At 59.4% G+C, this 57,245-nt stretch carries 52 protein-coding genes and 1 tRNA gene (1 of these 53 running past the window's edge); 20 read left to right on the top strand and 33 right to left on the bottom strand.

The window, feature by feature from the left end:
- Positions 1 to 24 precede the first annotated feature (24 nt).
- On the top strand, positions 25 to 813 hold the full coding sequence (locus tag FHT29_RS05115; RefSeq protein WP_037194520.1) for a LexA family transcriptional regulator: 789 nt from the start codon (positions 25 to 27) through the stop codon (positions 811 to 813).
- Between the two features lie 386 nt (positions 814 to 1,199).
- Positions 1,200 to 1,586 (top strand): hypothetical protein, encoded by a 387-nt coding sequence (locus FHT29_RS05110; protein WP_047562800.1) that lies wholly within the window; start codon positions 1,200 to 1,202, stop codon positions 1,584 to 1,586.
- Between the two features lie 469 nt (positions 1,587 to 2,055).
- Here FHT29_RS05110 and FHT29_RS05100 read toward each other — a convergent pair whose 3' ends face one another.
- The 6 genes from FHT29_RS05100 to FHT29_RS05075 form a co-directional block, all read right to left on the bottom strand.
- On the bottom strand, positions 2,056 to 2,718 hold the full coding sequence (locus FHT29_RS05100) for a response regulator transcription factor (RefSeq protein WP_037194527.1): 663 nt from the start codon (positions 2,716 to 2,718) through the stop codon (positions 2,056 to 2,058).
- A 3-nt stretch (positions 2,719 to 2,721) separates the two neighbouring features.
- The gene (locus tag FHT29_RS05095; protein ID WP_037194528.1) at positions 2,722 to 3,786 is read right to left on the bottom strand and encodes an ATP-binding protein; all 1,065 of its coding nucleotides are present in this window, start codon (positions 3,784 to 3,786) and stop codon (positions 2,722 to 2,724) included.
- A 648-nt stretch (positions 3,787 to 4,434) separates the two neighbouring features.
- A complete protein-coding gene (locus FHT29_RS05090) occupies positions 4,435 to 5,766 on the bottom strand; it encodes a nitrate/sulfonate/bicarbonate ABC transporter ATP-binding protein (RefSeq protein WP_168599257.1) in 1,332 nt (443 codons plus the stop codon).
- 21 nt (positions 5,767 to 5,787) lie between these two features.
- Positions 5,788 to 7,548, bottom strand: coding sequence for an ABC transporter permease subunit (locus tag FHT29_RS05085; RefSeq protein WP_168599256.1), 1,761 nt, complete (start codon positions 7,546 to 7,548; stop codon positions 5,788 to 5,790).
- A 105-nt stretch (positions 7,549 to 7,653) separates the two neighbouring features.
- On the bottom strand, positions 7,654 to 7,884 hold the full coding sequence (locus FHT29_RS05080) for a hypothetical protein (protein WP_168599255.1): 231 nt from the start codon (positions 7,882 to 7,884) through the stop codon (positions 7,654 to 7,656).
- Positions 7,885 to 8,266: 382 nt separating this feature from the next.
- Positions 8,267 to 8,980, bottom strand: coding sequence for a TfuA-like protein (locus FHT29_RS05075; RefSeq protein WP_168599254.1), 714 nt, complete (start codon positions 8,978 to 8,980; stop codon positions 8,267 to 8,269).
- Positions 8,981 to 9,274: 294 nt separating this feature from the next.
- Here FHT29_RS05075 and FHT29_RS05070 point away from each other — a divergent pair, with 294 nt between their 5' ends.
- From FHT29_RS05070 to FHT29_RS05060, 3 genes are all read left to right on the top strand, one after another.
- Positions 9,275 to 11,200, top strand: coding sequence for a membrane protein (locus FHT29_RS05070; RefSeq protein ID WP_037194541.1), 1,926 nt, complete (start codon positions 9,275 to 9,277; stop codon positions 11,198 to 11,200).
- A 33-nt stretch (positions 11,201 to 11,233) separates the two neighbouring features.
- Positions 11,234 to 11,452 (top strand): hypothetical protein, encoded by a 219-nt coding sequence (locus tag FHT29_RS05065; protein ID WP_037194543.1) that lies wholly within the window; start codon positions 11,234 to 11,236, stop codon positions 11,450 to 11,452.
- Between the two features lie 129 nt (positions 11,453 to 11,581).
- Complete coding sequence (locus FHT29_RS05060) at positions 11,582 to 11,815, top strand: hypothetical protein (protein WP_145677336.1); 234 nt, start codon at positions 11,582 to 11,584, stop codon at positions 11,813 to 11,815.
- 31 nt (positions 11,816 to 11,846) lie between these two features.
- Here the strand turns inward: FHT29_RS05060 and FHT29_RS05055 are convergent.
- A tRNA-Ile gene (locus FHT29_RS05055) sits at positions 11,847 to 11,922 on the bottom strand.
- 164 nt (positions 11,923 to 12,086) lie between these two features.
- Between FHT29_RS05055 and FHT29_RS05050 the strand changes: the two genes are divergently transcribed.
- Entirely contained in the window at positions 12,087 to 12,830 is a 744-nt protein-coding gene (locus FHT29_RS05050; RefSeq protein ID WP_168599253.1) for an SIMPL domain-containing protein, read from the top strand.
- A gap of 126 nt (positions 12,831 to 12,956) precedes the next feature.
- Here FHT29_RS05050 and FHT29_RS05045 read toward each other — a convergent pair whose 3' ends face one another.
- From FHT29_RS05045 to FHT29_RS05030, 4 genes are all read right to left on the bottom strand, one after another.
- Positions 12,957 to 13,298, bottom strand: coding sequence for a hypothetical protein (locus FHT29_RS05045; protein WP_037194548.1), 342 nt, complete (start codon positions 13,296 to 13,298; stop codon positions 12,957 to 12,959).
- A 257-nt stretch (positions 13,299 to 13,555) separates the two neighbouring features.
- Positions 13,556 to 13,861: a hypothetical protein gene (locus tag FHT29_RS05040; RefSeq protein WP_168599252.1), complete on the bottom strand. Its 306-nt coding sequence runs from the start codon at positions 13,859 to 13,861 to the stop codon at positions 13,556 to 13,558.
- Between the two features lie 171 nt (positions 13,862 to 14,032).
- On the bottom strand, positions 14,033 to 14,461 hold the full coding sequence (locus FHT29_RS05035) for a secondary thiamine-phosphate synthase enzyme YjbQ (RefSeq protein WP_037194553.1): 429 nt from the start codon (positions 14,459 to 14,461) through the stop codon (positions 14,033 to 14,035).
- 80 nt (positions 14,462 to 14,541) lie between these two features.
- Positions 14,542 to 14,895: a DUF1428 family protein gene (locus FHT29_RS05030; protein ID WP_092577231.1), complete on the bottom strand. Its 354-nt coding sequence runs from the start codon at positions 14,893 to 14,895 to the stop codon at positions 14,542 to 14,544.
- Positions 14,896 to 15,007: 112 nt separating this feature from the next.
- Here FHT29_RS05030 and FHT29_RS05025 point away from each other — a divergent pair, with 112 nt between their 5' ends.
- Positions 15,008 to 15,406 (top strand): GNAT family N-acetyltransferase, encoded by a 399-nt coding sequence (locus tag FHT29_RS05025; protein WP_092577234.1) that lies wholly within the window; start codon positions 15,008 to 15,010, stop codon positions 15,404 to 15,406.
- Positions 15,407 to 15,429: 23 nt separating this feature from the next.
- Here the strand turns inward: FHT29_RS05025 and FHT29_RS05020 are convergent, their stop codons facing one another.
- From FHT29_RS05020 to FHT29_RS04975, 10 genes are all read right to left on the bottom strand, one after another.
- Complete coding sequence (locus tag FHT29_RS05020) at positions 15,430 to 16,353, bottom strand: LysR substrate-binding domain-containing protein (RefSeq protein ID WP_168599251.1); 924 nt, start codon at positions 16,351 to 16,353, stop codon at positions 15,430 to 15,432.
- Positions 16,354 to 16,650: 297 nt separating this feature from the next.
- Positions 16,651 to 17,880 carry an MFS transporter gene (locus tag FHT29_RS05015; protein WP_168599250.1) on the bottom strand — a complete coding sequence of 410 codons (1,230 nt, stop codon included), beginning with the start codon at positions 17,878 to 17,880 and terminating at the stop codon, positions 16,651 to 16,653.
- Positions 17,881 to 17,978: 98 nt separating this feature from the next.
- Positions 17,979 to 18,710: a phenylalanine--tRNA ligase beta subunit-related protein gene (locus tag FHT29_RS05010; RefSeq protein WP_168599249.1), complete on the bottom strand. Its 732-nt coding sequence runs from the start codon at positions 18,708 to 18,710 to the stop codon at positions 17,979 to 17,981.
- 82 nt (positions 18,711 to 18,792) lie between these two features.
- On the bottom strand, positions 18,793 to 19,602 hold the full coding sequence (locus tag FHT29_RS05005) for an AraC family transcriptional regulator (protein ID WP_168599248.1): 810 nt from the start codon (positions 19,600 to 19,602) through the stop codon (positions 18,793 to 18,795).
- A 105-nt stretch (positions 19,603 to 19,707) separates the two neighbouring features.
- A complete protein-coding gene (locus FHT29_RS05000) occupies positions 19,708 to 20,688 on the bottom strand; it encodes a DMT family transporter (protein ID WP_037194568.1) in 981 nt (326 codons plus the stop codon).
- 134 nt (positions 20,689 to 20,822) lie between these two features.
- Positions 20,823 to 22,268: a DUF930 domain-containing protein gene (locus FHT29_RS04995; RefSeq protein WP_037194570.1), complete on the bottom strand. Its 1,446-nt coding sequence runs from the start codon at positions 22,266 to 22,268 to the stop codon at positions 20,823 to 20,825.
- A gap of 235 nt (positions 22,269 to 22,503) precedes the next feature.
- Entirely contained in the window at positions 22,504 to 23,304 is an 801-nt protein-coding gene (locus tag FHT29_RS04990; protein ID WP_052212711.1) for an APH(3')-II family aminoglycoside O-phosphotransferase, read from the bottom strand.
- A 103-nt stretch (positions 23,305 to 23,407) separates the two neighbouring features.
- Positions 23,408 to 25,468, bottom strand: coding sequence for an RNA polymerase sigma factor RpoD (gene rpoD / locus FHT29_RS04985; RefSeq protein ID WP_037194574.1), 2,061 nt, complete (start codon positions 25,466 to 25,468; stop codon positions 23,408 to 23,410).
- Between the two features lie 449 nt (positions 25,469 to 25,917).
- Positions 25,918 to 26,955 (bottom strand): L-threonine 3-dehydrogenase, encoded by a 1,038-nt coding sequence (tdh, locus tag FHT29_RS04980; protein WP_037194576.1) that lies wholly within the window; start codon positions 26,953 to 26,955, stop codon positions 25,918 to 25,920.
- A gap of 21 nt (positions 26,956 to 26,976) precedes the next feature.
- Positions 26,977 to 28,164, bottom strand: a complete 1,188-nt coding sequence (locus FHT29_RS04975; protein WP_047562770.1) for a glycine C-acetyltransferase — start codon at positions 28,162 to 28,164, stop codon at positions 26,977 to 26,979.
- A gap of 263 nt (positions 28,165 to 28,427) precedes the next feature.
- On the opposite strand from FHT29_RS04975, the gene FHT29_RS04970 reads away from it, so the two are divergent.
- Positions 28,428 to 29,198 (top strand): SDR family oxidoreductase, encoded by a 771-nt coding sequence (locus FHT29_RS04970; protein WP_047562767.1) that lies wholly within the window; start codon positions 28,428 to 28,430, stop codon positions 29,196 to 29,198.
- 38 nt (positions 29,199 to 29,236) lie between these two features.
- On the opposite strand, the gene recQ is transcribed toward FHT29_RS04970, so the two are convergent.
- Entirely contained in the window at positions 29,237 to 31,117 is a 1,881-nt protein-coding gene (recQ, locus tag FHT29_RS04965) for a DNA helicase RecQ (protein WP_047562765.1), read from the bottom strand.
- A 7-nt stretch (positions 31,118 to 31,124) separates the two neighbouring features.
- On the bottom strand, positions 31,125 to 33,113 hold the full coding sequence (dnaG, locus tag FHT29_RS04960) for a DNA primase (protein ID WP_047562763.1): 1,989 nt from the start codon (positions 33,111 to 33,113) through the stop codon (positions 31,125 to 31,127).
- 569 nt (positions 33,114 to 33,682) lie between these two features.
- Between dnaG and FHT29_RS04955 the strand changes: the two genes are divergently transcribed.
- Together FHT29_RS04955 and FHT29_RS04950 are read left to right on the top strand one after the other, a co-directional pair.
- Positions 33,683 to 33,916 (top strand): hypothetical protein, encoded by a 234-nt coding sequence (locus FHT29_RS04955; protein ID WP_037194588.1) that lies wholly within the window; start codon positions 33,683 to 33,685, stop codon positions 33,914 to 33,916.
- Positions 33,917 to 34,258: 342 nt separating this feature from the next.
- Positions 34,259 to 35,167: a hypothetical protein gene (locus FHT29_RS04950; protein WP_047562760.1), complete on the top strand. Its 909-nt coding sequence runs from the start codon at positions 34,259 to 34,261 to the stop codon at positions 35,165 to 35,167.
- Here FHT29_RS04950 and FHT29_RS04945 read toward each other — a convergent pair.
- Positions 35,142 to 35,594: a GatB/YqeY domain-containing protein gene (locus tag FHT29_RS04945; RefSeq protein ID WP_037194592.1), complete on the bottom strand. Its 453-nt coding sequence runs from the start codon at positions 35,592 to 35,594 to the stop codon at positions 35,142 to 35,144. The genes FHT29_RS04950 and FHT29_RS04945 overlap by 26 nt on opposite strands.
- 308 nt (positions 35,595 to 35,902) lie before the next feature.
- Here FHT29_RS04945 and carA point away from each other — a divergent pair, with 308 nt between their 5' ends.
- Entirely contained in the window at positions 35,903 to 37,111 is a 1,209-nt protein-coding gene (gene carA / locus FHT29_RS04940; protein WP_168599303.1) for a glutamine-hydrolyzing carbamoyl-phosphate synthase small subunit, read from the top strand.
- A 106-nt stretch (positions 37,112 to 37,217) separates the two neighbouring features.
- On the opposite strand, the gene FHT29_RS04935 is transcribed toward carA, so the two are convergent.
- From FHT29_RS04935 to FHT29_RS04920, 4 genes are all read right to left on the bottom strand, one after another.
- On the bottom strand, positions 37,218 to 37,790 hold the full coding sequence (locus tag FHT29_RS04935) for an EVE domain-containing protein (RefSeq protein ID WP_037194595.1): 573 nt from the start codon (positions 37,788 to 37,790) through the stop codon (positions 37,218 to 37,220).
- A gap of 92 nt (positions 37,791 to 37,882) precedes the next feature.
- Entirely contained in the window at positions 37,883 to 39,280 is a 1,398-nt protein-coding gene (locus tag FHT29_RS04930; protein WP_047562757.1) for an MATE family efflux transporter, read from the bottom strand.
- A 148-nt stretch (positions 39,281 to 39,428) separates the two neighbouring features.
- Positions 39,429 to 40,685, bottom strand: a complete 1,257-nt coding sequence (locus FHT29_RS04925; RefSeq protein ID WP_037194597.1) for a tetracycline resistance MFS efflux pump — start codon at positions 40,683 to 40,685, stop codon at positions 39,429 to 39,431.
- 149 nt (positions 40,686 to 40,834) lie between these two features.
- The gene (locus FHT29_RS04920) at positions 40,835 to 41,758 is read right to left on the bottom strand and encodes a LysR family transcriptional regulator (RefSeq protein WP_092577263.1); all 924 of its coding nucleotides are present in this window, start codon (positions 41,756 to 41,758) and stop codon (positions 40,835 to 40,837) included.
- Between the two features lie 124 nt (positions 41,759 to 41,882).
- On the opposite strand from FHT29_RS04920, the gene FHT29_RS04915 reads away from it, so the two are divergent.
- Positions 41,883 to 42,875, top strand: a complete 993-nt coding sequence (locus FHT29_RS04915; protein WP_037194602.1) for an aldo/keto reductase — start codon at positions 41,883 to 41,885, stop codon at positions 42,873 to 42,875.
- Positions 42,876 to 42,928: 53 nt separating this feature from the next.
- Here FHT29_RS04915 and FHT29_RS04910 read toward each other — a convergent pair whose 3' ends face one another.
- Positions 42,929 to 43,840 (bottom strand): neutral zinc metallopeptidase, encoded by a 912-nt coding sequence (locus FHT29_RS04910; protein ID WP_037194604.1) that lies wholly within the window; start codon positions 43,838 to 43,840, stop codon positions 42,929 to 42,931.
- Between the two features lie 94 nt (positions 43,841 to 43,934).
- Positions 43,935 to 44,426, bottom strand: a complete 492-nt coding sequence (locus FHT29_RS04905; protein ID WP_047562753.1) for a DUF2306 domain-containing protein — start codon at positions 44,424 to 44,426, stop codon at positions 43,935 to 43,937.
- Between the two features lie 85 nt (positions 44,427 to 44,511).
- Here FHT29_RS04905 and FHT29_RS04900 point away from each other — a divergent pair, with 85 nt between their 5' ends.
- The 6 genes from FHT29_RS04900 (at position 44,512) to FHT29_RS04875 (ending at position 53,015) form a co-directional block, all read left to right on the top strand.
- Positions 44,512 to 45,336 carry a LytTR family transcriptional regulator DNA-binding domain-containing protein gene (locus tag FHT29_RS04900; protein WP_168599247.1) on the top strand — a complete coding sequence of 275 codons (825 nt, stop codon included), beginning with the start codon at positions 44,512 to 44,514 and terminating at the stop codon, positions 45,334 to 45,336.
- Positions 45,337 to 45,702: 366 nt separating this feature from the next.
- Entirely contained in the window at positions 45,703 to 46,278 is a 576-nt protein-coding gene (locus FHT29_RS04895) for a DUF1190 domain-containing protein (RefSeq protein ID WP_162693675.1), read from the top strand.
- A gap of 11 nt (positions 46,279 to 46,289) precedes the next feature.
- Entirely contained in the window at positions 46,290 to 47,459 is a 1,170-nt protein-coding gene (locus FHT29_RS04890; RefSeq protein WP_092577277.1) for a glutathionylspermidine synthase family protein, read from the top strand.
- 207 nt (positions 47,460 to 47,666) lie between these two features.
- A complete protein-coding gene (gene carB, locus FHT29_RS04885; protein WP_168599246.1) occupies positions 47,667 to 51,152 on the top strand; it encodes a carbamoyl-phosphate synthase large subunit in 3,486 nt (1,161 codons plus the stop codon).
- A 298-nt stretch (positions 51,153 to 51,450) separates the two neighbouring features.
- Positions 51,451 to 51,927, top strand: coding sequence for a transcription elongation factor GreA (greA, locus tag FHT29_RS04880; protein WP_034504116.1), 477 nt, complete (start codon positions 51,451 to 51,453; stop codon positions 51,925 to 51,927).
- A gap of 8 nt (positions 51,928 to 51,935) precedes the next feature.
- Entirely contained in the window at positions 51,936 to 53,015 is a 1,080-nt protein-coding gene (locus FHT29_RS04875) for a glycosyltransferase family 4 protein (protein WP_047562744.1), read from the top strand.
- Positions 53,016 to 53,024: 9 nt separating this feature from the next.
- Here the strand turns inward: FHT29_RS04875 and FHT29_RS04870 are convergent, their stop codons facing one another.
- From FHT29_RS04870 to FHT29_RS04860, 3 genes are all read right to left on the bottom strand, one after another.
- Positions 53,025 to 53,939, bottom strand: coding sequence for a glycosyltransferase family 92 protein (locus FHT29_RS04870; RefSeq protein WP_168599245.1), 915 nt, complete (start codon positions 53,937 to 53,939; stop codon positions 53,025 to 53,027).
- Positions 53,940 to 54,059: 120 nt separating this feature from the next.
- The gene (locus FHT29_RS04865; protein WP_047562741.1) at positions 54,060 to 54,968 is read right to left on the bottom strand and encodes a glycosyl transferase; all 909 of its coding nucleotides are present in this window, start codon (positions 54,966 to 54,968) and stop codon (positions 54,060 to 54,062) included.
- 5 nt (positions 54,969 to 54,973) lie between these two features.
- Entirely contained in the window at positions 54,974 to 55,441 is a 468-nt protein-coding gene (locus tag FHT29_RS04860; protein ID WP_037194623.1) for an Lrp/AsnC family transcriptional regulator, read from the bottom strand.
- A 238-nt stretch (positions 55,442 to 55,679) separates the two neighbouring features.
- Here FHT29_RS04860 and trxB point away from each other — a divergent pair, with 238 nt between their 5' ends.
- Together trxB and FHT29_RS04850 are read left to right on the top strand one after the other, a co-directional pair.
- Positions 55,680 to 56,654 carry a thioredoxin-disulfide reductase gene (gene trxB, locus FHT29_RS04855; protein ID WP_037194627.1) on the top strand — a complete coding sequence of 325 codons (975 nt, stop codon included), beginning with the start codon at positions 55,680 to 55,682 and terminating at the stop codon, positions 56,652 to 56,654.
- A gap of 23 nt (positions 56,655 to 56,677) precedes the next feature.
- On the top strand, positions 56,678 to 57,245 hold the 5' portion of the coding sequence (locus FHT29_RS04850) for a LysR family transcriptional regulator VtlR (protein WP_004116399.1). 329 nt of this gene lie beyond the right edge of the window; the window shows 568 of its 897 coding nt (coding positions 1-568); the start codon lies at positions 56,678 to 56,680; its stop codon lies beyond the right edge, outside the window.

The following is a 57,245-nucleotide window of genomic DNA, read 5'->3' as shown; positions in this document are numbered from 1 at the left end:
TAATAATTTTGCGAGTGTCACCTGATGCAAAAATCCATGGGCGAACGACTGAAGACCGCGCGCGAAGCCGCAAATTATCCATCAGCCACGAAGGCGGCAGAAGCGCTCGGCGTGAGCCTTTCCACCTACCGGGCGCACGAGAACGGCCAGAACGAATTCAACGCCGAGATCGCTAACCGCTATGCCAAGAAATTCGGCACGACGGCAGCCTATCTCCTGACCGGCGAAGGGCCGCGCAAAGTGGCCCGCTCGGTACCGAACATGGTCACCTCCTTCGATCCGGACGAGCAATACAATGAAGGATTCGCTGAAGATAACGATGAGCTCAGCTACAGCCGCGAGCATTGGCAGCCGCAGATCGCAGGCGCAACGCCGGAAGTGGATGTCAAGCTGGGTGCCGGCAGCGGCGTTGTCGGCGAAGTCATCAACCTGCCCGTCGGCTCCGGGAATGTCGCCGGCCACAAGATCGTTGCGGAATGGCTGATTCCCGCGGGGTATTTGCGCAACGAGGCGAAAGCTTCGCCAAACCATACCATCATCATGGAGGTGATCGGCGACTCCATGCAGTCTACATATATGCCAGGCGATCGCGTCATCGTCGATCTCTCCCAAAACCAGATGACGACCGATACCGTTTACGCCATTAGCGACGGCTATTCCGAACCGCAGATCAAGCGCCTCCAGCGCGTGCCCTTCACGCATCCGAGCCAGGTGAAAATCATTTCGGACAATCCGGCGCTGGAAACATTCACTGTCGAACTGGAGCGGCTGACGATCATCGGCCGCATCTGCGGGCATATTGCGCGGAAGTAGCAAGCCCGCCTTTTCTCCTTTCGCATAGCTCACCAAATCTGTGACTTTTGCTGAATATGTCGGCGGTCATAGGTCTCAAACACTTTTAGTGTCTTTCTCGATCTAAATAAACATAAATAATGTTGACATATATCGTGTTGAATGGCAATTTCTCATTAAGAGCCTATTGGCACTGAAAGGAATGAGCCCGCGCAAGCGTTAAAAGCTTGCACGAAGTCAGCGAAACCGGACAGGCCATGGATTTGGAAGCCGGAAGTACGCTGAAAGGAAGTGCCGTTAATGCCCAGTAAGCCCAACACTACTGCGGCGGATCTGGCGGACACAGTGATGATGGACAACAGCAAAATAGGACGTGTGTACTCCACGTCAAACGCGAAGGCAGCAGAATGACAATGCACACCGATGTGTTCTCCTGCGAATACTCGTTCGATGAGCTGAGCATTCGCCTCTGCGATCGCTGGGAAACCGGATTGCTGCTCTATGGGCGCGCCGAGTTGACATCGGCGGGCGCCGGTTACGAAGATGAGTTTTACGTCTCTGCAATCCGTTTGGATGGCGGGGCGAGACTGGCAAGGCCGAACGCACTGAACGTCACAGGCAATTTCGAGTCCGAACTGTTTCGACGGATAGCTGCGGTCATAGAAGACGAAAAGACACATGCCGGCCATCATGCAGCCGAGCTTTTCGCCAGTGAATTGGAACAATTCAGGGAGACCGATTATGACCACGTCTACAAGGTCGAGCGGGAAAGAATCCTGGAGTCGCTGGCCTGATGCACATTGAAATTGAGGCTTTCACACCGAAATCAAACAGAAACGGATGCTGCCATGGCCACGGAAGTTCCGCTGTGCGAGCGTGAAGAAATTCGCATGCTCGAGGAGAAACTGCATCGTCCGGAAATCCGCCGGTCGCCGGAAGCAGTGCGGAGCTCCTGGCGGAGGGGTTCGTTGAATTCGGCAGTTCGGGAACGATCTATAACGATAGAGACGAGCTCATCACACGGCTGGCGGAGGAGACGGCGGATAAACCTTCAGCGTTGGTCACCGCCTGCGATTACGCGTTTCGATCGATTTCACCCGATGCAGTCCTGGTGACTTATCGAGCCATTCGGCCATTAAAAGATGGTAAGCCGCCGCGGCATGTCTTGCGCAGTTCGATCTGGCAGCGCATCGATGGCAGGTGGCAGATGATATTTCATCAGGGCACCGTCACCGCCCCACCGGCTTAGCGAAGAGACCGAGACTAACGCTGCCCCGGCGCCACACCATTTCCCCGGCGGTCGACGCTTGCTTTGGTCAATCCGAGACTATCGGCCATTCGAATGAGGTCGGCCACGGAGTCGGCCCGCATCTTGCGCATGGCTTGACCACGATGGACCTTCACGGTGATCTCGCTCAGGCCGATCTCAGCGGCGATCTGCTTGTTCAGAAGGCCGCACGCAACAAGCGCCATGACCTCGCGTTCACGTGATGTGAGCGTCGAAAGACGTTCCTGAAGATCGATGGCCGCGGCTTCCTTCCGAAGGCGAGTCCGATCGATTTCGAGAGCTTGCCGGATCGCGTCGAGAAGATCCTGCTCGCGGAACGGCTTCAGGAGAAACTCCACCGCGCCGGCCTTCATTGCCCGGACGGACATCGGCACATCGCCGTGTCCGGTAAGGAAGATGATGGGTGTCAGATAACCTGCCTTCGCTAGCTCGTCCTGAAAATCGAGGCCGCTCGCATCCGGCATCCGGACGTCGAGGACAATGCAGGCCGGGCCGACCGAACGAGGGTGCGACAGGAAGTCACGCGGCGAGGCAAAGCCACGCGTGTCGTAGCCGATCGAGCGCAGGAGGCTGTCGAGCCCGTCTCGCACGGACGCATCGTCATCGATCACATAAACGGCTGATCGCTGCTCTTCCATGCCCTACCCTCTCACCTTCGCATCCAACGGCAAGGTGAAGCCGAAAACGGTTCCATGCGGGAAATTCGGCGCCGCATAGACGGTACCACCATGTGCCTCGATGATCGACCGACTGATCGCCAACCCCATTCCCATGCCGTTCGGTTTGGTCGTATAAAAGGCGTCGAATATCGTGTCGAGCGTCGCCAACGGCACGCCGATACCGGAATCACGCACGCTGACTGTGATCTTGCTTTCATCGGCAGCGGCACTGACAAGCAGTTCACGCGCCTCTGCGTCGACTTCAGTCAGAGCCTCGATCGCATTCATGATCAGGTTGAGGATGACCTGCTGGACCTGCACGCGATCGCCGATGACCAATGGCAGATCGCTCGCAAGCTCGGTGCGAAGAAGTATCTGGCTCTTCCGGATCTCGCTGCGAACGAGTTCCAACACATCCGTAATCGCCTCGATCAGGTCGATCCTATCGCGCGAAGGAGCCGACCGCGCCACAAGTCCGCGAACGCGGCCGATGACATCGCCTGCCCGCCCGGCATCCATGACGATCCGCTCGATCGCGCGCCTCGCCTCATCCTGATCGGCAGGCGTTGCCGAAAGCCATCGGAGCGCAGCGTTGCCGTTGGCAGCTATCGCCGTAATCGGTTGACTGACCTCGTGAGCGATGGATGTGCCGAGTTCGCCCACGATCATGAGGCGCGACATCCGCGCAAGCTCGGATTGCGCGAGCCTCGCTCTTGCGTCAAGCCTCTCGATCCTGATCGCCAGATAGGTCGTCGCGCCGATAGCGAGCAGGCTGAGCGTGCTGTTGACCAGACCTGCTTGCGAAGCTCCATGACGCGTCAGGAAGTAACTCACGACCGTCAGGACGGCACAGGCGACGCCCACGAACGCGATCGCTCCCGTTCGCCCGGAATACACCGATATGAGGATCACAGACACGTACAGAACGGCGAACGCGATCTCCAAGTCGGTGATCGTGTCGCCAATAAAGATAAGGCCGGCAAGGATCGCGATGCCGAGCCAAAGGAACGGCATTTCGAGAAGATACTTCAGAAACTCGCGCCTCATGCCCTTCGTCCCCGTTTCAGCGTTCGCAGCACATTGCGTACGGGAATGGCAAACTGCCTGACCCAAAGTCCAAAAACAACCGCGGCCTTCGCCGTGCCAGATTGAGGGTCATTTGATCAAGTGCGACGGTCATGATTGTCCTTCCCGCATAGTGGTTGCAAAAACGGCGGCATTGCCGACGTCGAAGGATAGCGAGACTTGCTCTGTTCAGACGAGCTGCGGCGCGAACAGCAGGCGCGTTTGCCTCGCAGGCAGAACCCGCGAAAATATAGGCGCGTGGTCCATTGCATGAGCCGATTCGCTCCTCAAAAAAGTATCTGCGCCCGGCAGCCCGGCATAGTCCTTCAGGCGCGCCGCTCGCTTACCGAAATGCCCTCGCACTTTGGGAGGTTGGTCCTTCCTGTTGCTGGAGTTGCTTCGATTCTGTCTGCTGAGAGCCTCCAGCAGGCGGCCAGATTCTTCATTGTCCCCGGGCATGATAATCCTTCCCGCGACCAAGCAGGCCGCGAGAGCGAATGGATCGGCGATCCCGTTGGAGCCCTGTGCGTTGGGCCGTGCCTTGGGTGCTTATCAAATTCAAAAACGCTTCTTGCTTGGCCGCCGCCTCATCCGCCGGCAGCCCTTCTGGATCCAACCCGATCGCGTTTATCAACTTGGGTTCTCCAGCGTGAAGAGATCAGCATTTTCGTCGTAGGCGAAGTACTCGGCATAGCGGGCCCAGTTCGTCACGGCCTTGAGGGTGATATCGGCATAATCCTCCGACATGTAATCCTCGAGCTCGTCACGAAAGCGCCGGGCCGGCGCGCGGTGCGTCGGCCGCTCGTCCAGAACGCGGCGGATATGAGCAGCAAGCGGCACATAGCTTGCCAGATGTTGCTCGAAGAGCCGCTTGCGCTCGTCGACATCGCTGTCGGAGAAACGCAAGCCGGACGCCGTCAACTTGATGTCGCCTCCTTCGAGATCTGCGAAACGCAGAAGCTGCAGCGTTTCCGCCACCGGAAAGAGATCGTCGATGCCGAGATGCAGGTGTGTCGCCAGCGGCGGCAAGTCGGCCTGCCCTCGATAGGGCTCTGCTGCAACCGTCTCGATGAGACCGGACATCAGGTTGGTCGAGACGCGCGGCAGCGCCATGGCGATGCCCGTACCCGGGAACAAGCCGTCACGTGTCGGCGCACCGGTTTTTGCCGTCATCCTGGCATAGATGTCCTCGACCAGCATACGAAATGCCGGATCGAGACGATTGCGCGGCTGCGGCAATTCCACCCGGATTTCGGCAATGACACGGCCGGGGTTCGATCCGAAAATCAGAATGCGGTCGCACATCAACACCGCTTCCTCGATATTATGCGTCACCATCAGAACCGACTCGATCGGCATCCGACCCTCGCACCACAGGTCGAGAAGGTCGGTGCGAAGCGTTTCGGCGGTCAACACGTCGAGTGCGGAAAAGGGCTCATCCATCAGCAGCACCTTGGGACGAACGACAAGCGCCCGGGCAAGACCGACACGCTGACGCATGCCTCCAGACAGCTCCTTGGGATAGGCGCTTTCGAAGCCGTCGAGACCGATCAGGTCGATGGCCGCCAGCGCTCGCTTGCGGCGCTCCGATGATTCAACCCCTTGGGCTTCCAGGCCAAGCTCGACATTCTGCAAGACGGTCAACCAGGGAAACAAGGCGAAGCTCTGGAACACAACAGCAATGCCGGAATTGGGACCGGTCACCGGCCTGCTTTCGAAAGTGATTTCACCCTTGCTGGGGCGGATGAGACCGGCAATGGCGCGCAGCAGCGTCGACTTGCCCGAGCCGGAACGGCCAAGCAGCCCCACAATTTCATTGGGATAGAGCTGAAGATCGACATTCTCGAGCACGACCAGCGAGCCTGAAGCCCCCTTGTCGTATGTCTGGCAGACCTGTTTGGCCAGCACCAGCGGCGAGCTCTTTGTGATGTCGACCTTCTTGGAGATGACAGCGTTTTCCATGTTCGGTTCTCCGATATGTGATTAATCGAGACGCAGGCGGCGTTCAGCGAAGACGTAGAGCGGCCGCCAGAGCGTTCTGTTGAAGAGGGTGACGAAGACGGACATGACGACGATGCCGAGAATTACCCGCGGAAAGTCGCCCGCCTCCGTCGCCTTCGCGATGTATGAACCAAGCCCGAAAGCTTCGAGCTTCGTATTTCCCCAGCTTGCCAGTTCAGCGACGATGCTCGCGTTCCAGGAACCGCCCGACGCCGTCAGCGCTCCGGTGACGTAGTAGGGAAATATTCCTGGCAGTATCGCACGGCGCCACCACGTCCATGAGCGCAGCCTGTAGACCGAGGAAGCCTCCCGGAGATCGGTGGGGAAGGCACTTGCACCGGCGATCACGTTGAAGAGGATGTACCATTGCGTGCCCAGCACCATGAGCGGCGACAGCCAGATGTCGGGGTTGGCACCCGTTGCTACGATTGCGATCACAACAACAGGAAAGAGCACATTCGCCGGAAATGCGGCCAGGAACTGAGCCACGGGTTGAACGCGCTCTGCAACGGCCGGACGAAGACCGATCCAGACGCCAAGCGGAACCCAGATCAAGCTGGCCACCGCGATCAGGACAACGACGCGGATAAGGGTGACGAATCCGCCGGCAAAAGCGATCCCGACGTCGTTCCACGACAGCGTCTGATCTAGATACGATACGGCACTCCAGACACTCCAGGCACCGACGACAGCGATCAGGGCGAGCCAGCCATAATCGATGACCCGCGTAATCGGCCGCCGTCCGCCTTGCCTGCGGCCAACCATTGTCGGCCTGGACCGCAGCCGGATGAGCATCACGCGGTCCCAGATGGCGGCAAAGGGTGCGGTTAGGTGCTTCAGAAGGCGCGTGCGGCGCACCAACGAATAGACCCAGGACCGTGGCTTCTCCTGTCCCGCCGTCTGCTCGAAGCGGAATTTGTCTGCCCAAGCGACGATCGGCCGGAAGAGCAACTGATCATAGAGGAGGATCACGATCCCCATGGCAAGCACGGCCCAGCCGACGGCGGCAAAGTCCTGCTTGTCGATGGCAAGTGCGAGCCAGGAGCCAAGTCCCGGAAGCTGTACGGTGGTATTGCCGACGGTGATCGCCTCCGAAGCAACCACGAAGAACCAGCCGCCGGACATCGACATCATCGTGTTCCATATAAGACCGGGCGCAGCGAAAGGTGCCTCCAGCCGCCAAAAGCGTTGCCAGGTGGAGAGGCCGAATCCACGGCTGACTTCATCGAGGTCGCGGGGCACCGTCCGTAGCGACTGATAGAAAGAAAAGGCCATGTTCCAAGCTTGGCTGGTGAAGATCGCAAAGATCGAGGCGCACTCGGCACCGAGCTGGCTTCCGGGAAACAATCCCATGAAGAATGCGACGGTGAAAGTCAGGAAGCCGAGCACCGGAACCGACTGCAATATGTCGAGGGCCGGAATGATGATCGTTTCGGCGCGGCGGCTCTTCGCGGCAAGCGTTGCGACGACGAAGGTAAAGACGAGCGAGGCGACGATCGCGGCCAGCATGCGCAATGTCGTGCGCAGCGCATATTCAGGCAGATTGGCGGGATCGAGCGTGAGCGGCGCGGCAGCAAGCCCCGACAGCGGCGCCCGCATTTCCGCGACGCCGTGAAGCGCAAGAAACGCGACTGCGACAATGAAGGCGAATGCAGCAAGGTCGTAGCCGTTCGGTAGTATACGGGCGCCTGCAAGCGCGGCAACGGCGCTGCGCTCCCGCCGATCATTAGGAAGGAAGACCATGTCTAATCCCTTGAAAACAAGAGGTCGCGAATGACGCATGTTCGTGGCGCCCCAGTCGCGGAGCCAGGGACATGCGCGGTAAAACAAGAATTCGGGAAAGCGGGCCTATGCCGCTCGACGACTGCCGTCTTCGTCGGGAGCAGCTCCGCGCTCGGTCGTCCAGAAGCACTCCAATTTCCCGCTGCGGGGATTGATGTGCCAAATGGCGATCATGCGTGGGCGCTGAACGATCACACCCCGATCAGACCTCGGCGTGCCAACCACGGCGGGCAGGATCTGCAAGTCGGAAAATTTGGATGCGGACGCCCGTCCGCGGAAAAGAACGATGTTGTTCATGGCTCACCTCGTCGGTCCGCTTGTCGACGGATCCGGATGGCGAGCCGGACAGGCTATGCCCGACCGACGCTCGCCCGGCGGATGCCGGTAGCGGTCCAGGTTGTTGCGATGACCGTCCGGATGCGGCTCGAAACCGCAGCCGGACAGCGACTAGGGTAGCTGTCCATTTGTCTCTTGATCAGTTGTTTCGTCAGCCTTCGCATTGTGTTGCGCAGGCAGGGCCGTCTTGTCACAACCACTGAGGGGGATCAATCAGGCGATGGTGCATCGCAATTATACCAAAGTATACCGCCCGAGATTTCGCAGGCCGCGGGCTTTGGCGGCGGCGATGAAATCATACTCACGAAAGGAGTTAGGAAGCATCCTGAAGTCGGGCTTCGACCTATCGGGAAGAAGGAAATGCTGCATTCCAGAAACTTGTCGCCTCGAAGGTCCAGTCGAAGCTGGGAACAAGGCGCCGATCCGATGCCTTGACGACAGCATCGACGAGCAGCCGGGCGTCCAGCAGCTTCTGATTGACGGAATTTGTCCGCAAGGCTGCCAGCACTCCGGAGGCACGCTTGTCATCCGAAATACAGGACTGAACCAGCAACTTATAGGTACGATACTTGAAGAAGATCGCCTTCGCCGTCTCCAGAAGACGATCGTGCTCTGCCCCGGTTATGCACCCCAGCAGCAAGCAATGCGCGATCGTTGCCCGGACATTGACGAGTGGCTCGCTCAAGGGAAGAAAGCCGAGTTCCGCAGGCGCATGGGACTGAGCGACTTCGGCATCGTCCTCCAAGGCGCCGCTGACGTAATCGTCACAAATCCTGCCGATGCCGACCATGCCGAAGGCCGCGCATTCGGCCGCTCTCAACGCGCCCATGCTCGCGGCGCCGAAGACCTGTACTCCTTGAGCAAGGCCAAACAGGATTTCCTTGTGCCAGATCGACGGTACATACTCATAGACCCCATCAATCAATCCGATGACGTTGGCACCATCGTCCACGGCCTGGAAAAAGTCGCCTTGCCTGGCTGGCGGGCGCAGCTCATAGCCTGCAGCCGGCAACAGAGTCGCACCATGGAAGGTCGGTCCGGCAAAGATAACTTTCATCGTGAACCCAAAATCCTCTTCTCGGCGCGCATCCCGACCTCCCGGAGCCACGTACGGTTGGAAATTTCAAGTCCGGAAGCAAACACCGCCCCATTCAGAACTACCATTTTCGGGATTTGGAGCAACAACCTTCGCTAAAACACAGAATTGTGAGGGCTTGAGTTGCAATTAATCACGCGTTGCAGCAGAAATATAGGACCAGTTTCGTTGTCGTACCGGCGTCAATCTGCCTACAATTACTGAAATACGGCACCTCGGCGGCTATTACACGTTTAAAGCGATATAGAAAGCGCGATGGGATTCTCACTCAGAACATTCGGAGAAATCGTTCTTCTCGACAGGGAGGGTCAGGCGGTCGCGTTTCCGGAAAAAGCATTGCTGATACTTGCCTATCTACTTGCGAACGAAAACAGTTCTGCCAGCAGGGCAAGCATGGCGCGGCTCCTCTGGGGCGAGGATGATATCGCCAACTCCCTGACGAATCTGCGAAAGCTTGTTTCCCGCATCAAGAGCCGGCAGTCGGACCTGAAGACCGCATTCCTGACCTTTGACGAGACGGACGTCCATCTCGAGCGCGACTCTATAACCAGCGATATTATTTCCGCGCGTGCCGACACGCTCAAGAAACCATTGGATAAGCTTGCTTTCCTTGCAAAAGGCCTGCGCGCAAGGTTTCTCGGGAAGGCCAACTGTCAAAGCAGGGTTTTCATCGATTGGCGGGCGGGCGAAAGCAGGCGACATCTCGCCATGTTGAAGGAGACACTTGATGACGTCGTCACGGCTCCCGCGACGCCCGACGGCATCGCGCTCATCAAGGAGGCCGCACTCCTTCTCTTCGAGGCCGAACCGCAGGACGAGAGCACGCACCGCATATTGCTGAAGGCGTTCGACGCCGAAGGTGGGCTGGAGCAGCTCAAACGCATATTCGAACGGCGCAAGGAGCTCATTTCATCGTGGCCGGCAAAATTGTCGATGCAGCCTCAAGGCCAGACCCCAGCGCCCGTCCACCAGTCCGAATCGGGCGCATTGTCGGATCGTGATGCGACGACTAGGCCCATCCCGCGCCTGCCGCGTCTGGCCTTGCTGCCGCCAATCAACCACAGTCCCGACCCCGGCGCTGCGATGGTGGCCACCTCGTTGGTCGAGGATATCACCCTTGGCTTCTGCGCCTTGAACAGCCTGCGGGTGATCGCCCCCTACTCCGCCATGCAGATCAGCAGGCAAAGCGAGAACCAATTCGAGCTCCTGCAGCGATACGACATCAACTATGTTCTCGATACCCGGCTGAGCGGCCTCGGCGATGACGTTTCGTTGTTTACGCAGCTCATCTATCTGTCGAACAGCGAGGTCGTCTGGGCCGAACGCTTCAGCTTTCGCAAGCTGGATCTGGCCCGCAATAAACACGACATCTCGCGGCACATCATCCTCGAAGTCGCTGGGCAGGTCGAACAGCATGGGATGACGCGCGCCTATTTCGAACAGAGCCCCGCTGCCTATCACCAATATCTTGTCGCGCAGCAATATCTCCATCGCTTGACCCTGCCGAACATGCGGCGCGCCCGCAAGGAGATGAAGACTGCCTTGCGCGAAAGCGCCGATTTCGCACCGGCACTGAGCTCCATTGCCCGCACCTATTCCAAGGAATGGCTGCTGACGGCACGCGGCGATATCGAGCTGCTGAAATCGGCCGAGACCTATGCCACCCAAGCCATCACGATTCGCGAGGATCTTGCCGACGGCTACCGCGAGCTCGGCGTCGCCAAGCTATTGCAGGGGTCCATCGACGAGAGCGTCGAGGCGCTGGAATTGGCGGAGACGCTGAGCCCGCATTACGCGGACGTCATTGCCGATCACGCGGACACGCTGGTCCACTTCTCTCGCCCCGGCCTCGCTCTTGAGAAAATCCAGAGGGCCATGGAGCTCAACCCCATCAATCCGGACTCATATCTCTGGACGGCTGCGGGGGCCAGCTATTGCCTGGGCAGCTTCGAGAATGCGCTTGGATATATCGACCGGATGGTCGATGCCGATCTGGCAGACCGGCTTTCGGCCGCAAGCTGGGCAATGCTTGGCAACGACAAGAAGGCACGCTTCTTCGTCAGCCGGGCTCTCGAAACGAATCCTGATTTCGATGTGGATAGATGGCTGGCCGTCGTGCCTCTGCAAGAGCAATGGCAAAAGGACATCTATCGCGAAGGCCTTAAGAAAGCAGGATTTTGACATCAAACCAGGTAGAGAAAGGGACTAATCTGCATGGCTAGAGTTGTTATTATTGGAGTGGCCGGTGAAAAAGGCCTATGGGTTGCAGATCTCGACAAAGGAACGGTCGTGCAACTGACCACGCACGTCACCGGCACGCTGAAGCCGGTCGTCGATCTACGGGCAAGCGGCGCAGTGATCACCAAGGGCGTGGATGTCGCCGTCCTGGTAAAATCAGCCGACAAGGCTTTTTCGGGTCATCTGGACGGCTAAGTTACCGTAAATAAAGGAGGTGCCGAGGCAATCGGCACCTCAATGCTGTTTACCAGTTCGAATAGTGGTAGCCTCCAATATGTCGAGCAAAATGCGAGAATTCTGCTCGACGCTGGGGAGCTGCGGCCGATGAGAGACGAGACTGCGAGGGTAGTCTACGCGCGTGTGATCGCGCTCGATCCGCTGATAAACGAATTATTTGAATCTGCTGACGCGGTCGAGGATGAAACGCTGCGCAGCCAGTTCAAAAAGGCGGTGGGAGAGGTAATGGGCACATTATACTTCGAGATCATGTTGCCCTTGGAGAAGCTATACCCGGCCCTCATCCCTGAAACGGAGAGACCATCAACAAAACTCCGATAAAACGCAGCCAGCGAAAAATTATCAAATAAAATGGTGGGCCCGGAGGGACTCGAACCCCCAACCAAGCGGTTATGAGCCGCCGGCTCTAACCATTGAGCTACAGGCCCGGCACGAGAGAAAATCGTCGCGCTTACAGCACCGGAGCAATGGTTCCCCGGAAGCCGACTTGGCTCTAGCCCAATTTCTCTTTTCCCACAAGGGACTGCCGCAATACCTTCACAATCAATCCGCAAAAGCGAATCCCGAGGAAACACCAACCAAGGAACGAACCATGCCACTGACGAAAACCAGAGATTTTGTTTTTGCCGCTCTTGTCAGCGCTGCCTTCTTCGTGCCCGCCGCCGGCGCCTTCGCAGAGGATGCAAAGCCGCGCGAAGCCGTCATCACCGTCATCGGTGAGGGACATGCAGCTGTCGCGCCGGATATGGCCGTGATCACGCTGGCGGTCGTTCAGCAGGCGAAGGCCGCTCAGGATGCGCTCGACCTGAACAACAAGGCCATGGGCGCTGTGCTTGCAACGCTGAAGGATATCGGCATCGCCGAGCGTGACCTTCAGACGTCAGGTTTTTCCATTCAGCCGCAATATACCTATCCGAACGACAAGGACGGCCGTGCGCAGCCGCCGGTTCTAAACGGCTACCAGGTGACGAACGGCCTCACCGTTCGCGTGCGCGATCTCTCCAAGCTCGGTGCGCTGCTCGACCAGGCGATCAAGCTCGGCATCAACCAGGGCGGCGACATCCAGTTCACCAACGACAAGCCGGATGCCGCGCTTGAGGAAGCCCGCAAGAAGGCAGTGGCCGATGCTGCCGCCAAGGCAAAGACCTTGACGGATGCCGCCGGCGTCAAGCTCGGCCGGGTCATCGCGATCCACGAAGGCGGCATTGCCGCTCCGCCTCAGCCATATATGCGCCAGGCAATGGCCGCGGCCCCGATGGACAAGGCCGTTCCCGTCGCAACCGGCGAGAACGAGTACAATGCTTCGGTCAGCATCACCTACGCGATCCAGCAGTAGTTGAAAACAGAACCGCCCTTCGCTCGGATTCATCAGAATCGAGCAAAGGGCGGTTCCGCGGCCCCCGCCAAAAGGCGAAAAGGTCAAATATGGAATGGCAGGCGCAATATGCGCCCGCTTTTCCGATCAGCGGCCCAGCATCGGGCAGCCGCGAACATTGGCAAACATCATCGTATCCGGACCGCGACGACCGAAGCCATCGACGATGACGCGGCGCGGCGTCACATCCACGACGCGGGCGCGGCGCAGGCCATAACTGCGGGCGACATCCAACGCTTCACGCGGATCGCAGCCACGACGGCGGTCGAAGCGCGGCGGCGGATTGTCGTATTCCGGCGGAGGCGGCCGATGACGGCCGGGGCCGACATAGATATCCACCCCCTGTGCGGCGGCAAAATCCGCCGTGACCGACAGTGCGGTAACTGCGATGGCGACGGCTACCCCCAACTTTGCCAGCAATTGTCTCATTGTGTCCTCCATAGAGCAAAGGGCTTCCCTCTCATGCCTGCAATATGTGCTGAGCGAGTGCCCGAGAAGTAACGGCGCGATGCTGAACAAGCTCAGAATCAACCGTTCATCCGCTAATCAGGTACAATGAACGCTAAAACGACGCCAGATGCCTCATCATAGCACAATGTAAAAAAATAAAGCCGCCTCCCGAGCGGAGGCGACTTCGAAACTATCGAATAGATGTGGAAAACGCGGCCTTTCCCACCTGGCTGCCGTTAACGGCGGATCAACGGGCAACCGGGCACATTGGCGAAAACGACACGATCATGGCCACGGCGGCCGAAGCCTTCGACGACAACACGGCGCGGCGTGACGTTGTTGATACGGGCGCGGTGCAGACCCATGTCGCGGGCCTTGCGAACTGCTAGCACCGGCGAGCACGCACGGCCGCGGTGGTGATCGTAACGCACCTGCTGGATGCCGGGATGGAAATCATTGGCCGATGCGGTGACGGCCGTTGCGGAAATGCCGCCGAGTGCGATGAGAGCTGCGATGCCTGCCTTGGCGAAAAGATTGGTCATGGGTGTTTCTCCTTCAAATCCTTGCTGCGGATCGTTGCAATCCCGATATCCGGCTCGATGCCCTTGGGATTGAACTCACGTTATGTCAGCCAAGCTGAACCGAACGCGAATTGACCATTCAGGTTGTATTCATGGCGGCTACCGATCGGCTGACGCGAAAATCGCGGCAGCTCACGCGGAAAGATGCAGCACGACCTCGCGCCGGTGCGGCCGGTCGCGATGCTCGAAGAGATAGATGCCCTGCCAAGTTCCAAGCGTCAGACGGCCGTTCATCACGGGAATGCCGATCGACACCTGGGTCAGCGCCGCCTTGATATGCGCAGGCATATCATCAGGTCCCTCCGTCGTATGCACGATCCAGCGCATAGAGGGATCGGAGGACGGCGGCACCAGCCGGCGGAAAAACGCATTGAGGTCGGTCTTCACATCGGGGTCGGCGTTTTCCTGGATCAGCAACGAGCAGGATGTGTGGCGCACAAAGACAGTCAAAAGCCCTTCGCCGCTACCCGACGCCGACGCACGGACGAAATCCGCCGCGGGGTCGGTGAATTCGTAAAGTCCCTGGCCACGGGTGGACAGCGTGATGACGGTTTGCGGCATGGCTTCTTCCGGCAAGAATGGCAGCGATCCGCATCAGGTCGGCCGCAACAGCCGGAAAGTCAAGTCCGGCGGCCGACAGGCTACATCTCGAGGAAGATGTTGAAGCCGCCGTAGATCATGCGCTTGCCATCGAACGGCATGTTCTCCATCCCATTCTTCAAGCGTGGGTCGGCCATGACCTTTTCCAGTATTTCGTCTCGGCTCTGCCGGGATTCATAGGTGATCCACGAAAAGACGACGACCTCATCCTCGGCTGCCTGCACCGCGCGGGGGAAGGATGTCAGTTCGCCATAGGGCACATCGTCTCCGACGGCCTCGACATAGCTGAGAGCCCCATATTCCTTCCAGACCTCGCCGGCCATGCGCGCCAGCACCTTGTATGCCTCCATCTTGTCTTTCGGCACGGCAACGATAAAACCATCCACATAGGACATGTCAGCCTCCTCTGTTCTATGCTCACGTTAGAATGACGATCGGCCACGACTATATCCGACATAGGGCGCGCAGTTTTTCCGACCATTGCCCAATCGAGCGTCCGCCTCAGAGATGCCTATGGACATAGAATACAGGGATGACCCAAATCCCGGAAACGAAGCGCTCAACGCGCTCTGGGCGAACGCGTGGCACGATCCTTCCTCACGCAATTTCTCGCCGATCCTCGCAAGAAGCCTCGCTCATGTCGGCGCGTTCGCAGGCATGAGACTGGTGGGCTTCGTCAATGTCGCCTGGGATGGCGGCATCCACGCCTTTATTCTCGATACCTGCGTCGATCCCGAATTCCGCCGGCGGGGCGTCGCGACCAACCTGGTCGAGAGGGCCAAGATGCTGGCCAGACAACGCGGCGCCGAGTGGCTTCATGTCGATTTCGAACCGCATCTCACCGGCTTTTATCGAAAGCTCGGCTTTGCCGCCACGGAAGCGGGTCTGATAAGGTTGCGCGATTGACACGGGACCGCGTTGTCCCCGGCTCAGGCGGCCGAACGGACTTGCGAAAGCAGCCAGTTACGAAACAACGCCGCCGATGGATTTTGCAGCGCATTCTGCGGATAGACAAGATTGTAGCCGACTGCGGCGGGCTGGGCCTCGATAAAACACCGCACCAGTTTACCGTCGGCGATGTCACGCGCGACAAGCGAACTGCGAACGAGGGCGAAACCGCGCCCTTCCCGGCATGCGTCAAGCATATCCGCAAAGCTCTCGAACAGAAGCCCATCCTCCACAGCAGCCACAATATCAAACTGCGTATCTGCCTCGCCGCTCCCGCCGGTGATCTGCTCGTACCAGCGCTGCCAGTCCAATATCGTGTGGCGCATGCCGGTATAGCGCAGCAGCGGGGCGGCCCTTATGGCGTTACGCGGCGGCAATTGTTTGGAAAGCGCCGGCGAACTGACGACGAATTCCTCATCCGTCAGCAATTCCTCCTCGATAAGTCCGGCTTCGGCACGTCCGAGCCAGATCGCCAGATCGGCGCCGCCGGGCTTGAAATCCGGGCGCTGATAACCGACTGCCATCTTCAATTCGATATCCGGATGCCGCTGGCAGAAATCCGGCAGTCGCGAAGCGAGCCATTGGCTTGAAAACTCCGGCGAGACGAAAACGGCAACGCTGCGAACCGAGACGCTCGCCCTCGCCTGATAGAGCGCCGTCTCCAGCTCGGAGATCGTCCCCGCAATTGCGGGATGCAGGCGCGCGCCCAACGGCGTCAGCCTCGCCCCGGCCCGGCCCCGATCGAACAGTCTGCCTCCGATCCACCCCTCCAGCTGCGCAAGTTGATGGCTGACGGCGGTCTGCGTCTGACCGATTCTATCAGCCGCGCGACCAAAGCCGCCGGTTTCGACGATCGCGCAAAATGCCTGCAGCACAGACAGGGGTGGAAGCGGCCTCTTTCCCATGAAAATCTCGCATGTTTAATCATCGGAGGCTTCATTATACACGACAAGGTTTTCAGCGCATCTGTCCTATCTGTGGAAACCACCGGGTTTGCAACAGATGAGAAAATCTCATGTATATGGTTGGAGGCATCGGATTGCCGAGCACCTGGCTCGATCAATCCGCTGGCGTCGTCGTGAAAGAAAGCCGCCGATAAAAATGAATGGCAAACGCGATACGCTTTGCGTAGCAAACGAACATCTGCTGCGGGATGTGGGATTGCACAACGGCGCGGCAGATCAGTCCGATTATCGGAGCACCTAGCCCCTGAGCGTCTTGACCTTGGTCAGATCCGGAAAGATCCGCATCCACAGCAGCACCACCGCTATGGTGCCGACGCCGCCGACGATGCCGGTCAATACCGGCCCAAGAACGCTGGCGAGCATGCCGGACTCGAATTCGCCGAGCTGGTTGGATGTGCCGATGAACAGAGAGTTCACGGCATTGACGCGGCCACGCATGGTATCCGGCGTCAGAAGCTGCACGAGCGAGCTGCGCACGACAACGCTGACGGTATCCGACGCACCGACGACGAACAGTGCCGCTACTGAAAGGATGATATTGCTCGACAGCGCGAACACGATGGTGGCGACGCCGAAAATCAGCACCGCAAACAGCATCTTCTTGCCGACATCGCTCTGCAGTGGTCGCCGAGCCAGCCAGATCGACATCACCAATGCACCGACCGCCGGGGCGGCGCGCAATAGGCCGAGTCCCCAGGGGCCAGCATGCAGGATATCGCGGGCGAACATCGGGAGGAGTGCCGTCGCGCCGCCAAGCAGGACGGCGAAGAGATCGAGCGAGATCGTCCCCAGCATCACAGGCCGGCTTCTGATGAACGAAACGCCGGCAAAAACAGAACTCAGCGTCATCGGCTCCCGTGACGACGGCTGTTGCCGCTCGACACGGATCGAAATGACGTTGATGCTCGCAATGACGTAGAGCACCGCGGAAACGGCAAACGGTGCGACAGGGCTGACGCCATAGAGCAGACCGCCGAGCGACGGGCCGATGATGAAGGCGGTCTGCATCATCGAGGTCGAGGTGGCAATGGCGACCTGAAGCAACGACGGCGGCACGATATTCGGCAGCAATGCCGCCATTGTCGGACGTTCGAAGGCTGTGGCCGCACCCATGACGGCAACGGCGGCGAGAATGCCGGCGGGACCGATCCACTGCTGCCAGACCGCCACGGCCAGCACGAGAGCGGTCAAGGCCTCGACCAGTTGGCAGGCGAGACCGATGCGGCGCCGGTCGAACCGGTCGGCGACATGGCCAACGACGAAGGTCAGGATGACCATGGGAAGAAACTGGCAGAAGCCGACCAGGCCGAGGAAAAAGGCGCTATGGGTCTGATCATAGATCATCCAGCCCATGGCGACCGTCACCGACTGAAAGCATATCGAAGAAAAAACGCGCGACGCCGCAAAAGAACGGTAGCCGGGGTGACCGAGCACACCCGGCCGGTCTTGATTCTGCAGCGTATCCATGGGCTTTCTTCGTCTCCTGGCGCGGCTGCGCGGAGACATGTTTTCTCAATCGTTCGAAATTCTGTCGAAGCCCCTGCTCTGCCCGAACGCGCCGGTTGTCAACCGCGTTTTTGCTCAGGTTGCAAATTCATCGCGGACGACAGATCAAATCGCGGTGATGAACGGCTAAGAAGCCCCGACCGCGCCTCGACCGACCAAACGCTCGCCAGCTCCGCCGCGATCATGCCGATCAGATGCGGGACATCGGCGCTTGCCGAGTCATGCAGCGCCTCGGCGACGATCAGCACGGACTTGGTATCCTCGCGCACGGCGGAACGGCCGCTTTGCCGGTTGGTCCAGCGCCGGGCGTGCGCCTGCCCGATAGTATCCGCAAAGATCACCTCTCCAGGCTCCGGATGCTCCGTCTCGCCGGAAAAGGTGAGGTAAGACTCGCTGCCGCCTGCATGCCGCACCTCGAGATCACCTGTTATCTTCGCAAGATCGAAAACAGCGACGGGAATGGCGAACGCGATCGACACGGCGTTGCAGAGGTCGACGAGCGGATGCAACTGCGGCAAGGAACCCTCCTGACGAAAACGGCGCAGCAGAGCCTCCGAGGCGCAGCGATACTGGGTCGGCTTCAACCCCATTTTTGAAAAGCTGCGCCGCCAGGCCTGAATTTCGGGCATCTCACTTTCGGAGCCTTGCGCCAATCGCTCCGCGGCGGTCGCATGATAGCTGACGATGCGATCTGTAACGATAGCATCCGCGCTGATCCCTTCGGCAAACAAAACGCCGGGAACCAATTCGGGGAACTCGCTCCACATCTCGTTCGAATGGCGGAAATACATGGCTTCTCCTTCTGCATCTCTGGCTTGGTGCCGCAGAAAACCCCGTTGTCATCGCCCGGTCTTGAACAAAATTGCAGAGGCTCTAGCCGGCGGCCGCTGCATAGGCGCCCGGCGATATGCCGAAATTGCGAACGAAGAGCCGCGTCATATGGCTCTGATCTGCAAAGCCGCTGGCAAAGGCCGCTTCAGCCAATGGTGTGCCCGCCGCGATCAGCCGCCGCGCTTCGTGGATACGGCGCTGCAAGAGATAGGCATGCGGTGTGAGCCCCGTCGCCTTGGTGAAAGCCCGCAGAAACCGGAAATGGCTTAGCCCGCAGGCATCCGCGAGTTCGGCAAGCGTCAGGGGTGCCGCTGGATCATGCTCGATCAGATCGCGCGCACGACCGATGGCTGCAGGAACACCTGTATCGCGCGGCGCCGGCACTCCCTCACTCATCACAGCAGCGACCAGCGATAACAACAACCCATCCTGCAACAGTGCATCCTGTGGCGCGGCGTTGCCAGCCAGAAGCGGGAACAGGGTTTTGAAACACGACGCCACTTGGCCATTGCGAATGACTGGCGACGGAAATTCCGCGCCGCCAAGGCTCCCCTCGCCGATATCGTCAAGCAGATCGCCGATCAGCCTCGGATCGAAATAGAGCATCGACCATGCGCGGCTTTCGCCGATGGGCGTGCCGTCATGCACTTCGTTCGGATTGACGCTGATGACATCCCCTGCCTCGGCCCGCACCATTCCGCGCCCGCTGAGCGACGCCTGCGCGCCGGATTCGATGATGCCGATGCCGAATTGGTCATGCGTATGCTTGGGAAAACAGTGACTGGTCTCGGCCTTCACGACCTCTATACCTGCCGCACGGGAGCGGAATATCCTGAACTGGCCGGATCTCATGATGATCCTTTTCCAAACGGACAGGCTTCCTGCCCCGAAAACTTCGGCAAAGATTAGCGCGGCGGCGCTATCGCATGCAATGCGTGCCCCATCGGCAGATGCGCGTCACCTGCCGGGTGCTTCAGTCCGTTCATCCTGCGCCGTCGCCAATGCCGTCTGGGTATTACCCGCAACGGCCGCCGGCAGCGGCGTGCCACGCTTGCGCTCGCGCGCCAGCGTCAGAAGGCCGGAAAAGATGATGAGGACGATACCGAAGGCCATGGGCGTATCGATGCTGTCATTGAACAGCAGATAACCGAACACGATGGCCCACAGCATCTGGCTGTATTGCGGCGGAGCGACAAGATTGGCCGGCGCCATACGGGCGGCATTCATCAACAACACGTTGCCGAAGGCGCCCAGCAGGCCATAGCTCGCCAGGAAAATCCACTGCGTCGCCGTCGGCGTGGTGACCTCCGAGAGCATGAGGAAGCCGCTGACGATCAGCGTGCCGAACAGGCCCGCCCCATAGAGCGAGATACGTTTCTCTTTCGATCCGAGCGCGCGGTTGATGACGATCGAAATCGCGGCAGCAAGCCCACCGATCGCGGCGCAGAGATGGCCGATCGAGAGCTCGCGAAAACCTGGCCGCAGGACGATGAGTACGCCGACGAACCCCAGGATGACGGCCGTCCAGCGCTGCCAGCGCACATCTTCCTTGAGGAAGACAACGGAGAGGATCGTCACGAAGGACGGCAGCAGGAAGAGCAGCGCAAAGGCTTCCGCCATAGGCAGCTTGGTAAAGGCGACGACGGAGCAGATCGCGCCCGTAGCACCGCAGATGAAGCGCAACAGCCACAGGGGCCGGTTCGACGTCTTCACCATATCGATCCAGCCATCCTCCCGCCGCTTCAGGAAGGGCACGGCGGCAAAACCGAACAGAGCGCCGATGAAGGCCACCTGATAGGAGGGAACCACACCATGCAGGATCTTGATCGAGGCATCGCTGAAGGCAAAGACGGCATAAGACGCGAATGCCACGAGGACGCCACGCAAGGCGGAGCGGCCGGCGGCCGCGGAACTGGAATCGGCTGTAATCGAGGACATCGGAATCGTACAATGCGACGGGAGGAGAATTGAATCAGGTAGATACCGGAAATTGTACGATGAAATAGGCCGAATTTCGATTAGGTGAAAATAAACTATTGTTTCAGGTGGATGCCAGAAGTGGCCATCCAGGGTCAATTTGCGAAGAAGCGCGATTTGTCCAGCTCACTTGGGGGAACATGTCCTTTGAGCGTATAGGAAAAAGCGACAACTTTCAGCGCGTCGCCATCTACTTGGCAGGTAAATGCCACCCTTTGCCAACCGCTGGGTGTATCAACCGCAACCCCATCCCCAAACAGACTGATATCAGAAAGCATCGCGGACGATAGCGCAGAGTTATTATAGCCTACCGCACCGAGATCGTGGCTAAATTGAAGTGTCTCTTCAGACCTACAGAGATAACGTACCCGATCACGTCGTGGCATCTTCTTCCAAGCATCGTAGTCGCTCTTGGACAAACGTGCCACTTCCGCACCGGAATAGAGCTTCTTGGCTTCAATAGCCCTCTTCGGCACGAGCGATTTAGGTGGTTGCGGCTCAGTCACCAATGCTGCGCCACTCGTCTGACCGCCTTGGTTGCCCGAAGCCGACTGGCTTTGCGAAGCCTGCTCCGTCGGAGAAGGCCTGACCGTGGGAACGGCGATCTGTGGCTCGGCTTTCGCCTCTTCCTTCGGCTGATCGGCTGGAGTTTGCTGCTGCGGATCGGATGACCGCGCCTGTGCGGCGGCTTGCGCTTGAGGATCATTCTGATCGGCCGATTGCACTTGCGGCTGCTGCACCTGCACATCCGAAGGCTGGTTGGTCGCAAGCACATCCGGGGCAGTAGAGGAGGTTTTGGCGGTCGAGTCGCCTGCCGGCGGCTTGGCCGCATTTGCTTCCTGGCTTTGGGCATCGGCTTGCTGTTGAGCTTGCTGCGCTTGAGCCTGGGCTTGCGCAGCTGCTTGCGCGGCAGCCTGTGCTTCCGCCTGTTGCGCGGCGGCAGCATCGTTCGGCGGCGTCTGAGGCGTATCGTTTGGCTGTGCTGAGGCTTCAGCCTGCTGCGTGGTAGTCGGATCCTTCTCGTCGCCCTTCATATCCGGAAGTGGCGTCTCCGTAGCAGAAGGCTGTTGCTCAGCTTTCTCGACAGGCTTGTCAGCGCCGGCATCGTCAGGTTTGGATGCGGGCTTTTCCGCCTGTTCTTGGGGCTTGTCGGCCTTAGTCTCAGCGGATTTGGGTGAAGGCTTTTCAGCCTGCTCCTTGCCCTTGGGATCGGATTGCTTTGGCGGCTGTTCGTCCGACTTTTTCCCCTGAGGCTGCTCTGGCTCCTGCTGTGCTTCGGCCGTCTGCTGCTGCGGCTTCTCGTCGGGCTTTGGCGTCGGCTTCGGAGGCTGGTCGGGCTTCTCGTTCGCCTTCGTCGCAAGCTCCTGCTTTTCCTCCTGCTGCGGCACGAGCTCGACATTGACGCTCTGCTCAGGCTTCGCCTGTGGCGGTGCGGGCAGCAGCGGCAGCAGAAAAATAGCAACAAACAGGACATGCAGGAGGATCGACAGGACAAAGCCCGGCCTCATCTCCTTGTCCCGTTTTTCCGCAACCTTTTCCATCGTTCAGCGGATGACTCGCGAAGAAAAAGCAATCAAGAGGAAATTGCGCATCGATTCATTCGATCCTTAGCGGCAAACAGATCGGACCTCGCCGGCCCGCAGACATATGGTATGCAACAACACGACACGAAAGAGGCAATTGCCGAAATCGAACTTGTCAGGCCACCGTTCTATCCGCAATGGCTCAAAAACACACCTGCGTGATCGGGTGACCTGAGAATCCATTCATCCATCGTCAAAAGAACTCATCCAGCAGCCGATAGTAAGCCGCCTTTTCAGAGTGCATCTCAAAGTTTCCATAGGCCTTCAAAAAGTCGGCAACAAGATCTTCCCCGAAATTGCGCGCGATGCTGCCGCAGGCCAGTGCAATATCCTGATGGCGATCGGCAACGCCGAGGCGGCCGCAATCGATGTAGCCACTGATGCTGCCTTCGTGAGCGACAAAATTCGGGAGGCAGGCATCGCCGTGGGTCACCACCAGATCCTCCGTCTTCGGCCTGCGCTCTTCAAGCTCCCGGAACAGATCCTGCGCCGATCTCCCCAGCCTTGCGTCATCGAAATCGTCTTCGTCCACACAGCCTGCAAGCAACCGCGCTTTTGCATCCGCAATCCTGTTCTCCAGGCGATGATCAAAAGGACAGGTAGCAATATCCAGGCCGTGAAGCCGCCGCAGCGCCGCGGCCAAGATCCGCACTCTTTCGATCGGCGGCAATCGATCATTGCTGACGAGATCAGTGCCCGGAAGCGCGCTCATCAACAGCCACTCTCGCCCACCGTCTGTCTCGTGGGCAATCACCTCGGGGCACGCAAGTCCCTTCGATGCGAGCCATCGCAGCCTGGAAACCTCACCCGCTAGCTCGCTCAGCGGATGAATGATCTCCGTCTTGAGATAGATAGGCGCTCGGCCAACAGCTTCGAGCCGAAAGACATGGGCCGGGGAGCGGCCGAGCTCGGCCGGTCGCCAATCATATCCCGCGAGCAGATCGCGCAGCCGTGCCGGCAGAGACATTTCGATAGTCTGCGGCTTGTTCGCCATGGTCCGAACCCTGATCCCGATCCGTTATCAATGGAAAACCCGGCTCGCTTTCGCAAACCGGGTTCGATTTCATAACAACGCCAATGCCGGCTTGCGCCCGGCCCTAGCTGTCGAGGAAGCTTCTGAGCTTGCGGCTGCGGCTCGGATGCTTGAGCTTGCGCAGTGCCTTGGCCTCGATCTGACGGATACGTTCGCGCGTAACCGAGAACTGCTGGCCGACTTCCTCGAGCGTGTGGTCGGTGTTCATGCCGATGCCGAAGCGCATGCGCAGCACGCGCTCTTCGCGCGGCGTCAGCGATGCCAGAACGCGGGTCGTCGTCTCGCGCAGGTTCGCCTGGATGGCGGCGTCGATCGGCAGAAGCGCGTTCTTGTCCTCGATGAAATCGCCGAGGTGCGAATCCTCTTCGTCACCGACAGGCGTTTCGAGCGAAATCGGCTCCTTGGCGATCTTCAGCACCTTGCGCACCTTTTCGAGCGGCATGGCGAGCTTTTCGGCCAGTTCTTCCGGCGTCGGCTCGCGGCCGATCTCGTGCAGCATCTGGCGCGACGTGCGAACGATCTTGTTGATCGTCTCGATCATGTGCACCGGAATACGGATCGTGCGGGCCTGGTCGGCGATCGAGCGGGTGATCGCCTGCCTGATCCACCAGGTGGCGTAGGTCGAGAACTTGTAGCCGCGGCGATATTCGAACTTATCGACCGCCTTCATCAGGCCGATATTGCCTTCCTGAATGAGGTCGAGGAACTGCAGGCCGCGGTTGGTGTATTTCTTGGCGATGGAAATGACGAGGCGCAGGTTCGCTTCGACCATTTCCTTCTTGGCGATGCGGGCTTCGCGCTCGCCCTTCTGCACCATGTGCACGATACGGCGGAATTCTGAGATAGAGATTCCGGTTTCAGTCGCAAGATTCTGAATTTCCTGGCGAATGTCACGGATCGTCGTGTTTTCGTTCCGGGCGAATTCCTTCCAACCGCGCGCGGCCAGATTGCCGATCGACTTCATCCAGTTCGGATCGAGCTCGGCACCCTGATACTGCTCGAGGAAGCTATCGCGCTTGACGCCATGAGATTCGGCAAGACGCAACAGACGACCTTCGTTCTGCACGAGGCGCTTGTTGATGTCATAGAGCTGCTCGACGAGGGCGTCGATGCGATTCTGGTTCAGCGACAGCGACTTGACCGACTTGATCAACTCGTCCTTCAGCTCCTTGTAACGGCGCTCCTGCGCCGACGACAACGTGCCCGAGGCCGACAGGCGCTGTTCGACCTGCTGGTCCTGCAGCTTGCGCAGCTTCTTGTAGGTCTCGGCGATCGTGTCGAGCGTCAGCATGACCTGCGGACGCAGCTCGGCTTCCATCGCGGCGAGAGAGAGGCTGGATTCGTCCTCGTCCTCTTCTTCCTCCTCGATCGGCATGCCTTCGCCGCCGACATTGGTAATGTCGTCGTCGCCATTCGGCGAACGGCCACGGCGTGCCTTTTCCTTTTCCTCGGCCGCCTTGCGGTCGGCCTCGATCTTCTCGGGGCTCTGGAACTGCGGCGCAGCCTTGGCTTCGGGACCGGAATAGGTGGTTTCGAGATCGATGATCTCACGCAGCAGCGTGGTGCCTTCGTTGAGTTCGTCGCGCCAGATAATAAGCGCCTGGAACGTCAACGGGCTTTCACAGAGGCCACCGATCATGGTTTCGCGGCCGGCCTCGATGCGCTTGGCGATCGCAATTTCGCCCTCGCGTGACAGCAGCTCGACTGAACCCATTTCGCGCAGGTACATGCGCACCGGGTCGTCCGTGCGGTCTGTCGGCTCTTTCTTCTTCGCGGTGGCGAGCGCCGAACCCGTCGAAGGCGCCAGCTCGCCGCCTTCTCCGTCCTCGTCGCCACCGGCATCGTCATCGTCGTTCGACGGGGCACCCGCCTCTTCGACGTCCTCGTCCTCGATGACGTTGATGCCCATGTCTGAGAGCATGGCCATCGTGTCTTCGATCTGTTCCGATGTCACTTCTTCGGACGGCAGGACGGCATTGAGCTCGTCCATCGTCACATAGCCGCGCTTCTTCGCGGCCTTGATCATCTTCTTGACCGCGTCATCGGAAAGATCGAGAAGCGGGCCGTCGGAGGTGCCGTCGCGTTCGACTTCAGCTTCTTCGTTCTCTTTGACCTTGGTTGCCATCTCTATATCGTCGCTTTCCCTGACGCTGCAAACTTACACGCGGTAGAACATTTCAATCTGGCCGGCACGCCCTGCGCCAGCCTCGACTCACCGACAAACACCTAACGGAATGACCTTTAATGCCCGATTAACCACGATCACCGCTACCGGATGGCAAAGCTGGATTGCGTTTGGATTTCCGGCCATGTTATTAGGTGATCCGCTTGATCCAGTATACCGTTCTTTCCGAAGTCAAACGGTGATTCCTAGATTTTTTGTTCTCGTCAAGCTTTTCCAGCAAAAAAGCCCGTTAAATACCCGAAAAAGCCTTATCCACAGGCTCGGTGCGCCATAAACGATTGCTTTTGGTATTTAGGAAGTCCCTGCGCGATGACAAGAGCATGCGAACCAAACGCTCGCATTTCCTGCATCGAGACCTGCTACCGATGTAGAAAAGCGACAGTTGGGGGTCAATTCCAGTCCATGACCACCTTGCCGGAGTTGCCGGAGCGCATAGCTTCGAAGCCCTCGCGAAAATCATCTATGCCGATACGATGGGTGATGACGGGCGATACATCGAGACCACCTTGCACGAAGGCGATCATCTTGTACCAGGTCTCGAACATCTCGCGACCGTAGATGCCTTTCAGGTTCAGCATCTTGAAGATGACTTTGTTCCAGTCGATCTCGAAGCCGGCCGGCGCGATGCCGAGAATGGCGATCTTGCCGCCATTGTTCATCTTGTCGATCATATCGCGAAAGGCCGGTGCCGCGCCCGACATTTCCAGACCGACGTCGAAGCCTTCGGTCATGCCGATGGCTTTCATCACATCGGCGAGGTTCTCCTTCGAAGCGTCGACGACATGCTCGATGCCGACCTTGCGGGCAAGTGCCAGCCGGGTGGGATTGATATCGGTGATGACGACCTTGCGCGCGCCGGAGCGCTTGGCGACCATGGCACCCATGATGCCGATCGGGCCTGCGCCCGTCACGAGCACGTCCTCGCCGACCAGATCGAAGGAAAGTGCCGTGTGCACCGCGTTGCCGAACGGGTCGAAGATCGCGGCGACTTCATCCGGAATATCGTCGGGGATCGGAACGACGTTGGATTCGGGAATGCAGACGAATTCGCCGAAGGAGCCGGGTCGATTGACGCCGACGCCAAGTGTGTTGCGGCAGAGGTGGCCTCTGCCCGCGCGGCAGTTGCGGCATTTGCCGCAGACGATGTGCCCCTCGCCGGAGACGCGCTCGCCGACGTGATACTTCGTCACCGCCGAACCGACCTCGGCGATCTCGCCACAGAATTCGTGCCCAACGACCATCGGCACCGGAATGGTCTTCTGCGCCCATTGGTCCCAGTTCCAAATGTGGACATCGGTCCCGCAGATCGCCGACTTCTTGACCCGAATCAAGACATCATTCGGCCCGACCTCGGGAACCGGAACATGCTCCATCCACAGCCCGACTTCCGGCTTGGATTTGACCAGCGCTTTCATCATGTTCGACATGATCGGTTCTCTCCAACCAATTCAAATGATTCCGAGTTCTCGTCCGGCTTCCGCAAAGGCGGCGATCGCCTTTTCGACATCGGCCTTCGAGTGCGCGGCCGACATCTGCGTGCGGATGCGCGCCTGTCCCTTCGGTACGACGGGGAAGGAAAAGCCGATGACGTAGACGCCCTTTTGCAGCATCAGCGCCGCCATCTCCTGCGCCAGCTTGGCATCGCCAAGCATGACAGGGATGATCGGGTGATCGGCGCCTGCGAGCGTGAAACCGAGCTTGGTCATTTCGCTGCGGAAGAGTTCGGCATTGCCACGGAGACGATCGCGAAGAGCGTCGCCGTTGTCGATCAGGTCGAAGACTTTCAGCGAGGCAGCGGCGATAACTGGCGCCAGCGTGTTGGAAAAGAGATAGGGGCGCGACCGCTGCCGCAACCAATCGACGATTTCGCCTCTGGCCGAGGTATAGCCACCCGAAGCACCGCCAAGCGCCTTGCCGAGCGTGCCGGTGATGATATCGATCCGCCCCTCGACGCCGCAATGCTCCGGCGATCCCCGACCATGAGCGCCGACAAAACCAACGGCATGGCTGTCATCGACCATGACCATGGCACCGTATCTCTCGGCCAGATCGCACACGCCGCCGAGATTGGCGATGATGCCGTCCATGGAGAAGACGCCGTCGGTCGCGATCAGCTTGAAGCGGCTGCCCTCGGCCTTCTTCAGCTCTTCCTCCAACGCCGCCATGTCGTTGTTGGCGTAGCGGAAGCGCTTGGCCTTGGAAAGCCGCACGCCATCGATGATCGAGGCATGGTTGAGCGCATCCGAGATAATGGCGTCTTCCTCCGACAGCAGCGTCTCGAACAGCCCGCCATTGGCATCGAAGCAGGAGGAGTAGAGGATGGTATCCTCCATGCCGAGAAACGCCGAAATCCGCGCTTCCAGCTGCTTGTGCTCTTCCTGCGTGCCGCAGATGAAGCGAACCGAGGCCATGCCGTAGCCGTAGCGATCGAGCCCCTTTTTTGCCGCCTCGGCAAGCTCCTCGTTGTCGGCGAGGCCAAGGTAATTGTTGGCGCAGAAATTGAGCACGCGGGCGCCGCCGACGACAGCGATTTCACCGGCTTGCTTGGAGGTGATGACGCGCTCGGGCTTGTAGAGACCAGCTTCTTTCAAGCCGAGAAGTTCTTTGCGCAGATGTGATAGAAAGTCTGAGGTCATTGTCGCATTCCGATGCTGGTCACAGTGCCTAACTATTCAAGAAATAACACAGGATTCGGCCCCTTGCTGCATCCAGCAGCGGCAAAAATGCGTAGCGCCGTGACGTCGGCGCGATAGGGAGCAGGTTCGATATTATCTGTCAAACTGACCCGGATATACGCAAGTTCTTGGCCAGGGTTCATCGGTTGCTATTGCAAAAATTACTTGACTGAGTCCATTATCTTGCTGCAGATCGATCTTGATCGCATGATAGAGGGAGAGCAATGAGCATATTTCAAAGATTCTCCCTCGCGGGACGGGTCGTGCTCGTCACCGGCGGCGGACGAGGCCTTGGGTTCGAAATGGCGAAAGCACTTGCCGACGCGGGAGCGCATGTCATCGTCAATGGGCGCACGATCGCAACGGTAGACAGCGCCGTGAAATCCATTCAAGCAGCTGGCGGCTCCGCCGAAGCAGCAGCTTTCGACATTGCCGACCGCGAAGCGCAGCGCGCGGCGATGGCGAATATCGAGAAAAATCATAGCCGGCTCGACATATTGATCAACAATGTCGGCGCCCGCGACAGACGGCCCTTGGCCGACTTCGACGACGAAGCGATTCTCGCCCTCCTCAACACGGATCTGACCGCCTCGATCACGCTCTCGCGCGATGCCGCCCGCCTGATGAAACGGCACAATCATGGGCGGCTGATCTCGGTCACCTCGATCAGCGGCCAAGTCGTCATGCCTGGCGACTGCGTCTACCCCGCAGCCAAACAGGGGCTGACCGGCCTTATGCGCGGCATGGCGGTGGAATTCGGCCCCTACGGCATCACCAGCAATGCCATCGCTCCAGGCTGGTTCGCGACGGAAACGAATGCCGCGATGGCCTCGAATGAGGAACTGGTCCCTTTCGTGCGCCAGCGCATCCCGGTTCAGCGCTGGGGACGGCCGGACGAGATCGCGGGCGCTGCATTGTTCCTCGCCAGCGACGCCGCCTCCTTCGTCAACGGCCATGTCTTGACCGTCGACGGTGGCATGACCGTACGCATGTAGCGTGAGATTGTCTCGATTTCACATTTAGATGCGAAATGTCACCGGCCGGTGAAATCTGAAATCACTGCGAGAAACGCATCCCCGTAGCGTTCGAGCTTCGACTGCCCAACGCCCGAAATCCCGAGGAGTGCCTTATGGTTCTTCGGCCGCTCCGTCGCAAAGGCGATAAGGGTCGTGTCCGGAAAGACGACATAGGGCGGCACGCCTAGTTCTTTGGCGATCCTGGTCCGCTCGGCGCGCAGCGCATCGAACAGAGCCTGCGCCTCGCCGGCAAGACCATGTGCCGGTTTCTCCGACCGTCCCGCCTTCTTGCTCCGGCGACCCGCTTCCGGCCGATCCTTGCGAAAGAAGACCTGTCGCTCGCGTTTGAAAACCGCCCTCGCCTGATCTTCGAGTTTCATCGCGCCAAAAGCCGTATGATCGACGGTGATGAAGCCGTTCGCCAGCAATTGCCGGAAGATCGACTGCCAGGTGCGAGACGGAATATCCTTTCCGGCGCCGAAAACGGGCATATCGACATGGCCGAACCGCTTCGTCTTGTCATTGACCGTGCCCATAAGCACATCGATCACATGACCGGTGCCGAAACGCTCCCCGGTGCGATAGACGGCCGCCAGCGCCTTGATTGCCGCTTCCGTGCCGTCCCAGGTCTCCACAGGTTTCAGGCAGGTATCGCAATTGCCGCAACGGCCGCCATGCGCTTCGCCGAAATGCGCAAGAATGGCCTGTCGCCGGCAGCCGGCTGTTTCGCAGATGGCGAGCAGCGCATTGAGCTTTCCTCGCTCCACGCGCTTGATCTCATCGGCTGCATTGCCTTCATCGATCATGCGCAGCCGCTGGATGACATCGGCCATGCCGTAAGCCATCCAAACCTCGGACGGTAGGCCGTCACGCCCGGCACGACCTGTCTCCTGATAATAAGCCTCGACCGAACCCGGCAGATCGAGATGGGCGACATAGCGCACATTCGGCTTGTCGATGCCCATGCCGAAGGCGACCGTCGCGACAAGGCAAAGGTCTTCTTCTTTCAGGAAGGCATCCTGATTGGCATCGCGAAGCGATCGGTCCATCCCGGCATGGTAGGCGAGCGCCCGGATGCCCTGCCCATTCAGCCATTCAGCCGTGTCCTCAACCTTTGCCCGCGACAGGCAGTAGACGATGCCGCTGTCGCCGCGGTGGCCATCGAGAAAGCGCAGCAATTGCTGGCGCGGCTGATCGCGCTCGACAATTTCATAGGCAATATTCGGCCGGTCGAAACTGGTGGTGAAAACCTTGGCACCGTCGAGAGCAAGCCGCTCGATGATATCGTCGCGGGTATGCGGATCGGCCGTCGCCGTCAGCGCGATGCGCGGCACGCCGGGAAAAAATTCCGCAAGCTTGCCCAGATCCCGATATTCCGGCCTGAAATCATGCCCCCATTGAGACACGCAATGCGCTTCGTCTATCGCAAACAGCGCGATCTTCGCCCTGGCGATCATCTGCTGGAAGCCATCGGTGAGAATGCGCTCGGGCGTCACATAGAGCATATCGAGCGTGCCGTTGGAGACGGCGCGATAGACATCGCTCGCCTCGTCGCGCGACAGGGATGAATTCAAGGCGGCCGCGCGGATGCCGAGCTGTTTCATCGCCTCCACCTGATCCCGCATCAAGGCGATCAGCGGCGAAACGACAATGCCGATACCGTCACGGCAAAGTGCGGGAATCTGGAAACACAGCGACTTGCCGGCCCCGGTCGGAAACAGCACGACGGCATCGCCGCCGGAGACCACATGCTCGACCACCTGCTGCTGCTTGCCGCGAAACGCGGTATAACCATAGACACGCTTCAACACATCGAGCGGCGCGGGCGCCCCGGCACGATCGCCGAACAAGGCATCATCGGCGGAAAATCGCGGTTCCAGTCTATCCGGCAGTGACATCTATTCCCTACTTTCCCGCAGCGCTTTTGACTCTGCCGGAAAGCACGCCAAAGCCATCGATGATCGCCTCCTGGTTTTCCAGCCGCACCGCTTCGAGCTGCACTTCCTGCAAGGCGCGCATCAACTGCTCGATAAGCTCGCCGTCACTATCTTCCGTTGCCTCGGCAATCGCGCCTTCCAATTCGATCTTGTGCCAGCGCAGTGCCTTGGAACGCTTGTGAAGCGCCAACGCCTGGCGATAGCCTTCGCGCGCGTCTTCCATCGCGGCTTCCTCGGTTGCCGTCCATAGCCTGGCGTTGCGGACCTGCTGGTCGAGATTCTTCAGCAATGAGCCGAAGTCCTGCTCCTCCAACTGCTCGACCAGCCGCTCGCGGATGAGCTGCGGCGCGGCCATGGCTGCGGCGATCCCGAGAACCGCCGACCAGAGACGCTGCAATTCGCGGCTCTCGTAGTCGATAGCGGCGATCTCGTCATATTCGTCCTGCAGCAGCAGCGGATGATTGACGATGGTCAGCGCCAGAACGCTTTCGCGCAGGCTCGGAATGTCCTGATGCCCCTTGATCATGGCCGAACGCGTCAAGCGATCGGACGCCGTCGTACTGACCGGCCGATCGCGGCCCTGCTGCCCGCCGCGACCGGTGAAATTGCGGCCATTGCCATCACGGGAAAAGCCTCGCCCCTGCTGATTGCCGCCACGCTGGAACTGCGGCTGGAAGAGACTGTTCAACCGCTCGCGCATATTCTGCTGATAGTGTCGGCGGACATCCTCGTCCACGATAACAGACACGATGCGCCTCAGCCGGGCTTCGAGTTCCGCCCGCGCCTCAGGCGTTTCGAACGTGCCGCTACCGGCCTCTCTGATCCAGATCAGATCGGCCAGCGGCTTTGCCTGTGCGAGAACCTTGTCGAAAGGCGCACGACCGTCGTGACGGACGAGATCGTCCGGATCCTTACCATCAGGCAGCAGTGCGAAACGGACGGTGCGGCCCGGCTTGATATGCGGCAGCGCCAGGTCGGCGGCGCGGTTGGCGGCGCGAAATCCCGCGCCATCGCCATCAAAGCAGAGTACCGGCTCCGGCGTCATTTTCCACAGGAGATCCAGCTGATTCTCGGTCAACGCCGTGCCGAGGGGCGCAACGGCATTCTCGATGCCCGCCTGATGCAGGGCTATGACATCCATATAGCCTTCGACGGCAATGATAGTGCCTGCGCCGTCGGCACCCTGGGCAGCGCGGCGCGCGCGTGTGAAATTATAAAGCACATTGCCCTTGTGGAAGAGCCCGGTCTCGTTGGAATTGAGATATTTCGCCGGCGCGTCCGATGACATGGCGCGGCCGCCGAAGGCGATCACCTTCTCGCGCGACGACAGGATCGGAAACATGATGCGATCCCGGAAGCGATCGTATGAGACCGGCACGTTCTCGTGCACGACCAGGCCGCAGGCTTCCATCTGCTCCTTCAATACGCCCTTGCCGGCAAGAAACTCCTTCAGCGCATTGCGGCTGTCAGGGGAATAGCCGAGACGGAAAGTCTCGATGGTGCGGCCGGTCAGACCACGATCGCGCAGATAGGCGCGAGCACGGGCGCCGTTGGCAGTCTGCAGCTGATCCTGAAAGAACTGAGTCGCCATCTCCATGACGTCGAGCAGCGACGTGCGCTCCTTCTCCCGCTTTGCCTCCACGGGATCGGCCACAGGCATGGGGACGCCCGCCATGTCGGCGATCTGCTGCACCGCCTCGGGAAAGCTCAGTCCCTCCAGCTCGGTGAGGAAACGGAAATGATCGCCCGTCACGCCGCAGCCGAAGCAGTGATAGCGGCCCTTGCGATCCTCACAGTGGAAACTCGGCGACTTCTCGCCATGGAAAGGGCAGCAGGCCCAAAAATCTCCACGCGGCACGTTGGTCTTGCGGCGGTCCCAGCTCACGCGACGACCGATCACGTCCGAAATCAGAACGCGGTCGCGAATCTCATCGAGAAACGTATTGGAAAATCGCATGGCTACCTCTGGCTTATCCCATATAAACAGGAATGGCGCGCATTGCCACGACGACACGACCGGCACACACGGTATTCACAGCCCTTTGCAGGCAATTGCAATTTCATCGTCTTGATCACAACTTCGTGAGGTTATTATCAGGATCAGGCCGCGCGCACCGGCTTGAGGCGTCGTTTCCGAGTCACCAAAAACACGATCGATATTGACCTCACTTAGCCGGAATTAAGTGTTCGGCCGACCTGACGAGCATCGGCCTTTGCGGAAAAGACGCGAAAAAGCAAAGACTTGCACACCTTGAAGTGGATGGAACAGTGCGTCGGACGCATCTCGAACAATCAGTAGCTGCAATGCTCGATGACTGCGACCCATCTGTTTGGTGGCGCATTTACGGCATGGTTCGTAAGCCAAACATTATTTTTTTGTAATTTGATTGTTGATGTGCGGCGCAATAGCGTTCTTCTCACGGGGCGAGACAAGCCGGCGAAGAAAATTGCTTCGCGACGCGACATGCCGAGACGCCCCACGAACGGGAAGCCATCAGGTACAGGGCTTTCAGTTTAGGAGAGGAAATGCGGGTTCTGATCGTACCCCTAGCCGCCGCGGCTATCTTCGCCACAGCTACCTATAGCTCGGCAACGACGACCGGCAGCGCTGACGATCGGAATGTGCTCTACGCTGGCGCGCATTATCAGCTGCCGGTGGATATGAAGATCCCTGCTCTCACCGCAGGCGTTAAAGTTCAAATGTCCGGATTGACGCCGCAAGCGTTGGCTTTGCCGCAGCAAGTCAGGATTCTCAGATAAGTTTTACGGGATACTCAGGTGGGGCACCATCCCTACCCCCGGCGCCGCCCCACCTGAGTGCCTTTGCAATAGACGTTTGATTTTTGGGCCCCACCCTGCGTCATCAAACGGCTGCAAAGCGCAAGAAGGCAGGAGCTCCCCCAGCTCCTGCCTTCTCTAATTTTACGATCCCAATTTTTCCGATGACGGAAGCACCGAACCTCCGCGGCAGAACATTTAGAGTTCAAATGAGGCCAGTATCTTGACGTGAAGGCCACAATTGATATTTCATGTATCAATAATCTAGATGATGATTTCCTAAGACAGCGTAGAGAATTGCTCAGCTCATCGGGGGATGGCTGCATGTCTTTATCCGCGAAGGAACTTGCCGATAATCCTGATTTTTTCGCTATAGTTCTCGACTATACCCGAGAAATTGTATTGGTTTACGAAGAAAATCCTCGAATAGGCTCCGTTTTTTCTTCACAGCAGCGCTGGTTGATGGCCCTCGCCGGCTTCGCCTTATATTACGGCGGCGTAGATGGGAAGCCGCCCGGTATCCATGCCAACCGCTTCGCCGACTTTGTCGTCGAGCACGAAATCGCCAGTCACAACACGGCATTGAGCTTCATTCAGGAAATGCTCGACCATCATTTTCTGCGCTACCAGACAGTCATGCCAGATCGTCGGGTACGACCGATGGAGCCGACAGAAGAAGCCGTCAAACAGCTTGCAAGATGGCTCGGCATTCACTTGGCGGCGCTCGACAAATTGGACGGAGGCAAACGAAGCAGCCTGCTCGCCGGGAGACCGGAACTCGTTGCGGCATTGCAGCCTGCAATCTCGGTCAGCATCATTGCCAGCGACGCCGTCCGCCATCCAGGCGATACATTCGATCTGTTCACCTGGGCAAATTCCGGCGGCATAATCATGGATTACCTGATCTCGCGCGTCGGTATGATCGATCCGAAAACACAAAGAGCAATTGTCGGACCGGTCGCATTCACGGACATCTGTCGCCGTTTCCACATCTCAAGAACGCACGCAAAGCGGCTCATGCGCAAAGCCGTAGACATGCGAAGCGTTGGCTGGACAGGCCGCTCGGGAAAAAGCGAGCTGTGGCTGTCCAGCGGCTTCATTCAGGAATATCGGAACTATCAGGCTGAAAAGTTTGCCATCATGGACGCCGCCTGGCAGCGAGCCCTCGGCATACGGCAGGCCCGTATGCCGAAGCCGAGACTGGTCTTTACTTCAACAACTCCTTCAGGATAGCCGAAGCCTTCGCGAAGTCCATCTGCCCCGCATAGCGCTCGCGCAAAGCCGCCACGCACTTGCCCATGTCCTTCAAGCCTTGGGCGCCGAGTTCCGCAACGACGCCGGCGCATATCTCACGCACCTTCTCGTCGGAGAGCTGCTCCGGCATGAATCCCTGGATGACGGTGATTTCCGCGCGTTCCTTGTCGGCGAGCTCAGGACGACCGCCGTCGACGTAGATCTTCACCGACTCCTCGCGCTGCTTGATCATCTTGGCAAGCAGCTGGAGGATTTCGTCATCGCTTGCCTGCTCCTTGGCCTGGCCGCGATTGGCGATGTCCTTGTCCTTGATGGCGGCAAGGATAAGACGCACGGTTGAAAGCTTCGCCGTATCCCTTGCCTTCATCGCATCCTTCTGGGCATTGGAAAGGGTCTCGCGGATCATGTCTGTAACTCCTCAAGCAGGCAGGCGACGATCGCCCGGCCTCTCATTTCATGTTGCCTGTCTCATAGACCATCAGCGCCGATCAATGCAATTGCGTCAAACCGGCCGAAACAGGACGAATTCCCCGGCAGGAAACGAAAAGCGCGCATTGACCGGCTCGCCTTGTTTGGCTATGTCCATCACCTGCACATTAGATCGATATGAAGATCTCAAGCCGCGGCCAGTGCCGCCGGCGGTACCTTGCTACAAACATGGCGGAAGCCTACGGCCTCTTCAAGGTCGCGCACGACGCCGGAAACGGGATGACTATGACCGCCACAGCCCCATGGACCATTGAAAAGCCGACTGCTCTTCTCGTTCTTGCCGATGGCACCGTGATCGAAGGCAAAGGCATCGGCGCGACCGGCAAGGTCCAGGCCGAAGTCTGCTTCAACACGGCGCTGACGGGTTACGAGGAAATCCTGACGGACCCCTCATACCTAGGCCAGATCGTCACCTTCACCTTCCCTCACATCGGCAATGTCGGCACGAACGAGGAAGACATCGAGGACCTGACGCCGGCCGCCCGGCACGGCGCCATCGGCGTCATCTTCAAAGCCGACATCACCGATCCGTCGAACTACCGTGCCGCCAAGCATCTCGACCAATGGCTAAAGGCCCGCGGCATCATCGGCCTCTGTGGCATCGACACCCGCGCGCTGACCGCCTGGATCCGCGAGAACGGCATGCCGAACGGCGTGATTGCCCACGACCCGAACGGCGTCTTCGACATCGAACAGTTGAAGGCGGATGCGAAGGCCTGGAGTGGCCTCGAAGGTCTCGACCTCGCCAAGGTCGCCTCATCCGGCCAGTCTTCGCACTGGTCGCAGACCCCGTGGGTCTGGAACGAGGGCTATGGCGAGCTGGGCGCCGACGAAGCCAAGTACCACATCGCCTGCCTCGACTACGGCGTCAAGCGCAACATCCTGCGCCTTTTTGCCGGTCTCGATTGCAAGGTCACCGTCTTGCCGGCAACCGCTTCGACCGAAGACGTACTCGGCCTCAATCCGGACGGCATCTTCCTTTCCAACGGCCCGGGCGATCCGGCCGCGACAGGCGAATATGCCGTGCCCGTCATCAAGGACCTTCTGAAGTCGGAAATCCCGCTGTTCGGCATCTGCCTCGGTCACCAGATGCTCGGCCTCGCACTAGGCGCCAAGACAGCGAAGATGCACCAGGGCCATCACGGCGCCAACCATCCGGTCAAGGACCACACGACAGGCAAGGTCGAGATCGTCTCGATGAACCATGGCTTTGCAGTCGACTCGAGTTCGCTGCCGGAAGGCATTGAGGAGACACATATTTCTCTCTTCGACGGCAGCAATTGCGGCCTGCGTGTCTCCGGCAAGCCCGTCTTCTCGGTGCAGCACCATCCGGAAGCCTCGCCCGGCCCTCAAGACAGCCACTACCTTTTCCGCCGCTTCATCAATCTGGTACGCGAGAAGAAGGGCGAGCCGGCACTGGCCGAGCGCGCCTAAGCTGCTCCACAACCATTCATGATGCGAAAGGCCTCGGATTGACTATCAATCCGAGGCCTTTCTCGTTTGCGTCGGGATGTGAAGCGCCCAAATGCTCCATGCCCGGTCAAGCTTGCAGGCGGCGCTGCTTTACCACCTCAAGCTCACTCATCATGATTTCCTCCAGGAACTCGAAGTCCGACTGTCCGAAGGCGACAAGGCCGAATCTCAGCCTATAGCCCCAGTTCTTGTCCTGGGTGAAATCAAGCCAACCCAGCAAGGGGCGGAGCGGCTGCTCGGGAGCATCCAGCCAGTCGACATCCCGGCGATAGGCTTTTCCGCAACCCATCTGCGCAAGGTAGGGCTCTCCTTCACGGACAAAGCCGATGGCGGTAAAGCTCTGAAAGCTGTCTTTCTCGCCCATCTTTACAGACGGCGAATAATAAACGATGCCGTCGCCTGGCTTGATGCGCTTCAATGGCCCCTGCTTGCCGTGGTTCACCTGCATGAAGCCGTGCTCGCGCCCGTGGCGCACGTGCTCTGCGCTAGCCACCGCCAGCCAATAGGACTTCTGCGCCGGTTCGGGCCGCCGGGACGATGTATTGGCGTGCGGAAAAAGGCGCACTGTCGTGCCCTCGTTGATGGAGTCTTCCCGCGGCAAAAGCGCGGCATCGTTACGATCGCTGGCTCTGAGTGTCATGGTCGTCTCCCGTCATTGGTATGAAGGGAATATACGCCACCATGCTGACAGTATTTGTCAGTAGTCTTGCCGCTCGACGATCGCCGCAGATATTATGCGGGTTCTCTTTCCGAACGCACGAGAATGTAGAATCGCGCGCAAAGCATGGCCGCCGCCGAAGCAAGGCCAAGCAGGAAACCGAGCCATATGCCGATCCCGCCGAAATCGAACGGGAAGGCCAGCAGCCATGCCAGAAAGAAGCCGATCGGCCAATAGGCGATCAGCGCCAGGATCATCGGCACGCGCGCATCCTTCAGGCCGCGCAACAGGCCGCTCGCAATCGCCTGCAAGCCGTCGACGAGCTGGAACAGGCCGGCGACCACGATCAGCGGCGTTGCATAGGCAAGCACTTTCGAGGCATCGGCCGACGTAATGTCGAGGAACCAGCTTCCGAACCATGCCGGCAAGGTGGCGAACAGGATGCTGCCACACAGCGAAATGCAGCTCGAAACGATGAGCACGACGATCGCGGCGCGCTTCAGGCCGAGATGATCGCCCTGCCCGTGCGCGACGCCCACCCGCACCGTCGCCGCCTGGCTGAGGCCGAGCGGGATCATGAAGGCAATCGATGCCCATTGAAGCGCGATGCCATGGGCAGCAAGCTCGATCGTGCCGATCCGCCCCATAAGCAACGACGCCGCCGTGAACAGGCTGACCTCGGCGAGAACGGTGATGCTGATCGGGAAGCCCAGGCGGACGACATCCCACAAGGCATGCCAATCCGGCCGCCACAGATGGACGAAGATCTCGTAGCGACGCATTTCTTCCCGGCTCTGAACATAGCCGACGATGAAGATGAAGCCGGCCGTCTGTACGGCAACGGAGACGATGGCCGCGCCATGAAGACCGAGCGCCGGCATGCCGAAATGACCGAGCACCAAGGCATAGGCAAGCACAGCGTTCATGACAAGCATGGCGATGGTCACATTGAGAATGACGCCGGCACGGCCGATAGCACTCACGAGGGCGCGAATGACGTTGTAGAGCAATCCCGGCAACAGGGCGAAATGGCCGATGGCGATGTAGTCGCTCGCCAGCTTTGCCACATCGGGCTTTTGTCCCGCCGCCAGAAGGATCTCCTCGGAATATAGAAAGGCAGGCTGTGCCATCAGCCAATAGATGGTCACGACCCACAGGCCCATGCGCAGCGCCCGTCGCACGGACACGACATCGCCCTGGCCATAGGCCTGCGCCACCAACGGCACGACGGCGATGGAAAAGCCCGAACCGAAAATCAGGATCGTGAACAGGAACTGCGCTGAGAGTACCATCGCGGCCAGCTGCTCGGCGCCGAGGCGACCGACGATCATCACGTCCGTGGTATTGATGCCAAGCTGCGCCAATTGTGCGCCGATCAGCGGTATGCCGAGCGCAAGGGTGGCACGTAGATGCGCAGACCACGAATTATTGTTGTCGTGCGCGTACGGGCGCGCAGCTAGCGGCATATCCATCATGAAAACTCGATTTCCAGAATCGCGCGAACCGCCCCACCCCTGGGTGCGCGAGCCTGTCGCAATACCGCAACTTAGGCGGAAAAGCCAGCCGACAAGGTAACGATGCTAAAGAATTCATCATACCATCAAAATATCTGATGAATTTTTAGGCCGCCTCTCCGGCTTGCGATTGCACGGCCGCCTTCGGCTGATCTTTGCGAACCTTGGTAAGAAGCACAATGAGCGCTGTCGCGACCAGAATGGCACCCATGACGAATGGTGCACCGGCAAAGGTCACGGGCGCCGTCGGCGCGGTATAATAGCGGAACAGATACGGGAACAGCAGAGGCCCGATGATCGCGGTGATACTCGTCAGGCTGCCGAGCGCGCCCTGCAGCTCACCCTGCGCCGAAGGCGGAACCTTGCTCGCGGCGATGGAACGTAAGGGCGCATCGGCGACGTTTTCGATGACCGTTGCGACGACGACCCCATAGACCATCCAGCCTTGCCACGCGAAAGCATAGCCCATCAGGCCGAGGCAGGAAAACGCCAGCCCGAGCAATGCGGTCTTCCACTCCCCGAGCATGGGCACCAGCCGAGGCAGGACAAGCCCTATGACGAGGGCCGCGCCGATACCATAAACCCCAAGGGAAAAGCCGATCTGCCCCTCGCTCCAATCATAGCGATAGGAGGTGACGAAGGACCAGACGGCCGGATAGACGCCATGCGCCAGCCAGTTCAGGAACATGACGACGCAGACCCAGCCGATGCCCTGATAGCGTCGTATCTGCCTGAGCGCGCCGAATGGATTGGCCCGCCAGATCTCGAACGGCCGGCGATGCCTGGCGTCCAATGTTTCCGGCAGTAGGAAATAGGCTCCGACGAAATTCAGGAATGCGAGGGCAGCCGCTCCATAGAACGGCACCCGCGGACCGAATTCGCCCAGAAAACCGCCGATGACCGGACCGAGCACGAAGCCGACACCGAAGGCCATGCCGATCAGGCCGAAATTCTTCGCACGGTTCTCGTCATTGCTGATGTCGGCGATATAGGCCGAGCAGGTCGAGAAGCTCGCACCACTGATACCGGCGAGGATACGGCCGACGAACAGCATCCAGTAGGTACCCGCGATCGCGCAGATGAAATTGTCGATCGCGAATGTCAGCACCGAGGCGAGCAGGAGTGGACGGCGTCCGAACCGATCGCTCAAATTGCCGATCAGCGGCGAGAACAGGAACTGCATCGCGGCATAGGCCAGCAGCAGCCAGCCGCCTTCGGTGGCAGCTTCGCTGACTGCGGCACCCGTCAACTCTTCCAGGTATTTCGGCATCACGGGCATGATGATCGCAATGCCCATGACATCGAGGAAGAGGATGAGGAAGACGAGGAACAGGCCGCGCCGTGCGAATTTCTGATCGATCATGGAGTTGCCTTTTGGCGGCCCCGCCTCCATGAAGAGACAGAACGTGAACGAAAAACCGGAGTGTTCCCCATACCTAAAGATTTTGGCGGAAACAATCCGTGAACGCTTTAATCTTATCGATTTATCGACCGCTTTTTTTGATCTGCGGGCTATAATGACACTTGTTTTTCCCGGGTCCGTCGCTGCTCGATATTAAGGAAGTCGACGAAGGCCCGGAGCGGACCCGGCATATGTCGGCGGCTCGCATAATAGAGAAACGGACCGGAAAAGGCCGTTTCCCACTCTTCGAGAATGGGTACCAGCTCGCCTGTCGCAAGCTGCGGCGCGAGGAATTCCCAAAACGTCCTGATGATGCCGAGACCGGCAACCGCGGCACTGCGTTCGATATCGATCGAATTCGTGGCAATCACCATTGAAGGCGAAATGACGATCGTTTCGCCATCCTTTTCAAAATCCCAGGGAGCGTTGGAGCGGCTGAGGAACCGATGACCGATGCAGCGATGCTCGAGTATATCGCGCGGGTGGCGCGGTGTACCGTTTGCCGCCAGGTAGGCGGGCGCCGCGGCGGTCACATAAGATTGCTGCCGTGGCCCGATGGGCACGGCGATCATATCCTTTTCCAACCTCTCGTCATACCGAATGCCGGCGTCAAACCCGGCCGCGAGCACATCGATGAAGCTGTCTTCGGCAACGATTTCGACCGATATCCCCGGATAGTTCTTCAAAAAGCGATTGACGATATCAGGCATCACCACCATGGCAGCGACTGTCGGCACATTCAGCCGCAAAGTCCCGCCCACACGGTCGCGAAAGCTATTGATGTCGTCGAGCGCAACGGCGATCTCACTCATCGCGGGGGTCAGCCGCTCCATCAGCCGCTCACCCGCTTCGGTCGGCGTCACGCTACGCGTGGTACGGTTCAGCAGGCGCACGCCAAGCCGCTCCTCCAGCCGCCGGATCGCCTCGCTCAGTGATGAGGCGGAAACAGCGCGCTTGCGCGCGGCCACGCGAAAGCTACGCTCGCGGGCAACAGCGGTGAAGGCGACAAGATCGGCCAGCGGTAAGTCATCCATTGTGCGAAATTCCAAACAGCCCGTTCCGATTTACACGGATTATCGCACAAAGGCCGATCGAGTAAACAAGCTGCGTAGATGGCTCTGGAGATGAGAGCGCGCTTCCGACCGAAGGAGAACTGCAATGCAAAACCACCAATTGGGCAAGACAGGCCCCGAGGTATCCGCCCTCGGCCTCGGCTGCATGGGCATGTCCGGCATGTACGGGCCGTCCGACCGCGCCGAGAGCATCGCGACAATCCATGCCGCTCTCGATGCCGGCATAAACCTGCTGGATACCGGCGACTTCTACGGCATGGGCCACAATGAAATGCTGATCGGCGAGGCCATCAAGGGGCTGAAGCGGGACGATTTCCTGCTCAGCGTGAAATTCGGTGCATTGCGCGATCCGGCCGGCGGCTGGCTCGGCTATGATGCCCGACCGGCCGCGATCAGGAATTTCGTCGCTTATTCGCTGCAACGTCTCGGAGTCGACCACATCGACATCTACCGCCCGGCGCGTCTCGATCCGAACGTGCCGATCGAGGAGCAGGTCGGTGCCATGGCCGATCTCATCAAGGCCGGCTACATCAGGCATATCGGCCTGTCCGAGGTCGGTGCGGAGACCATCCGCCGCGCCGCCGCCGTGCATCCGATCGTCGACCTCCAGATCGAATATTCGCTGATCTCGCGCGGCATCGAGGACAGTATCCTGCCGACCTGCCGCGAACTCGGTATCGGCATCACGGCCTATGGCGTCCTCTCGCGTGGCCTCATCAGCGGCCATTGGCAGAAGGACAACGCCCAGAAAGGCGACTTCCGCTTCATGAGCCCGCGCTTCCAGGCCGGAAATGTCGAAAAGAACCTGGAATTGGTGGAAGCATTGCGAGGGATCGCCGAAGCCAAGGATGCCAGCGTCGCCCAGGTCGCCATCGCCTGGGTCGCGGCCCGAGGCCAGGACATCGTGCCGGTTGTCGGCGCCCGCCGCCGCGATCGCCTGACGGAAGCTTTAGGCGCGCTCTCGGTGGAGTTGTCGGAAGCCGATATGGCGGCGATCGAACGCGCCGTGCCAAAGGACGCCGCCGCGGGCGGGCGCTATCCGGAAGCGCAATTGACGCATCTGGATAGCGAGAAATAAGGAAAAGGAATTGGCACTTCGCCCGCTCCCTGCCGGAGAGCGGGCGAAGGAGATCAAACGGGATTGTTCAGCGTATCGCAATCACTGAGCTTGCCGGAATCGAAGCCCTGCTTGAACCACTTCATGCGCTGCGCGGAAGTGCCGTGGTTGAAGCTATCCGGAACGACATAGCCCTGTGTGCGCTTTTGCAGCGTGTCGTCGCCGATCTGCTGGGCGGCGTTCAGTGCCTCCTCAAGGTCGCCTGCCTGCAAGATGCCCTTCTGCTGTGTGAACTTGCCCCAGATGCCGGCAAAGCAATCGGCCTGCAACTCGATGCGCACCGACATCTTGTTGGCATCCACCTCGTTCATGGTCCGGCGGGCCTGGTTGAACTTCGGCAGGATGCCGAGCAGATCCTGAACATGATGGCCGACCTCATGCGCAATGACATAGGCCTGAGCGAAATCGCCGGATGCACCGAATTGATCCTTCATCTGCTGGAAGAAGGCCATATCGAGATAGACCTTCTGATCGCTCGGGCAATAGAAGGGCCCGGTCGCGGCCGAAGCCTGTCCACAAGCCGAAGGGAAGCTGCCCGAGAACAGCACGAGCTTCGGATCGGTATAGGTCTGGCCCATCGATTTGAAAATGCCGGTCCAGGTATCCTCTGTATCGGCAAGAACAGTCGCGACGAATTGCTTCATCTCGTCATTGGCGGGCCGACCACTATTCCCGGTTGATGTGCTCTGCTGATATCCCGAGCCGCCGCCCAGCACGCCACTCTGCTGCAGCAGGCCCATGACATCGACGCCCATGGCTCTCAGCACGAGGAAGATCACCACCAGAACGATGATGGTGCGCAGGCTCAAACCGCCGCCGCCTATCCCGCCGCCGGGGAAGCGGAAGCCGCCGCCGCCACCGCCCATGGGCGATGAACCGCGTTCATCCTCGATATTGTCGGATTGCCGACGCCCCTTCCAATCCATGATTGCACCTCCTGGCGATGCCTTAAACCAATGTCCCTTAAAGCACTTATATATCCAGGAAGACGGGCAACACCAGTTGGCGAGCGACAGAACGTCAAGTTAAACCTCGGCGACGCCATATTTCTTTCGACAGCAGCCATAGAAGAACGATCGCAATAGCTGCGACGACGACGAGTGGCACAAATTCGTCGCCGCCGAAGGCTATCATGTTCATGATACGGCCCGGAAGGAACGTAAACACCCCCGCACCGACGATGCCGCCGAAGTAGAGGCTTCTGACGATGCGCTTATGCGCCCCAATATTGTGATTGCGAGCATTGGCGATCGCTCCCCAACAGCCAAAGAGAACCAATAGGGAGAGTAGATGAATGGGGCTGAAGCCATAGACCATGTTGATCTGGTGAATGAAGAAGCTCGATAGCGCCGTGACCAGCATGAGGCTCAGCCATATCTTGCCGAGCAATCGATGCCTCGAAGTCCCCTTTGGCTTCAGCAGAAGATAGGCGCCGAGCACGGCGGCCGGGATGACTGCCGCAACGTGAATCTGGATTGCGATCGAAGCATGAAGAAGCGGCTCGAAGGTCATGGCGGGATCCGGTTGAGTTTGTCGAGCCTTTCCGCGATATTGTTGTTCTCTCAATTGAAATTGCGCGAAAGAACGGGAAAATTTCGTGGATCACACCTTTCTGCAATCCACGCTTCGTGAATTGCAAGTCTTCCAGCGTTCGCCGCGATTCTGGGCAACCTTCGTCACGGTCGTCCTGATCTTTGCCCTGACCGGTCCCTACGACACATTCGCACGGCTGATGCCGGGCGCTCGGCTCGGCTATTGGCTGGCCCTTCATGCCATGGCTTGGTCGATAGCCATCGTCTTCTCCGTCATCGCCGAAATCCTCCTGCGCAAACGGGTGGCCAGCATGTTTGCCCGGATGATGACGGGCTCGATCATTGCAGCACTTCCGATCGGCTTCGGCATCGGGCTGATCGATCTGGCATTCTTCGGCACTGTGCCCACCGTGGCAGGCAGCCTGCGCCAATCGCTGACTTCGATACCGCTTTGCCTGCTCTTTTGCTTTTTGAGCTACCTGACCATGCATCGGCAAATCGCGGTGGCCGCCGAGCGACCAAGCAACGACGAGCCGGCAACCACCTCTATAAAGACATCGGAGATTCGCGCCCTGCCCTCGCAGGCACCGATCCTGTCGCGCCTGAAACCGGAAAATCGGGGAGCGCTCATACGGCTTGCCGTGCGGGATCACTATACCGAGGTCGTCACCAGCCGCGGCCGCGAGCTCGTCCTGCTGCGCTTCGGCGATGCGCTGAGGGAAATCGGCGATACCGAGGGCATGCGCCTGCATCGATCCCATTGGATTGCCGCCGACCATGTCGCCGGTTTGAAACGCGACAACGGCAAACTTTTCATCGTGACGCGCGACGGCATGGAAATGCCCGTGAGCCGCCCTTATGCCGATGCAGTCCGGCACCGTTTTGGCTAGCAATTGTCGGATTGCCGACGCTCCGCCAATCCATAGTCTATCTCCTGGTAACCCCCGTGGGCCTAGAGATAAATGAGTCCCGCCTTCTCCCGGATATATAAGGGTCGCCAAAACTTAGGAAAATTGGAAAGACCTCTTTTTGCGGTCGCAACCTTTGGTCAAAAAAATCAAAAGAACGCACGTCTACGTTCTTTAAATATGGCCGATTTACCCCTAATTATTCTCTCGCCCATATTCTTTACGTTGCAATCTTTGCACATGTAGACAACCGCACCTGCGTGTGTGGCGGCTGATAGACTTGTGCGGGCAACGTCCGGAATATCCGGGTATGAACGCGAAGGCGCCGAGGGTCTAATGAAGCGATCGATGAGTGTGTCTCTGCTGCTAATGGGAACAGCAGCGTTGACGGGCTGTGGCCAAAAGGAAGATACCGCACAAATATACAAGGACGCCGACGCCTGCATCGCGAGCGAAGCCTTTTCTGCCGACGAATGTCGATCCCAGTTTGCCGCAGCCGAAACTGAGCGCAAGCAGAATGCGCCCGCCTACGAGACGATGGCGAACTGCGAGAAGGAGTATGGTGCCGACAAGTGCCAACCAACAACCGGCGCCCATCAGGCAGGTACGGGCCACTTCATTCCATTGCTGGCCGGCTATCTCGTCGGCAGTGCTGCTGGAACGCTTGGCACCAAAGCGCTCTACCAGCCGCGTGGAAGTAGCGACTTTCGAACGGCGACCGGTCGCAGCCTCGCAAACGGCATGCTGCTTGGAAAGACAAACTATGCAGCAAAGAAAAAGGACGACGATATACAATCGTCATCTTCGGGTGGCGGCGGTGGCGGCCATAGTTTCTGGGGGTCGTCTTCCGAACGTTCGACGCGCTCGGCCGGCATGGTAGAGCGTGGCGGCTGGGGCTTTCGCGGCTTCCATCTTTCGGGTTAACGGGTGAGCGGATGAAACGCGTCGTCATGAACGAGCGACTGGATTGGAAGGCCGACGCCGAGGCTTGTGGCTTCACCATTCATTCCATGTATGGCCAACGCTATTGGGACGAACGGCACGCCTATGCCTTTACCCTTGAGGAAGTAGAGACGAGGCTGGAGGATCCTTCCGCCGAATTGCTGGAAATGTGTTACGCTGCCGTCGAGAAAATTGCCTCGGACGGTGAGTTGATGCACCGCATGGCCATTCCGCCCGCCTACCACGATGCAATATTACGCTCCTGGCGCAATCGCGAACATGATCTCTACGGCCGATTCGACCTCTCTTACGACGGAAACGATCCGGCAAAGCTGCTCGAATTCAATGCGGACACGCCGACCAGCCTGTTCGAAAGCGCGGTCTTCCAATGGCGCTGGCTGGAAGACATGAAGCAACGCGGCGAACTTCCGTCCTCAGCCGACCAGTTCAATTCCGTGCATGAACGTCTGATCGACGCGATACGCGTCCTTGCTGGACCGTCGCAGCGCATGCACTTCGCCGGCATGTTGGAATCCGAGGAAGACCTCGTGACGTTGAACTATCTTGTCGATTGCGCTGCACAGGCTGGCTGCAAGACAAAGCTGATCGCCATGCCCGATATCGGCGTCGACGACAAACATTGGCTAATTGATCTTCAAGACGAGCGCATCGACTGCATATTCAAGCTTTATCCGCTAGAAGACATGGTACGCGAGCCTTTCGGTCGCCATCTGCCGTTGACACCGACGCGAATAGTCGAGCCGCTTTGGAAACTGACGCTGTCCAACAAGGGGCTACTGCCCGTGCTGTGGGAAATGTTCCCCGGCCACGAAAATTTGCTGCCCGCCTATTTCGAGGACGATCTGCGCAGCAGCCATCTTGGGGACCGCTATGTCCGTAAACCGTTGCTATCCCGCGAGGGCGCGAATGTGACGCTCGTCAATTACGAAGCTGGTGGCGGTTTGTATCACGTCGAGGGCCCCTACGGAGAAGAGGGATATATAAGGCAGGCACTGCATCTGCTTCCCCGCTTCGGAGACGATTGGACCGTGATCGGATCCTGGATCGTCGCAGGCCAACCGGCGGGTATCGGTATTCGCGAGGACGATACGCCCATTACGCGCGATACCTCGCGCTTCGTCCCTCATTATATAGAGGACTAGTGATGATGAGCGGAACCGCCTGCTAATTCACCGCTCCATGAGGAGCGCATGCCGAATTCCTGTCGATTCCGCGATTTATGGGGTTCCGTTTGCAAATACATTTGCCTATAAGCCGCTTCTAGCCTGAAAAGACATGCCATGCGCCCCCGGCCGGTGATCTCCCACCCTGGCCGGTTTTTCGCGCAACAAAAAAACGGATGTGAGCCCATGCCGAAGCGCCAAGATATCAAATCGATCCTCATCATCGGCGCAGGACCGATTGTTATCGGCCAAGCTTGCGAATTCGACTATTCCGGCACACAGGCCTGCAAGGCGCTGAAGGAGGAAGGCTACCGCGTCATCCTCGTCAACTCCAATCCCGCGACGATCATGACCGACCCGGGCTTGGCGGATGCCACGTATGTCGAGCCGATCACGCCGGAAGTCGTCGCCAAGATCATCGCCAAGGAGCGCCCGGACGCCCTGCTGCCGACCATGGGCGGCCAGACCGCGCTCAACACAGCGCTGTCGCTGAAGCGCATGGGCGTGCTCGACCGTTACAATGTCGAGATGATCGGCGCCAAGCCGGCCGCGATCGACATGGCCGAAGACCGCGCCCTCTTCCGCGAAGCCATGGCGCGCATCGGTCTCGAAACGCCGCGCTCGATGCTGGCGAACGCCACCGACATCAAGGATACCGACCGCAAGACGCATGAAGCCGAGCGCACTAAGCTGAAGGCACAGCTTTCCGGTGCCGAGCTCGACAAGGCGCTCGACGAACTGGAAAACCAGTGGAACCTCGGCGAAAGCGACCGCAAGCAGCGTTACATGAGCCATGCCATGGCAATCGCCGCCCAGGCGATCGACCATGTCGGCCTGCCCGCCATCATCCGTCCTTCGTTCACGTTGGGCGGCACCGGCGGCGGCATTGCCTATAACCGCTCGGAATTCTTCGAAATCGTCGGCGGTGGCCTTGATGCCTCGCCGACCACCGAAGTGCTGGTCGAAGAATCGGTGCTCGGCTGGAAGGAATTCGAGATGGAAGTGGTCCGCGACACGGCGGATAACTGCATCATCATCTGCTCGATCGAAAACATCGATCCCATGGGCGTCCACACCGGCGATTCGATCACGGTTGCTCCGGCGCTGACGCTGACGGACAAAGAATATCAGATCATGCGCAACGCCTCGATCGCGGTGCTGCGTGAGATCGGCGTCGAAACCGGCGGCTCGAACGTGCAGTTCGCGGTCAATCCGAAGGACGGCCGCCTCGTCGTCATCGAAATGAACCCGCGCGTGTCGCGCTCTTCCGCCCTCGCATCGAAGGCCACCGGCTTCCCGATCGCCAAGATCGCAGCCAAGCTGGCCATCGGCTATACGCTCGACGAATTGGAAAACGACATTACCGGTGGTGCAACCCCGGCATCCTTCGAGCCCTCGATCGACTATGTCGTCACCAAAATCCCGCGTTTTGCCTTCGAGAAGTTCCCAGGCGCCTCGCCGGTTCTGACCACAGCGATGAAGTCGGTCGGCGAAGTCATGGCGATCGGCCGCACCTTTGCCGAATCGCTGCAGAAGGCGCTGCGCGGCCTCGAAACCGGCCTGACCGGCCTTGACGAGATCGAAATCCCCGGCACAGAAGAGGGTGAAGGAAACCGCAACGCCATCCGCGCCGCCATCGGAACACCGACACCGGACCGTCTGCGCATGGTTGCTCAGGCGCTGCGCCTCGGCCTGACGCCGGAAGAAGTGCACGAAGGCTGCAAGATCGACCCCTGGTTCATCGCGCAGTTCAAAAGCATCGTCGACATGGAAGCCCGCATCCGCGAGCATGGCATGCCGGAAGATGCGACCAATCTGCGCATGCTGAAGGCGATGGGCTTTTCCGACGCGCGTCTCGCGACGCTGACCGGCAAGCGGCCGAAGGAAGTGGCGGAGCTTCGCAACAAGCTGAACGTGCGCCCGGTCTTCAAGCGCATCGATACCTGCGCCGCCGAGTTCGCGTCGCCCACTGCTTACATGTATTCGACCTATGAGACGCCTTTCGTTGGTACCGCGCGCTCGGAAGCACAGGTCTCCGACCGCAAGAAGGTCGTCATCCTCGGCGGCGGCCCGAACCGTATCGGCCAGGGCATCGAGTTCGACTATTGCTGCTGCCACGCCGCCTTCGCCCTGAAGGATGCCGGCTATGAAGCGATCATGATCAACTGCAATCCGGAAACGGTCTCGACCGACTACGACACCTCGGATCGTCTCTATTTCGAGCCGCTGACGGCCGAAGACGTGATCGAAATCCTGAAAGCGGAGCAGGAAAATGGCGAAGTTGTCGGCGTCATCGTCCAGTTCGGCGGCCAGACCCCACTGAAGCTTGCCGAAGCGCTCGAAAAGAACGGCATTCCAATCCTCGGCACGGCGCCTGACGCCATCGACCTTGCCGAAGACCGCGACCGCTTCCAGAAGCTGCTGATGAAGCTCGATCTCAACCAGCCGAACAACGGCATCGCCTATTCGGTCGAGCAGGCCCGCCTCGTCGCGTCGGAAATCGGCTTCCCGCTGGTCGTGCGCCCGTCCTACGTTCTCGGCGGCCGCGCCATGCAGATCATTCATTCGGAAGGCATGTTGCAAACCTATCTTCTCGACACGGTCCCCGAACTGGTGCCGGAAGACATTAAGCAGCGCTATCCGAACGACAAGACCGGCCAGATCAACACGCTGCTCGGCAAGAACCCGCTCCTGTTCGACAGCTATCTTGCCAACGCCATCGAAGTCGACGTCGACTGCCTGTCCGACGGCACCGACGTTTACGTCGCCGGCATCATGGAACATATCGAAGAAGCCGGCATCCACTCCGGCGACAGTGCCTGCTCGCTGCCGCCACGCACGCTGTCGTCTGCCATGATCGACGAATTGGAACGCCAAGCGAAGGCCATGGCCAAGGCGCTGAATGTCGGCGGTCTGATGAACGTCCAGTTCGCCATCAAGGACGGCACGGTCTACGTGCTCGAAGTCAACCCACGCGCCTCGCGCACGGTGCCTTTCGTCGCCAAGACCATCGGCGCGCCGATCGCCAAGATCGCCGCCCGCGTCATGGCCGGCGAAAAGCTGGATGCGGTGTTTGCCGCCTATGGCGAAAAGCCCGATCCGCGCAAGCTGAAGCACATCGCCGTCAAGGAAGCCGTCTTCCCCTTCGCGCGCTTCCCCGGCGTCGACATCCTGCTCGGACCGGAAATGCGCTCGACCGGCGAAGTCATCGGCCTGGATACCGATTTTGCTCTGGCCTTCGCCAAGTCCCAGCTCGGCGCCGGCGTCGAATTGCCGCGCGACGGGACAGTCTTCGTCTCGGTCCGCGACGACGACAAGCCGCGCGTCCTGCCCGCCATCCGCATGCTGACGGAACAGGGCTTCAAGGTGCTCGCAACCGGCGGAACCCAGCGCTTCCTCGCCGAGAATGGCATTGAAGCAACCAAGATCAACAAGGTGCTGGAAGGCCGCCCGCATATCGAGGACGCCATCCGCAATCGCCAGGTCCAGCTCGTCATCAATACGACCGACAGCAACAAAGCGATCTCGGATTCGAAATCGCTTCGCCGGGCGACATTGATGCAGAAGGTGCCCTACTACACCACCATGGCCGGCGCCGAAGCCGCCGCCATGGCGATCAAGGCCCTGAAGGCCGGGAACCTCGAAGTGCGGCCGCTGCAGAGCTATTTCTAAGGACGAATTTCCGTCACGACGAATGCGGATACAATAGCCGGATCACATTCGTCGCGGCGCGGAATGGCCATCGCGATGATCGGTGAAGAAGCCTCATGGCCGATTTCCGGGCACCCGGCCTTGGCATGCGAAGACGTGGAGTAGGCTCCCATAAGTCATCGAATTTTCTGGAAATCGGCTGTCGCAATCTGCTATAGATGACAAAATATTGGCTCTACATGGTTCCGAAGTACCGCTTCGGAACCTGTTTTCTTTTGTGTGTGCGGAAGAGCAGCGCAGGGAGTGAAGGACAAGGCAAATGGTTGAAAAGGTACCGATGACACAGAACGGGTTCGTCAAGCTGCAGGAAGAACTGCGCTGGCGTCAGCAGGAAGAGCGCCCGAGAATCATCGAGGCAATTGCGGAAGCGCGCGCCCATGGCGACCTCTCCGAAAATGCCGAGTACCATGCCGCCAAGGAAGCACAGAGCCACAATGAAGGCCGCATCGGCGAGCTTGAAGACCTGACGGCACGCGCCGAAGTCATCGACCTCTCCAAGATGTCCGGCTCGAAGATCAAGTTCGGCGCCAAGGTGAAGCTCGTCGACGAGGACACCGAGGAAGAGAAGATCTATCAGATCGTCGGCGACCAGGAAGCCGACGTGAAGGCCGGCCGCATTTCCATATCCTCGCCGATCGCCCGCGCCCTGATCGGCAAGGAAGTCGGCGATTCCATCGAGGTCAATGCACCCGGCGGCGCCAAGGCTTACGGAATCCTCTCCGTCACCTGGGGCTAATCAGCCCCGTGCGCGATCGCGATTCAACGCATGCGAGCGATCTCCGCGAGATCGAGATCGTCGCGACGAATTTCAAACGCCGGCTCTCCGGCGTTACCTCCACGATCGTGCAGCTGATCCCCAAGCAGATCGAGCTAGGCTATCACATCGCAACGCTCGGCCCCGGTCTGCCGGCGGATCTGCCCAAGCTCGGCTGGATCAGGCTTTTCGGCCTCTGGACCAAGCCGCGCCGGCATCGCGTGCGTGTCTGGCATGCCCGCCGCAACAACGAGATGCTGGTCGGCCTGCTGCTGCGCTCCGTTCTGCGCATGCCGTTGAAGCTGGTGTTCACCTCGGCGGCCCAGCGCCGCCATACCGGCTATACGCGCTGGCTCATCCGCCGCATGGACGCCGTCATCGCCACCAGCACCCGCTCCGGCAGTTTCCTGCATGTGCCGCACACAGTTATCCAGCACGGCATCGATCTCAATCGCTTTCATCCACCGGAAACTCCTGACGACCGCATGGCCGCCACGGGCCTGCCCGGCACCTATCTCATCGGCTGCTTCGGCCGCGTCCGCCATCAGAAGGGCACCGATCTCTTCGTCAAGGCGATGATCGAGCTTCTGCCGCGCTATCCGGATTGGACCGCCGTCATCTGCGGCCGGGTGACTGCCGAACATCGCGGCTTCGGCGATGAATTGGTGAAGCTGGTGAGCGACGCCGGCCTTGCCGATCGTATCCGTTTTCTCGGCGAAGTCGACGATATCAAGCCCTGGTATCGCCGAGCGACCCTCTACGTCGCCCCTTCCCGGAACGAGGGTTTCGGCTTGACGCCGCTCGAAGCCATGGCGTCCCGCACCGTGGTTGTCGCCTCGGATGCCGGCGCCTATGCGGAGCTGATCGTTCCGGGCGAAACCGGTGCCGTCGTCCCCGCCGGCGATGGTGAAGCGCTGACCAGGGCTATCGACTTCTATCTTGCCAATCCGGAGGAGACGCTTCGTCAGGGCGAAAACGCCGTGCGTCACGTGCGCAGCGAATTCGCGCTGGAAAAGGAAGCGACTGCCATTGGCGATGTCTATCGACGGCTGCTCATCGCCAACGATTGAACGGGCAGGCTAGCGGCTGAGATCGATATGATAACGTTCAATGAAGTCGATCATCGAACGATCTTCCACCATATCTTCCTCGATGCTTTTGACAATGGACAGAACCTTGTCCCGGTATTTCGTCGCGCTGCTGTCGTAAGCCCATCCCCGCCCAAGCTTCTCCATCAGCTCCTGTCTAGATTTCGTATAGTAATGATTGAGCTGCAGGAACCGGTTCGAATAGAACTCGGGCGACTTCCGCGCCCGCCGCGTGAAGCGCTGGCCGGCATCGTTGGCCGTCAGATCCCCGTAAGCTCGCGTCTGGAACTGGTGAACGCTGACCTCAGTCACTTCACATGGATCGACGATGCACTTGAAATTGCTGACATTTTCCTTACGCGTCATCGGATCGGCGCCACGCTGCGTGTAGTTCAGCGTCAAGGGCCCGTCAGGAGGCGCCTCATGGCCGCTGGTGGCGAACATGTGCCATGGCAGCGAAACATTCGGAAAATCGCCGACGGCCTCCAACGCCTGTTCGACCGTGCGCGCCTGTTTCGGCAACAGGAACTCATCGACATCGATGAAAGCCATCCAGCGGTAATAACAGCCGAAATTGAGGATGGCGTGCGCGAAGACGATGACCTGGCCGTTCAGAATCGTTGATGTCGCCGTATCGCGCATCCGCCCGGCCCAGGGGATAATCGTTAGCGTGTCCTCATTCAGGAGGCTGCGAAGGAGCGCGCAGGTGTCGTCCGTGGAGCCGTTATCATAGATGTAGAAGTGGCGAATGCCGACGGCCCGATGGAAGCGCACCCATTCCTCGATATAGCGCACCTCGTTCTTGACGCATGCGGCAATCGCAACACCATGGCGCCCTGCCCGTGGCTCGGGCGGATCGATGGTCAGTTTCTTGGCATCGGAGCCCTTGGGTTTCAGCCAGCGCATCAGCCTCTTTCTCTGCAACGGAACGATGCGTTGCTAGCAATCAACGGCTTGCATTGGCAAGCCCCGAGCTGAACAGTCCTGGCGGAACGACCAAAGGGATTTCAGCGTCTCAAGGCAGATTCAGGTGTTCGGCCTTGCAGCAAACCTGTCGTCATAACCGAAATCATACTTCAGCAGCGCCGAAACAGGCGAATAATTGATGAACGAAACACCGCGTTCCCCAGCGATTTGCCGGGCGAATACGAGATGCTCGACAATACGATCTTCGGCCCGTGCTATGCCTGAGAAAGCAGTGTCGCGGCCGGTCTCATAAAAGCGAGGTTCGCTCGCATTGGAAATATCGATACCCAGAAAGCCGATCGTCTTTGGCGTGCAATACAAGGCAAATTGCAGCGCAGACACCGCGACCGAGCCGCCAAGGAAAACGCCGCGATCCGGTGAGAGCGAGAAACCGGCTGAACCGGTTGCATCCAGACGCACATATTGGAGCTGCCTGATGTCGTCGAGGGTGCGGCGCCGTGTGCCATAGGGTTTGTAAATGTTATCGATCAGAATGATCGTCTTGTCCGCCAGCCAGCCTTTGTCGCTCTCGCAAAGCGCACGCAGGACGGCAATGGAGAACAAGCAAAGCGAGCCGGGCGCGATCTTCTTCCGCATCATTTCGATATGCCGCCAGACGAAGCGCTCGTCCTCGATCGCTATGGCGAGCGGCTCGGCGATCCGGTCGCCGATGAGCCCGATGGCGCCGTTCAGCAGAATGGCGCTACCGGATTCCAGTCCGCTTAGATCACAATCGCGAATCGATGGCCCCGAGCCGACAATATAGATCTGCTCGCCAGAGCGCTCACGCAGCTGATCCGGACCGGCGAGGCCGGCGACCCTGGAGCCACGATAGAGCACTTCGCTCACATTTTGGCTGCGAACGATGCTAAGCCCGGGAAACCAATCCTGCACGTGAGCCAGCGAACCGCCCAGCACGAGGCGCACGCCGGACTTGATGAGCGATCGGTGCCACGGGCGATCCGCCATCCGTCCTAAAGCTCCACCAACCCAAGCTTCTTGACCTGCCGAATGGTCAGCATCGTACGCACCGTATCGACGTGCTCATTCGCCGTCAGAACCTCGATAACGAAATCCTGGAACCTGGTGAGGTTTTCCGCGACGCAATGCAGCAGGAAATCGCTGTCGCCGGAAACCATCCACGCCTGCCGCACCAGCGGCCATTCCGCGGTAGCGCCGGCAAAGGCCTTGAGATTGGCCTCGGATTGATGCTTGAGACCGACCATGCAGAAGGCAACGAGATCGAAGCCAAGCTTCGGGCTGTTCAGCATGGCATGATAGCCTTCGATGATGCCGGCTTCCTCCAGCTTCCGCACCCGGCGCAGACAGGGCGGCGCGGAAATGCCGACTCGATCGGCCAGCTCGACATTCGTCATCCGCCCGTCCCGCTGAAGCTCCCGCAGGATCTTGATATCGATGGCATCGAGTTCAGCGCGAAGCACTTTATGGCCTTTCTTTAATTCCCCTTCGCCAGCTTCTATATAAGGCAGGAAAATTCGCAAGAAAGTTTCTCTGGCGTAACCGATTCTTACACAAAGCAGATTTGCTCTGTTAGTAATGCAAGGCTGCCCTTGAATAAATGCATGCGGCAATCATAAATGGACCGGCGGATCGTGAAATCGCCTGCTTTTCCCGTTTGAAGCCGCGGTTTCCCAAGCGCTGAAATTGAAAGGACTGACTATGCCTGCCCGCCACACGAAGGTGCTCATTATCGGCTCCGGCCCAGCCGGCTATACCGCCGCTGTCTATGCTGCGCGCGCAATGCTGCAGCCGGTCCTGATTGCCGGCCTGGAACAGGGCGGCCAGCTGATGATCACGACCGATGTCGAAAACTATCCGGGCTTTGCCGACCCGATCCAGGGACCCTGGCTGATGGAGCAGATGCTGCAGCAGGCGCAGCATGTCGGCGCCGAGATCGTCAATGACCTCGTGACCGAGGTCGACACCAATCAGCGTCCTTTCCTCGCCCGCACAGACAGCGGCCAGGTCTGGACCGCCGACACACTCATCATCGCTACCGGCGCCAAGGCGAAGTGGCTCGGCATCGAGAGCGAACAGCACTTCCAGGGCTTCGGCGTTTCCGCCTGCGCCACCTGCGACGGCTTCTTCTATCGCAACAAGGACGTGATCGTGGTCGGCGGCGGCAATAGCGCCGTCGAGGAAGCGCTCTATCTTTCCAACATCACCAAGTCGGTGACCTTGGTACACCGCCGCGATTCCTTCCGCGCCGAAAAGATCCTGCAGGAACGCCTGTTCGCCAAGCCGAACGTGAAGGTTCTCTGGAACACCGAAGTCGCTGAAATCACGGGCACGCCGGCCAAGCCGCCGATGCCGCCATCGGTTTCAGGCGCACGCCTGCGCGATACGCGCACCGGTGCCGTCACCGATGTGGCGATCGACGGCATTTTCGTCGCCATCGGCCATGCGCCGGCGACCGAGCTTTTCAAGGGCAAATTGAAGCTCAAGGACAATGGCTACCTCTGGACCGCACCGGATTCGACGGCGACCAGCCTCGAAGGCATCTATGCCGCCGGCGACGTGACCGACGATACGTTCCGACAGGCGATCACCGCAGCGGGGATGGGCTGCATGGCCGCGCTTGAGGCGGAACGTTACTTGACTGGGCATATGCCCGTCGCCGTGGCTGCGGAGTGAGGCAGCCGATGAGGGGAAGCGGCATGCCATTGGACTGGGACAAGCTGCGTATTTTTCACGCGGCTGCCGAAGCGGGATCGTTCACGCATGCGGCGGATAAACTGCATCTGTCCCAATCCGCCATCAGTCGGCAGGTCAGCGCACTGGAGCAGGATGTCGGCATCAAGCTCTTCCATCGCCATGCGCGCGGCCTCATTCTGACCGAACAAGGAGAGTTGCTCTACCGCACCGCACATGATGTTCTGCTGAAGCTCGAGACGGTCAAGATGCAACTGACCGAAACGACCGACAAGCCGAGCGGCAAGCTGCGCGTGACGACGACGGTCGGCCTTGGCCAGGGCTGGCTGACCGACAAGATCCAGGAATTCCTGCAGCTCTATCCGGATATGCAGATCCAGCTCATCCTCGACAACGAGGAGCTGGACGTGAACATGCGCCATGCGGATTGCGCCATCCGCCTGCGGCAGCCGCAGCAGTCGGACCTGATCCAGCGCAAGCTCTTCACCGTGCATATGCACGTCTATGCGGCCCCCTCCTACATCAATCGCCACGGCGAGCCGCAATCGGTCGAGGATCTGGACGAGCATCGCA

It is taken from the genome of Rhizobium sp. SG741 (assembly GCF_012275435.1).
Lineage (GTDB): Bacteria > Pseudomonadota > Alphaproteobacteria > Rhizobiales > Rhizobiaceae > Rhizobium > Rhizobium lusitanum.
Note: the sequence above shows the minus strand (reverse complement) of the source record. Positions and strands in the feature narration are given on the sequence as shown.

What these genes read in the sequence shown, in the direction of transcription:
- FHT29_RS05095 (WP_037194528.1), bottom strand. Translation starts at nt 3,786, where the DNA reads ATGAGGCGCGAGTTTCTGAAGTATCTTCTCGAAATGCCGTTCCTTTGG.
- FHT29_RS04865 (WP_047562741.1), bottom strand. Translation starts at nt 54,968, where the DNA reads ATGGCGGATCGCCCGTGGCACCGATCGCTCATCAAGTCCGGCGTGCGC.
- rpoD (WP_037194574.1), bottom strand. Translation starts at nt 25,468, where the DNA reads ATGGCAACCAAGGTCAAAGAGAACGAAGAAGCTGAAGTCGAACGCGAC.
- FHT29_RS05080 (WP_168599255.1), bottom strand. Translation starts at nt 7,884, where the DNA reads ATGAACAACATCGTTCTTTTCCGCGGACGGGCGTCCGCATCCAAATTT.
- FHT29_RS04920 (WP_092577263.1), bottom strand. Translation starts at nt 41,758, where the DNA reads ATGGATGACTTACCGCTGGCCGATCTTGTCGCCTTCACCGCTGTTGCC.
- FHT29_RS04950 (WP_047562760.1), top strand. Translation starts at nt 34,259, where the DNA reads ATGTCTTTATCCGCGAAGGAACTTGCCGATAATCCTGATTTTTTCGCT.
- FHT29_RS04915 (WP_037194602.1), top strand. Translation starts at nt 41,883, where the DNA reads ATGCAAAACCACCAATTGGGCAAGACAGGCCCCGAGGTATCCGCCCTC.
- FHT29_RS05060 (WP_145677336.1), top strand. Translation starts at nt 11,582, where the DNA reads ATGAGAGACGAGACTGCGAGGGTAGTCTACGCGCGTGTGATCGCGCTC.
- FHT29_RS05075 (WP_168599254.1), bottom strand. Translation starts at nt 8,980, where the DNA reads ATGAAAGTTATCTTTGCCGGACCGACCTTCCATGGTGCGACTCTGTTG.
- greA (WP_034504116.1), top strand. Translation starts at nt 51,451, where the DNA reads ATGGTTGAAAAGGTACCGATGACACAGAACGGGTTCGTCAAGCTGCAG.
- carA (WP_168599303.1), top strand. Translation starts at nt 35,903, where the DNA reads ATGACCGCCACAGCCCCATGGACCATTGAAAAGCCGACTGCTCTTCTC.
- FHT29_RS05020 (WP_168599251.1), bottom strand. Translation starts at nt 16,353, where the DNA reads ATGGGAAAGAGGCCGCTTCCACCCCTGTCTGTGCTGCAGGCATTTTGC.
- FHT29_RS05115 (WP_037194520.1), top strand. Translation starts at nt 25, where the DNA reads ATGCAAAAATCCATGGGCGAACGACTGAAGACCGCGCGCGAAGCCGCA.
- FHT29_RS04995 (WP_037194570.1), bottom strand. Translation starts at nt 22,268, where the DNA reads ATGGAAAAGGTTGCGGAAAAACGGGACAAGGAGATGAGGCCGGGCTTT.
- FHT29_RS04905 (WP_047562753.1), bottom strand. Translation starts at nt 44,426, where the DNA reads ATGACCTTCGAGCCGCTTCTTCATGCTTCGATCGCAATCCAGATTCAC.
- FHT29_RS04990 (WP_052212711.1), bottom strand. Translation starts at nt 23,304, where the DNA reads ATGGCGAACAAGCCGCAGACTATCGAAATGTCTCTGCCGGCACGGCTG.
- FHT29_RS05085 (WP_168599256.1), bottom strand. Translation starts at nt 7,548, where the DNA reads ATGGTCTTCCTTCCTAATGATCGGCGGGAGCGCAGCGCCGTTGCCGCG.
- FHT29_RS05040 (WP_168599252.1), bottom strand. Translation starts at nt 13,861, where the DNA reads ATGACCAATCTTTTCGCCAAGGCAGGCATCGCAGCTCTCATCGCACTC.
- FHT29_RS04890 (WP_092577277.1), top strand. Translation starts at nt 46,290, where the DNA reads ATGAAACGCGTCGTCATGAACGAGCGACTGGATTGGAAGGCCGACGCC.
- FHT29_RS05065 (WP_037194543.1), top strand. Translation starts at nt 11,234, where the DNA reads ATGGCTAGAGTTGTTATTATTGGAGTGGCCGGTGAAAAAGGCCTATGG.
- tdh (WP_037194576.1), bottom strand. Translation starts at nt 26,955, where the DNA reads ATGTCGAACATGATGAAAGCGCTGGTCAAATCCAAGCCGGAAGTCGGG.
- FHT29_RS05025 (WP_092577234.1), top strand. Translation starts at nt 15,008, where the DNA reads ATGCCTATGGACATAGAATACAGGGATGACCCAAATCCCGGAAACGAA.
- recQ (WP_047562765.1), bottom strand. Translation starts at nt 31,117, where the DNA reads ATGTCACTGCCGGATAGACTGGAACCGCGATTTTCCGCCGATGATGCC.
- FHT29_RS05070 (WP_037194541.1), top strand. Translation starts at nt 9,275, where the DNA reads ATGGGATTCTCACTCAGAACATTCGGAGAAATCGTTCTTCTCGACAGG.
- FHT29_RS05050 (WP_168599253.1), top strand. Translation starts at nt 12,087, where the DNA reads ATGCCACTGACGAAAACCAGAGATTTTGTTTTTGCCGCTCTTGTCAGC.
- FHT29_RS05010 (WP_168599249.1), bottom strand. Translation starts at nt 18,710, where the DNA reads ATGTATTTCCGCCATTCGAACGAGATGTGGAGCGAGTTCCCCGAATTG.
- dnaG (WP_047562763.1), bottom strand. Translation starts at nt 33,113, where the DNA reads ATGCGATTTTCCAATACGTTTCTCGATGAGATTCGCGACCGCGTTCTG.
- FHT29_RS05100 (WP_037194527.1), bottom strand. Translation starts at nt 2,718, where the DNA reads ATGGAAGAGCAGCGATCAGCCGTTTATGTGATCGATGACGATGCGTCC.
- trxB (WP_037194627.1), top strand. Translation starts at nt 55,680, where the DNA reads ATGCCTGCCCGCCACACGAAGGTGCTCATTATCGGCTCCGGCCCAGCC.
- FHT29_RS04975 (WP_047562770.1), bottom strand. Translation starts at nt 28,164, where the DNA reads ATGACCTCAGACTTTCTATCACATCTGCGCAAAGAACTTCTCGGCTTG.
- FHT29_RS04925 (WP_037194597.1), bottom strand. Translation starts at nt 40,685, where the DNA reads ATGATCGATCAGAAATTCGCACGGCGCGGCCTGTTCCTCGTCTTCCTC.
- FHT29_RS05090 (WP_168599257.1), bottom strand. Translation starts at nt 5,766, where the DNA reads ATGGAAAACGCTGTCATCTCCAAGAAGGTCGACATCACAAAGAGCTCG.
- FHT29_RS05030 (WP_092577231.1), bottom strand. Translation starts at nt 14,895, where the DNA reads ATGTCCTATGTGGATGGTTTTATCGTTGCCGTGCCGAAAGACAAGATG.
- FHT29_RS04945 (WP_037194592.1), bottom strand. Translation starts at nt 35,594, where the DNA reads ATGATCCGCGAGACCCTTTCCAATGCCCAGAAGGATGCGATGAAGGCA.
- FHT29_RS04955 (WP_037194588.1), top strand. Translation starts at nt 33,683, where the DNA reads ATGCGGGTTCTGATCGTACCCCTAGCCGCCGCGGCTATCTTCGCCACA.
- FHT29_RS05110 (WP_047562800.1), top strand. Translation starts at nt 1,200, where the DNA reads ATGACAATGCACACCGATGTGTTCTCCTGCGAATACTCGTTCGATGAG.
- FHT29_RS04935 (WP_037194595.1), bottom strand. Translation starts at nt 37,790, where the DNA reads ATGACACTCAGAGCCAGCGATCGTAACGATGCCGCGCTTTTGCCGCGG.
- FHT29_RS04870 (WP_168599245.1), bottom strand. Translation starts at nt 53,939, where the DNA reads ATGCGCTGGCTGAAACCCAAGGGCTCCGATGCCAAGAAACTGACCATC.
- FHT29_RS05005 (WP_168599248.1), bottom strand. Translation starts at nt 19,602, where the DNA reads ATGAGATCCGGCCAGTTCAGGATATTCCGCTCCCGTGCGGCAGGTATA.
- carB (WP_168599246.1), top strand. Translation starts at nt 47,667, where the DNA reads ATGCCGAAGCGCCAAGATATCAAATCGATCCTCATCATCGGCGCAGGA.
- FHT29_RS05015 (WP_168599250.1), bottom strand. Translation starts at nt 17,880, where the DNA reads ATGGATACGCTGCAGAATCAAGACCGGCCGGGTGTGCTCGGTCACCCC.
- FHT29_RS05045 (WP_037194548.1), bottom strand. Translation starts at nt 13,298, where the DNA reads ATGAGACAATTGCTGGCAAAGTTGGGGGTAGCCGTCGCCATCGCAGTT.
- FHT29_RS04930 (WP_047562757.1), bottom strand. Translation starts at nt 39,280, where the DNA reads ATGGATATGCCGCTAGCTGCGCGCCCGTACGCGCACGACAACAATAAT.
- FHT29_RS05035 (WP_037194553.1), bottom strand. Translation starts at nt 14,461, where the DNA reads ATGCCGCAAACCGTCATCACGCTGTCCACCCGTGGCCAGGGACTTTAC.
- FHT29_RS04910 (WP_037194604.1), bottom strand. Translation starts at nt 43,840, where the DNA reads ATGGATTGGAAGGGGCGTCGGCAATCCGACAATATCGAGGATGAACGC.
- FHT29_RS04970 (WP_047562767.1), top strand. Translation starts at nt 28,428, where the DNA reads ATGAGCATATTTCAAAGATTCTCCCTCGCGGGACGGGTCGTGCTCGTC.
- FHT29_RS05000 (WP_037194568.1), bottom strand. Translation starts at nt 20,688, where the DNA reads ATGTCCTCGATTACAGCCGATTCCAGTTCCGCGGCCGCCGGCCGCTCC.
- FHT29_RS04895 (WP_162693675.1), top strand. Translation starts at nt 45,703, where the DNA reads ATGAGTGTGTCTCTGCTGCTAATGGGAACAGCAGCGTTGACGGGCTGT.